Here is a 57,671-nt window from a genome sequence, read left to right as displayed (position 1 = left end):
CTCTGATGAAGCCATTGTGCGTGCGGATTAGGCAACTCGCAAATTCCTTCGGACATCCGGGCGCAAGCGCAGCACCGCAGCAATTCGGCGAAAAAAGAAGCAACGCCTCCCGCAATTTTTTGACGATGAGACAGTTGTAGCCCGTCCAAGAGGGCAGAGTATTGATATTGTCGCCGAGTGTGCCCAAGTGGTGATTGCGACCCAGCTTGATCTCCATCTTCACATGGCCGATCCCGGCATGGCGCTTTTTGTTGTCTTCGCAGTTCCTTCTGAACCTGTGACTTCGGCTCCGCTACGGCCGGCGATCAAGACCTGAAACTCCCGGAGGCCTGGGCTTGGCCACAGGAGGGGCCACAAAAAAGCCCGCCGAGAGGCGGGCTGTGGATTTCATATCGAACTGTCGGCTATGAGCGGATTCTTCTTCTTGAAGCAGCACAAATCCCCATCAACCCGGCGCCAAAGAGAAGGATGGTGGAAGGTTCCGGTACAGGGGTAACGATCCAAGCCGTCATTCCTTCTCTTGAATCATCATCTGGATTAATTCCAGTGTCGGATATTTCGGTCCATACATTATATGTCAATTTGTTCTCGCCATTAACAAGACTCCATTGTGAACCTATGTAAAGGGTTGCAAAAGGGACTTCTGTTTGGCCTTCTTCCATTTGGAGCCTACCGGCTATAATAGAATATGACATATCTGTAAATAATGCTCCGTCTCCGTATGAAACCGGAAAATAGCTTTCAAATTTTTTTAAATCATCTTCTTCGATTGAACTCAAGGCGCCTATTGATAAGTTGAAATGTTCAAAGAGGTTGGATATTTCTTCTATTGTGGCCAGCCGACTTCCGGTTCCTTCTAAACTGGCAACGATATCATTGTAACTTTGGAACTCATACAACGATCCTCCCCCTTGATAATCGAGGCCGTTGAGGACGTAGCATTTTGCATGAGTCGGATTTAAAAAAAATGCCAAAAAGCTCAATAAAAGAATGTTTCTCACGGGCAATCCTCGCGTTAAAATGAAAAAAACATGGGGGGTATCCCTGTGCCACCAATACGACAGCGCGCCAAAGTTACAAGTTCTCTCCTCCATGGGAAATAAAAATCAGTTGACCATGTTGGATAGACTTCAATTTGCAGACGCATGTTTTACATGCAAAATCAACGCCAACTAATTGGTATTGTTAGGTTAAATTTTTGCAAAAATTGAGGGTAAATCGATTTTCTGCTCGAATATATTCCGCATATGAGATTTTTTTCTCGTTTTCCGAAAAAACGCCAAGAGCAAGAACATCCTGTAATTTTTATGAAAAATAACAGTCGCGGCAAGTGATTCCGAAAAATTGGAAAAATTGGCAATGCCGATATCGTTTGCATCGTCCGCAGCGGGAAGTAATTCGGCCGATGAGCAACACCCTACCCGCAAGCTCAGAGGCTGGCGAGCAACTCCGCCGATGGCAGCACCTGGGCGAAGGGGCCGTTGAGCGCGGCGCAGTACGCCGCCTGCACATCCTCGGCAACGACCTCTCTACCGCCAAAGGCAAGGGAACGGGCCGCGCAGGCGTCGTGCGCCACCAGGCAGGGGAAGCCGAGATCGGCCGCAGCCCGCACCGTGGTGTCGATGCACATCTGAGTCATCATGCCCGCGACCAGCAGCCGGGTGATGTTTTCCCGCTGCAAATGCTCCAGCAGCGGCGTCTGTCGGAAGCAGCTCGGAAAGTGCTTCTGGAAGACCGTCTCACCGGCCAGTGGCTGAACCGACGGGTGGATGTCCGTCCCGGTGGTGCCGGGCAGGAAAAAGGTCGCTCCCGGACGGGCGGCGAGGTGCTGAACGTGGATGACGGGCAGCGATTTGTTTCGGAAAGCCGCCAGCAGGGCCGCAGCCTTGGCCGCGGCCTCGGTGGCGCCCGGCACTTCCATGGCGCCGCCGGGAAAGTAGTCGTTTTGAATGTCGATGAGTAAGAGAGCAAGCGACATGGCGTGACCTCGCAGGGGGGGTAAGTTGAAGAAGCGGCCGTCCGGACAGGCGTCGCCGCGCGCTGTCAGGCCTTTTCCGCCACGATGGCGTAGCGGCCCTTGTTTCTGCCGCCATCGGGCAGCTCCATGAACTCGGCAAGGATCGGGCGACAGCCGAGGCGGCCGAGAATCCCTTCCGTTTCCTCGGGTGTATTGGAATCGTAGAAGAACTCTTGATCGAACATGGCGTCCGTGAATGCCGGCTGCGCCGAGCCGCCCACGGTCAGCATCAACCTACCGCCCGGTACAAGCCCTAGCGCGACCTTGGCCAGGATGGGCTCGTGCTCGGCACGCGGGAGGTGGAAGAGCGAATCCCACAGCAGCGCGCCATGATATCCCCGCCCTGGATCGCAGCGCTCCATGGACGCCAGCAGCCATTGCTCATCCGGCAGCAACTGCCGAGCAAAAGCCAGCATGGCCTCCGACTGGTCGATTCCCCGCACGCGGCGGCCCTGGCCGACGATATATTCGGCCATCGGCCGGCCGGTGCCGCAGCCCAGATCCAGGACCGTCGCCCCGACCGGTACCGCCGCCAGCAAGGCCTCGAGATAGAGGCGCTCGCGCTTGCCGAATGTGCTGCGGGCAAGGTGCCATTGCGGCGCGATCCGGTTGTAGGCCTCGCGATTCATGGCCGAGGCCGCCTCTTTGGAGTGCGGCATCCGGACCTGGGCCATCAGTCGCGCCGCTCTTTGCCGTAGGCCCGTTCGACCCGCGCCACCCGCACCGAAAAATCCTCGTACCACCCGCTGTTGCCCAATTGCCGTGCCGTCGCATGCTCGGCCTGTTCCAACCAATGGCGCATACTGGCCTCGCTCTGCCAGTACGAGACCGTGATTCCGGCGCCGTGCTCGTCACGGACGGATTCCGCGCCAAGAAAACCCGGCATGGCCTGGGCCAGTTCGGCCAGGCGGGCGGCCGTGCCCGCGTAGCCACGGTCGCCCGGCGTCCGCAGCGAGGTGAAGATGACCGCATTGTACGGCGGCTGGGGCGTGTTGCTGATCGCGTTGCTCATGGGATTGTCGGCCATTGGTTGAGGTGGCTCCGGGACGTGTCGGGGTATCGGCGCTGCTACTTGTCGCAGGCGGCCATGTCGACTTTGCCCGGCGGTGGCGCCTGGTAATCCTCGGCACGCAGCAAGACCGCGCGGATTGTTTCGTTGTAACGCCGATACTGCTCGTTGTCCGGCCAGGTTTGCAGCAGGTATTCGGACTGGCGCAAGGCCTCCCGCATCTTGCCCTGGTAGTAAAAGGCGAAGAACAGGCCCCGTTGCGCCTCTTCCACCGGTTCGCGGCCCTGGCGGCATTGGGCGTTGCGGAACAGCTTTTCCGCTTCGGGCGCGAGCGCGGGGTTGCTGTTCACCCACAAAGTGGCCAGGGCCGTCATGGCGGCAATATGGCCGGGATTGGCGCGAAGCACCGCCTGTAGGTCGTCGGTGGCGCCCTGCCAGGCCCCCGGATAGTCGAAGTTGTGGCCCATGCCCTGCAGATAGCCGCGCATGTACAACGACTCCAGGTCCTGCGGGTGGGCGGCGATGCGGGTATCCAGCTCCGATTTCAGGCCCTCGTAGCGCTTTTTGGTCGCCTTGGCTTCCGCTGGCCGGATATTGGGGGGAAAGGTGCCGATGAGCGGTTCAAGCGCCCGGATTCGCGCCATCATCGGGTCTGCTGCCCAGGTGGTGGCCGCCAGCAGGAGGACCATGAGCAGGGAGACAAACAGCTTGGTCATATCCCTTGTTCCGTTGTCGAAAAAAGAAGATGGAATGGCCGGAAATGCGGCAAGCGGCGCATCCGGCCCGGCATGGCGCCCGGCCGCATCTTGCCTCAGCTTCGCTTGTCCGCGGCTTGCCGCAGGGCGGGCACCGGATCCGCATCCGCGGCAAGATCTTCGGCCTGGGCGCGAAAGAGCAGGTGGTCCTTGGCAAAGGCAAAGGCGTGCGCCGACAGATAGCCGCCGGTTCCCGCCGAGCGCACCACCACGATGAGCTCGGGTTGACGGTCGCCATCGATGTCGGCCAGCAGGGTTTTTTCGATGACCCCGTCGCGGGGGCGAATGAGCCCGGCAATGAAGAAGGTGGTTTCGTCCGGGGCGGGCGCCGCCTCATACAGCCGCACGCTGAAACTGCCCAGGGACCGCGCCTCGAAATCGCCTTCCGCCACGACCGCGGTCTGGCCGGTGGGGAGTTTGACCTTGGCGACGAAGCGGTCCTGCGCTGCGGCCAGCAGGGGGGCTGGCAGGAGCAGGGCGACGGCGATGGTAAGGGTTTTGATGTTGATCATGGTTTTTTGACTCCGCATGAATGGGGCTATTATTGGCAACTCGCCGGGCAACCGACGGGTTTCCTGGCCTGCGCAGGTTTCGTTGACGCACCGCTCCCGCCACAATATGCCAGCATGTGCCACCATAGCGCGTTCCGGCGGGCGACGGGGAGCAAAATCATCGTCGCGGGCGGAACGGCGAAAGTTTTTTTGCATGCCCCGGCCGAAATAGCGGCCGATATCGGTGCCCCAGGGCAAGCCGGCCGTCAGGCAAACCGAGCCGTGGCCCCTCGCCAAGGATGACAAACGGCCGTCGTTGCGCTACCTTGGCCGGGTTGCCGCATAGAGGAGGAGAGCCGTGGCCCAGACCTTGTCCCGCCGGATTGCCAATCTTGATGAGCTTGCCGTCCAACTGCGCCGTTTTGCCGACGAGCGCGGCTGGGAAGCCTTCCACACCCCGAAAAACCTGGCCTCGGCCCTGATCGTCGAGGCGGCCGAGCTGCTGGAGCACTTCCAATGGCTGACCCCGGAGCAAAGCCAAAACCTGCCGCCGGCCGTCAGGAACGAGGTGGCGCTCGAGATCGCCGATGTCCTCATCTACCTGACCCGTCTGGCCGATCGCCTGGGTATCGACCCGCTGGCAGCGACGGCGGACAAAATGGCGCTCAACGCGCAAAAATATCCCGCTCCCGGACAACGATGAGCCGATCCCCAACCACGGACATCGCCGCCGCCTTGGCGTTTTTCCTGCCGAACCAGGCCGTTGCTGCCTTGGAACCGCTGGGCCGGGGCAATATCAACGACACCTGGAAGGTGACGTTGGCCACCGGCCGGCAGGTGGTCCTGCAGCGGCTTTATCCCCACGTGTTTCCCGACATGGGGGCGGTGATGGCCAACATGCGGCTGGTGACCACCCATCTCGGCCGTGCTGCCGAGCGTGCGCCCGGCCTGTTTTTTTTCCAATTGATTGCCGCCCCCGACGGCCAGGACCATCGCATCGACGCCGCCGGCTGCTGCTGGCGGCTGTTGACCCTGCTCGACCGCACCCGTACCCTGGCCAGCCTGACGACCCCGGCCCAGGCCGAGACGGTCGGCGGCCTGCTGGGCGCCTTTCACCTGCTGACCGCCGATCTTAATCCCGATCTCCTGGCCGACCCGCTGCCCGATTTCCATGTCACGCCCCGGTATCTGGCCCACTATGACGCGGTGTGCCGGCATGCGGCCTGGAGCGGCAATCGGCGGGAAGATCTGTGCCGCGAGATGATCGAGCGCCTGCGGCCGATTGCCACCCTGCTCGAAGAGGCCGGGGACCGACTCGGCCGCAGGGTGATCCACGGCGATCCCAAGGCGGCCAATTTCCTGTTTGCCGCCGACGGGGACCGGGCGGTGAGCCTGATCGATTTCGATACGGTCAAGCCGGGGCTGGTGCTCCACGATCTGGGCGACTGCCTTCGCTCCTGCTGCAATCCACAGGGCGAGCACCGGACCGACCCCGAGGCCACGGTCTTCGATCCGGACCTGTTCCAGTTTTTGATGGCCGGTTATCTGCGCCGGGCCGCCGATCTGCTGACCCCGGCGGATCGCGGCTTGCTGGTGGCCGCCGCCGGCCTGATCGGCTTCGAACTCGGCCTGCGCTTTTTCACCGACCACCTGGAAGGCAACCGCTATTTCAAGGTCAGCCGACCGGGGGAAAACCTGCACCGGGCCCTGGTCCAGCTGCACCTCGCGCTCTCGATCCACAATCAGCAGGGTCAACTCGAACGCCGGCTGGCCGCTTTGTAGCCTGATCGGAGAAACCGACGGAAAAGCCGGCCAGAGCGGCCTTGCAATTGTCCTCCGGGCAGGCTATAGCTGTGCGCACGCAGCTGCCGCGCGCGAGCGACAGCGGACAGACTCCAGACGGACACCCCCGGCTTTATCCATGTTCCTGTGCATGTCCCGGCCGGCCCTTTTTCTTTCGAGGACACCATGATCATCAGCCCAGGCAGCACCGTGGCCATCACCTACACTCTGAGCCTGGACAACGGCGAGACCGTGGAATCCAGCGCCGACGGGGAACCGCTCACCTACACCCATGGCGAGGAACAGCTCATTTTCGGCCTGGAGCGGGTTCTGGAAGGGAAAAAAGCAGGCGATTCCTTCAAGGTGAGCGTCCAGCCGGAGGACGGCTACGGGGCCGTGATCGAGGAGGCCCTGATCGAGGTGCCCCTGGAGCACGTGCCCGAGGAGGCCCGGCAGCCGGGCCTGATCCTCACCGCGGTCGGGCCCGAAGGCCAGGAGCTGCAGGGCATGGTGGCCGCCATCGGCGACACGACCGCGACCATCGACTTCAACCACCCGCTCGCCGGCCAGGTGCTCCACTTCGAGGGCACCATTCTCCGGGTCGAATAATTCCAGCCCCGCAAGCCGCCATGACCGTCGCTTCCCCCTTTACCCTGCTGGGCCGCTCCAGCGAATGCAAGGCCCGATACGGCGAGTTGTCGACCCTCCACGGGACCGTGTCCACGCCGGTATTCATGCCGGTGGGCACCCAGGCCTCGGTCAAGGCGATGACCCCGGCGAACCTGGAAGAGATCGGGGCCCAGATCATTCTGGGCAACACCTACCACCTCTACATCCGACCCGGCCACGAATTGATCCGCTCCTTTGGCGGGCTGCACCGGTTCATGCACTGGCAGCGCCCGATTCTCACCGATTCCGGCGGGTTCCAGATCTTCAGCCTGCAGGAGCTGGCCAAAATCACCGAGGAAGGGGTGGCATTTCGCTCCCATCTCGACGGTTCCCGACTGTTTCTCAGCCCCGAGAATGCGGTCCAGGTCCAGGAGGCGCTCGGCTCGGACATCATGATGGCGTTGGACACCTGCATTCCCTATCCGGCCAGCCGCGACGAGGCGATCGCGGCCACCGCCCTGACCACCCGCTGGGCCAGGCGCTGCCGAGCCGCCCAGAGCGGGACCGGCCAACATCTGTTCGGCATCGTCCAGGGAGGCATGTTTCCGGATCTGCGGCTGGAAGCGATCGAACAGCTGGTGGAGATCGGCTTCGACGGCTATGCCCTGGGCGGACTGTCGGTGGGGGAACCCAAGGAGCTGATGCACGAGGTGCTGGCCGCCACCGCCGACCGGCTGCCGGCCGGCCACGCCCGCTACCTCATGGGGGTGGGCACGCCCGAGGATCTGGTCGAAGGGGTGTACCACGGCATCGACATGTTCGATTGCGTCATGCCGACGCGCAATGCCCGCAATGGAATGCTCTTTACTTCGCAGGGCAGACTTGTTATAAAAAACGCCTGTTTTCAGCAGGACCAGCGACCGGTGGACGAAACCTGCGGTTGCTACACCTGCCGCCACTTTTCGCGCGCCTACCTGCGCCACCTGTTTCAAAGCCGCGAGATCCTGGCTTACCAGCTGAACAGCATCCACAACCTGCACTACTACTGCACGTTGATGGCCGGGATGCGGGAGGCGATCCGGCAGGACCGTTTTCTCGCCTTTCGCCACGCCTTTTATCAGCAACGGGCCGAACCATTGGCCGAACATCAAGTTGAACCGGAGGAAAATCCATGAGTGGAGTTGCCTGGGCCGCTGACGCTGCGGCCCCTGCGGGAATGGCGAACATTGTCCAATTCGTGCCGCTGATTCTCATCTTTGTCGTTTTCTATTTTTTGCTCATCCGCCCGCAGCAGAAAAAGGCCAAGGAACACCAAAATTACCTGGCCAACCTCAAAAAAGGCGACCGGGTGATCACCGGCGGCGGCATCCACGGCGTGATCGCCGGATTGAGTGACACGATCGTTACCTTGGAAGTGGCCGATAACGTGAGAATCAAGATCAGTCGCGGCGCCATCGCCGGTTCGGCCTCCGAGGCCGAGAAGCAAGCTCCGGCCAAAAGCGGTGGCTGAAGCCTCAAGGGATGTAACTGATTTTCATCGTGTATGAAAACAACGTGAGATTGTGCGCCGCCTCCGGATGGTGATCGCTCTTATGGGGCGGATCGCTCCGGCCAGGCAGCTTGTCGACGGCTCATCGCAGGCCGCGGCCCCGAGTTTTCGGAGCCGCGGCCTTTTTTTTCGGGGCAAGGTCGATGCGCCAGCTGGTGTATAACGGACGGACCGAGGACCACCCGGTGCTGGTCACCGACGAGGACGGGGTGCGGAGCCTGCGCTTCGGCACCGAGGAGCGCCAGACCAGCATCGACCTCAGCCGGCCCTGGGAGCTGCAGCTTGCCTATACCCGGTGGATGACCACCGCGCTGCTGCTCCATCCCCGGCCGGAATCCTTTCTGGTCGTCGGTCTGGGCGGCGGTGCCCTGCCGCATTTCCTGCTCCATCATCACCCCGGAGCCCGGATCGACATCGTGGAGAAGGAGCGACTGGTGATCGAGCTGGCCCATGGCGTCTTCCTGCTGCCGCACCAACAGGAAGGACTGCGGGTCATCCACCGGGATGCGCAGGCGTTTCTCCGTTCCGCCTCGCCCGCCAGCTACCATGTCGCTTTCCTCGACATCTTCGGACCGGGATGCATGGCACCGGCCCTGGCCGATCCCGCCCTGTACCGGGAACTTGTCGCCTGCCTCCATCCGGAGGGGGTGATGGCCGTGAACGTATGGAGCGGCGAGCGCCAGCTGTACGAGCAAGTCATGGCTGCGGCCTGGGAGGGCTGCGAGGGCCGGCTGCTGCGGATGCAGGTCAAAAAGCGGAGCAACGTGATCCTGTTGGGCTTTGCCAACGAGATTTCCCGGGCAACGCTCCGGCGCGCCCGGAAGCTCAGTGCCGATTTCCGCCAACGCTACGGCATCGATTTCGCTCCCTTTCTCACGCGGTTGCGCCGCACCAACCATTCATCCCTGCTGGAACGGCTGCTCTTCCTCGGGTGATCCGTTCCGGTGGTCCACCGCCTGCCCCTGCCAGATTCCCCGCGCCTCCATGTGCCGCAGAAGCTGCCGGCTCAACTCGCCGGCCAGGCAATGCCAGTGCGGCGCCACCAGTAGGTCGGGGTGGGCCGTGGACCAGAGGCGGTGCAGGGTGATGTGGGAGGGAATATGAGGGAGCAGGCGCAGGAGCAATTCGAGATACTGTTCCCGCGTGAACACCGGCACCCGGCCCTGCCGGTACATATCGTGCAGCGGGGTGCCGGCGATGATCTGGAGATGGTGCAGCTTCAGAGCCTGGATCGGAAGGGCGCCGACGGTGCGCACCGTGGCCAGCATGTCGGCTTCCGTTTCTCCCGGAATCCCCAGGATGAGGTGGACGCCGACCTCCAGGCCGTCCACGGCCCGCAGCTTGGCCAGGGCCGCAAGGAAATCGGCCAAGCCGTGGTTGCGGTGCAACAGGCACAGGCTGCGTTCGTGGATCGACTGCAAGCCCAGTTCGACCAGGCAGGTTTTGCCGCAGTCCCGCACCAGGCTGGCCAGGGCGGCGGGCAGATCGTCGGCAATGGCATCGGGCCGGGTGGAAAGGATCGTTCCCAGGCAATCCGGGTCGGCAAGAATCCGGGCCAGCGCGGGGATGAGCCGGGCCGTGGCCACGACTGTGGGGGTCTCCTGCTGGAAATAGGCGAGATAATGACGGAACCGGCCCTTGAGGAGCAACCGCTTGCCGCGCCGGATTTGTTCGTCCAGGCTGTCGTTGGGGCGCAGGGAAAGGGGGGTGAAGCTGGCCGGCCGGCAGAAGAGGCAGCCGCCCCGCTCCCGGTTGGGACAAGGATGGCCCAGGTCGAGCGGAATTTTGCCGATGGCCCGACCGTAGCGTTCGCGGCAGTGATGGCTGAAGCTGCGTAGACGCGGGCGGTTCGCGCTCATGGGGAGGGGCAAGGTCGGCGGCCGCCATGGCCGGCGGGCGGGATGATGTCAGCCGGGGGTGCCGGGTTGCGGTTCGGTCCGGTCGAGCACCCGGTAGTAGCGTTCGCCGTCGCAGGCGCGGCAGAGCGTGCGGCCGTCTTTTTCCCGTTCGCGGCAATCCTGGACCCAGTCGCCGCATTGGTCGCATTGGACCCGGCGCAACGGCCGTCCCGGCAGGGCGCATTCCGGAATCTTGACCTCGACCTCCTGGAAGAGGAACAGCTCGTCCAGGGGCATGACGGTGTAGGCCTGCAACTGGCGTTGGTACTTGTCCTCCACTTCCGGACAATAGCTCTCGGCCAGGGTTCTGGCCTCTTCGCGGGCCACGATCCGGACCGCGCGGCCGCTGTCGAGGTTGACGAAGGTGGCCGCCATGACGCCGAAGTCGAGCCAGCGCAACGAGCGTTTTCCCAGGCTGCATCCGGTGACCGACTGGATGGCGTCGGTGGCGCACCGGTCGATTTCGACCAGGACGTAGAGCTTTTTCCGCTCCGTTTTCTTGGGATCGGTGATGCCGATCCGGTCGAGTCCGGCCATGGCCATGCGCACGCCGATCACCTGTCCGGCGCAGATATGGCCGTGAATACGCGTCGATTCGGTCAACAGCTGTTCAAATGATTCCATCTCGGGCCGCCGAAAGAGGTCTGGGGTGTCCGGTGCAGTGAACCGGCCGCCGAGCCGCATCGAGGCAGATTTTTGTCGACGCGGACCGGGCGAACGACCGCACCTTACCCGTGCAGGTTGCCCCTGTCAATCGGCAGTCACGCGCAGGTCTTTGATCATCAGGGGCAGGGGATGAGTGATGGAGTCGAACAATTCCCGGCAGAAGCCGCAGCGGTCGCAGCGGTTGTCGCATTGGGAGAGCAGGTTGGCGAAATCGAACGACAGCAGGCTGTTGTCGACATAGAGCCGATCGGCCAGCCAGGCGACGGCGTCCAGCAGGTCGAGCAGATTGCCGTCGTATCGTCGGGCCCGGTAGGCGGTGATGGCGTTGATCAGGAAATCGGTGCCCAGGGTGCGGCCGCACAGCTTGATCGTGTCCACATGGTAGAGGTACAGATCGATGTCTTCCGGGCGGATGAAGGGCGATTGCAAAAGCCGGTGCGGCTGTTCGTCCAGCAGCCGCATGCAGCCGATATCGAAGTTGAAGTTGCGGGTCAGATCCCGGCACTCCATGTTGGCCAGGGCAATGTAGGAATCGTGGGAGAGCTTGAAGGGGCAATAGGGCAGGCAACCTTCGTTGGCCAGGACCTCGAGCTTGATTCCGGGCAGGTCCTGGTGCAGGGTCAGGCTGATCCCGGCCAGTTGATCCAGGTCGCGGTTGAGCGCGCGGTCGAGGATGATCTTGCCGGGCGGCTTGAACCCGGTTTCGCCGATGTAGGTCAGCTGGGCCTCGATTTTGTGCACCGAGTCCGGCATGGTGTTGATGCTGGGCACCGCTTCCAGTTCGGCCGCGATCTCGGGGGAGCCGTCGGCCAGTGCCTGGAGCAGGTAATGGTCGCAATAGACGATGCCGTCGAGCACACCGTGGTCCAGGCATTGGTCGAGGCTGTCCAGGATTGATTTGGCGAAACCGGGGTCGGTCAAAAGATCGGGGGGATAGAACCGGCTGTTGAGCAGGGCGTATTTTTTCGGTCCGCGCAGACGTTTCAAACCCGCAATGTTGGCCGCCTGACTGGTCGCCAGCACCGGTTCAATCTGGGTGCGGCAGTCGAGAATCTGGCTGTGCAGCAGGCTGAAGTAGGTGCTGTCCAGATCGGCGGCACATTGACAGAGAAAATCGACATATTTGTCCTCCGGAAGAAAGGGGACATTGAGAAAAGGTTTCATGCGAGTTTCATCTCTTTGCGCAACAAGGCATGGGGTTCGATGGTTGCCAGGGAAGGTTCGGTTTGCAGGATCACTTTGTTGCCCGGGTTCGCACGGTGCAGCGGCGTGCCGTCTTCCAATCGGATGTCTCTGACCGTCACCGCTTCCGTTTCGATGGTCCGGCCAAGATATTCCACGCGGTCGCCAACGGCAATCGCATGCCGTGTTTCGATCAGAAAAGGGTCGACGGCGCGAATAATGCCGACCGGCACAAATCTTTGTTCAAAACGCATTCTATCATACAACATGTCGGCGGATGAAGGGGTGGCGGTAAAAAAGTTTTCCGTTTGGCCCCGAGTACCGATCTTGTTCAATTCCTTGTGAAAAACTTCGGGCAATGCGAGGCTAACTAGCGATTGGCCTGAAAAAAGTTGCTGGTGGATCCAATTGAGGGCCAATCGGTACAGCCGAACCACCGCCCCAACGTAACCTGCCGATTTTATTCGGCCTTCAATCTTGATCGCATCGACGCCGGCAGCGATCAACAGCGGCAGCCGGTCCAGCAGGCAGAGGTCGCGGGAATTGAAAATATAGGTTCCGCGCTGGTCTTCTTCTACAGGAAAATACTGCCCCGGCCGTTTTTCTTCAACCACAGCGTAGGCGTAACGGCAGGGGTGGGCGCAGTCGCCCTGATTGGCGTTGCGACCGGTGAAATACTGGCTGAGCAGACAGCGTCCCGAGTAGGAAATGCACAGTGCCCCATGGACGAACACTTCCAGTTCGGCGGACGTGGCGGCCCGCATGTCCCGGATCTCGGCCAAACCGAGCTCCCGGGCGAGATTCAGCCGCCGTACCCCGCCCTGTTCGACCCAAAAGCGGGCACTGGCGGCGTTGGTCACGTTGGCCTGGGTGGACAAATGGAGCGGCAACTCGGGAGCCAGCCGCCGCGCGATGGCCAGCACGCCGGGATCGCTGACGATGCAGCCGTCGACGCCGATCTCCCGCAGCAAGAGCACATAGGACTCCAGCGGTTCCAGGTCGCGGCCATGGGCGAAGATGTTGACCGTGACGTAGACCTTAACGCCGCGCCCGTGGGCGTAGGCCACGGCCCGCCGCAATTCGTCTTCCTCGAAATTGGCGGCCCGGGCGCGGAGGCTGAAGGCCTTGCCTCCCAGATACACGGCGTCGGCGCCATAGTGGATGGCCGTGACCAGTTTTTCGAAATTGCCGGCCGGGGCCAGCAGTTCGGGCAAGCGTGGGACGGATTGCGCAACAGGGGAGGATATGGGCATCATGATTGGTTCACACGGAAGAATAAAGACAAGTCAAAGACGGGTACAAGTGGATTGACAGGTGAACAACAGGGGTCGGGTGCAGGGAACAATGGATTTGCAGGCCACTTCGTGGTATCGCGTCGGGCCTGCGTGCTATCGGGTGCGGGCGGTCCGGCGGGCGGCCCATTGAGATAGTGCTTGCCCCTGGCAAGCGGTTGTTATACTATTTTTCGGAATACCGCCGCGTTGCTTCACAACTTGAGTCAAGCCGCCCTCCAGGGGCAAGGAGATCTCACCCATGTTGAAGAAAAGCTATTCCAAAACCGGAACGGTGTGCCGTGTCACCTTCAAGTACGAAAACGAGGAAAAGGCAGAAACCGCGGTGCTGGCTGGCGAATTCAACGACTGGTCGCTGCGGGAGACGCCCATGAAGAAACTCAAGGATGGCAGTTTTTCCGCCACGCTCTCCTTGCCGGCCGGCCGTTCCTATTGCTTTCGCTATGTGCTCGACGGCGGAGTCTGGGTCAACGATGTCGAGGCCGATGGCTATTCTCCCAACGCGTTTGGCGAGGCCAACTCGGTTTTGGTCCTCTGATCCAGCCCGGCGTCGGGCCAGCGGCGGCCGCCGTTAAAAACAGTCGCCCAGCCCGGCGCCGTGATATTCGTTTTTCAACGCCACGTAGCGCCGCCACGAGGCCTGCATCTCCTGCAGCTGGGCGTCGCTGACCTCCTTGACCACCTTGGCCGGTGTCCCCATGATCAGGGAACGGGGAGGAAAATGCTTGCCCGGCGTTACCACCGACCCGGCCCCCACGATCGACTCCCTGCCGATCACCGCGCCATCGAGGATAATCGCCCCCATGCCGATCAGGCAGAGGTCGCCCACCGTGCAGCCATGGAGAATGGCCCGATGGCCGACCGTGACCTCGCTGCCGATGATCGTCGGGTGGCCGTCCTGGTCGTCCCGCTCCGTCCCCGCGTGCTGGGTGATGTGGAGCAGGGTGAGATCCTGGATGTTGGTGCGGGCGCCGATGCGGATGCGGTGGACATCGCCCCGGCAAACAACCCCGAACCAGAGCGACACATCCTCGCCCAGGACCGCGTCGCCGATCAAGGTGGCGTTGGGGGCGACCCAGCCGCCCTTGCCGACCTGGGGCCGGTATTCTCGATATGGCAGTATCATGATTTCTCCTGCGTTCTATGAGGGGTTTGCCGCGGCCGCCGCCGGGCCGGGCCGCGAGCCCGCCAAGCCGTCGGGCGCCGTCCACATCTCCCGGCTGAACCGGACGCAGCGGTTGCGGCCTTCGGTCTTGGCCCGGTAAAGGGCGATATCGGCGTATTTAATACAACTCCAGAGCGTGTCGGTGTCAAGGGGGAATTCGCTCACCCCGAGGCTGATGGTGGTCTGGATGACCGCTTCCGGCAGCTTGACCGTCAATTGCTCAATGTGCACCCGGATCTTTTCGGCGATGCGCAAGGTTTCGTTCCGGCTGACATCCAGGAGCACGATCAAAAATTCCTCCCCCCCGAACCGGATGACGATATCCGCTTCCCGCACGGACTGCTTGATGACCTGGGCCGTTGCCCTGAGAACGACATCGCCGGCCTGGTGGCCGTAAGTGTCGTTGACCTGCTTGAAGAAGTCGAGGTCGCACATGATCAGGCCGATCGACTTGCCCCGACGCAGAACGCCGGCCACGATTTTCTCCGTATATTCCTGAAGGTAGCGTCGGTTGTGCATGCCGGTCTGGTCGTCGATCAGGGCGGTGTCGCGCAGGGAGCGCATCAAGCGCTTGGTTTCGATGACGGCCAGCGATTCATTGATGTACTCTTCCGCCTTGGAGACCCGGTCGGCAGCGGCGGGTCCGGTTTCGAACACGAACATCACCACCGCCACGGTGGCGCCGCCGGCAACAATGGGATGGCAATGGTGGCCCGTGCCGTCCGGGCCGGTGAATTGCCGGCAGACGGCCGGAAAGTGGACCGAGGACACGACGTGGCCGATGCGGTTGGCTTTGCACAATTCGCACCGCTCGAGAATTTCCGGGTTGCAGAAGAGCGCGGCCGAGCCCTCCTCCTGCTCGGGGTAGGTCAGGAGCATGGTCTTCTTTTCGGCGGCGACCTGGAAGATGAAGCAGTGCGCAAGCCCCAGTTTCCGGGTGAAGACCTCGCCCATGCACAGATAGACATCCTCCAGGTTGCCTTCCTCCTCGATCGCCTTCTTGAAGTTGGCGATGTTGTGGAGCGACTCCATCAGACTGTTGAATTTTTCCGAGAGAATGCCGATTTCGTCGTTGGAGGTGACCTCGATGCGTTTGGACAGGGCCGTGCGGCCCTTGCCCTGGGCGATGTCCTCGAGGCCCCGGATGACGGTATTCAAGGGGCGGGTCAGGGAGGTGGCGGCCACGAAGATGATCGCGCAGGTCACCATGATCGAAAACAGGATGATCAGGCCGATGCTGTTGCGCAGCGACAGGACGCCGGCAAGGAATTCGTCGGCGTTCTGGGTGGCGGCCACGCTCCAGCCCTTGCCCTTGACCGGGGCGAATCCGGCCACCTTGCGGATGCCCTTGAAGACATAGGATTCCGCCCCGGCCCGTCCGTCGATCATTGCCTGGGCCATGTTCGCCATGGCTGGTATCTTTAAAAGGTCGAGCTTGAGGATGTTCTTCTCGTCCGGATGGGCGATGATGATGCCGTTCTGGTTGACCATGAAGCAATAGCCGGTCTCCCCGATCTTCCTCTTGACGATCATGTCGGTGATGACCGGGGCCTTGAGCAAGGTGCCGACAACCCCGAGAAAAAGCCCGTTTTCCGTGAAGATCGGCGCGCAGATCATCATCACCGGTTCATGGGTGGACAGGGAGAACGCGATTTCGCCGGAAGCCGGTTTCCTGGTTGTCCGGGCCTCGATGAAACAGGGATGCTCGGGAATGTGCCAGGCTGTCAGGCTTTCGCCGGCCTCCATGGCTTCGGCAAAAGGCATGCCGGCGGCATCGGTAAGGAAAATGCCGGCATAGTTGGTGTTGAGCAGCTCGAACCGTTTCTTGATATCCTGGCGGATCAGCCTGAGCGCCTCGGCGGTCCCGCCGTTACCCTTGGCGCTGATCGCCTCAGCGGCGTTCCGGACCTGGGTGCGGGCGGCAAAGGCGGCGGTGAATTTCATCTCGCCCTCGAGGGTGGCCTCGACCTGCATGGCGGTCCCCTCGGCGATGAACTGCTCGTTGGTCCGGCTCAGCAGGGACACCGCCTTGGTGGAATCGGTGATGGCGACATAGCCGCAGATCGCCATGGGAATGAGCGCCGCCAGGATGCCGCCGACGATGAGTTTGAAACGGATCGATGCGAAAAACATGGGGCTCCTTGAGGCGCGTTCGGTAGATCCGGCACTCAGCGGCCGGCCGGGTGCAAGCGCGTCGGCGCGGGAAGCGGGGACCTCGCCTCCGGCTGCCGGGTGTTCGGGCGCCGCCAGCCCGTGTTCATCCGAACCGGACATGTTGCCGGAAAAAGTCCCGGTACTCGTCCGGGCGGTGGCTGACGTAGACGATGGTGGCCAGTTGCTCGCCGGCGATCCCAGCCAGAAAATCGAGCAGTGCCATGCGATTGGGCTCGTCGAGCCCCAGGGTCGGCTCGTCGAGGAGCAGCAGCTGCGGCGACTTGATCAGCGCCCGGGCCAGCAGCAGCAGCCGTTGCTCGCCGTAATTCATCTGGCGGAAGGGCTGCTGTGCCTTGTGGGCCAGGCCGAGGCGTTCCAGCCAGCGGCGGCCGAGCCGCAACTGCGCCTCGCTGGGGTGGGTGTAGAGCCCGATCGAATCGAACAGCCCGGAAACGACGATGGCAAGCCCGCTGCCGGCCACGCGGTGGTTGCGGTGGAGGTCCGGGCTGAGAATCCCCATGCGTCGTTTCAGCTCCCAGATGGATTCGCCGCTGCCGCGCCGTTGGCCGAACAGGGCCAGATCGTTGGCGTAGCACAGCGGGTGGTCGCCGCAGATGAGCTGCAGCAGGGTCGATTTGCCGCAGCCGTTGGGGCCGGTGATCAGGGTGTGGTCGCCCCGGCCGATGTCCAGGTCAAGGCCGGTGAAGACCTCGACCTCGCCGTAGCGGGCAAAACCCGAACGCAGGGAGACCAGGTTGGAGTCGTCGGCTGCTTCCGCTTGTCCGCGGTCTTGGCGGAAGTCCTCCACCGTCACTCGGAAGAGCGGCGGTTGGCTGGCCAGACAGGCGGTCACCTCGGCCAGGACCTCGGTCCTAGGTCCCTGGGCGGCGATGGTGCCGACGCGGAAGGCCGCGAGGTGAGTGCACCAGTCCGGGATGTCGGCACTGTTGCTGACCAGGATGAGCAGCCCCAGCCCCCGGTCCCGCAGGCCGGCCAGCACCCGGTCCAGTTCCACCCGACTGGTCTTGTCGAGCCCCTCGTAGGGATTTTCCAGGATCAGCCGGCCGACGCCCCCGGTGATCTGCTGGAGCAGGCAGAGTTTCCGCTCCTGGCCGGAACTCAACTGGCGATAGCCCCGGTCGAGCAGGTCGGAGAAGGCGAACAGCTCGATCAGCCGGCGATGTCGGTCGATGTCGGTGAGGAAGGCGCGGGCCGGGGTGCCGGGGTCGAGCCGGTCGAGATAGTCGGTGTCGTCTTTGCGGAGCTCGGCCTCGAAAATCGACTGTTGCCGCTTGAACGACAGCACGCCGATGTCCGGCGGCAGGCTCAGCTTCCTGGCGCGAAAGTCGATTTTTTCCCCGGCAATGATCTCGCAGAACTGTTCGATGCCCGAACCGTTGCCGCCGACCAGGCACCAGGCCTCTCCGGGGGCCATGGTGAAGCGGTCGATCCGCAGGCCGTCGGCAGCAAGCTGCCTGATCGTCAAGCTGCCTTTTCGGCCCTGCTCATTCATCCCAGATCGCTGCCACGGTGTAGGGGGATTGCGGTCCGGTGAAGAACGAGCCGTCGACAAAGCGATACCCCCGGTCGAGCGCGGCGATCGCCGCCATGTCCCGGTCGTCGAGCCGCACCTCGGCGGCGGCAAGGTTTTGCCGCAACCGTTCCGGATTGACCGATTTGGGGATGACCACGGTCTGGCGCGCCAGGGCCCAGGCCAGCAAAACTTGCGCCGGCGTGATCCCGTGCCGGGCCGCCACCTGGAGAATCACCGGGTTGTCGAGCAGGGTCGGTTCGTCAGCCTTTTTCATGGCGGCCGGCCGGTCGCCGGAGCCGAGCGGTGAGAAGGCCGTGACCAATATGTTGTTTTGTTTGCAGAAATCGAGGGTGGCCCGTTGTTGCAGGTAGGGATGGAGTTCGACCTGATTCATCTCTGGGCGGATGGTGGCCCGACGGCACAGGGCCTCCAGCTTGGCGACGCTGAAATTGCAGACGCCGATATGGCGGACCAGCCCCGCGGCGACGCAGGCTTCCATGGCTTTCCAGGTTTCGGCGATCGGCAGGTCGGCCAGCGGGATGAATTCTTCCTTTTTGCGGGCAAAAAGCACGCCCGGGGCAAAGGCCACCGGCCAATGGATGAGAAAGAGGTCGAGATAGTCGGTGCGCAGGTCGGCCAGCGTTTGCTCAAGGGCCGGCCGGACCCGTTCCGGGGCGTGGGCGTTGTTCCACAGTTTCGAGGTCAGCCAAAGATCGCCGCGGGCGACCGTGCCGGTGCCGATGGCCTCGGCGACGGCCCGGCCGACTTCCGGTTCGTTCTGATAGATGGGGGCGCAGTCGATATGGCGGTAGCCCGCGGCCAACGCCTCCGCGACCGCCGCCTGGACCGTGCCGGGCGATGATTTCCAGGTGCCGAGTCCGAGTGCGGGGAGGGTGTCCCCATTACTGAAGGAAAACGAGAGCATAGTGATTCTCCTGGTGGTCCGCCGGAGCTGTGAAGTCCGGTCGGAGGCGCTGGTCGCGCCGGGTTGGCGGCAAGGCATGCGGGCCCGAGAAACCGGTACGCAAAGGTGACGTCAAAATAAAAAGCCGAAGCTAAACCGTCAAATGGAGATTACACTTCAGCCATGGTATATTCATTATTAATTATCTGTGGCAATTTCGTCCCCGGAGAGAGGAGGGGGCTTGAAAACATCTGTAAAACGGCGTGAACGAACTGATCGCCACAATGGGGCAGACAGGGCGCGACCATGACGGAGAACATGTTGGCGGACAAAGCAAAAGAACGAGGCAACGAGACAGGGAGGCAAACAGTGGTGGTGGTGGACGACAGTTCCACCGTCCGAACCGTGATCCAGAGAGAATTGCGCGCCGCCGGATACGAGGTCGTCACCTTCAGCGACGGCCTGGAGGCCCTGTCGTCGCTTCGTTGGATGAGCAGGCTGCCCGAAATGCTCATTTTGGATATCGACATGCCGAGGATGGACGGCTTTGCCTGCTGCGAGCAGCTGCGGGCCATGGAGGCCCAGGGCGTGTTCGAGGAAAAGGACGCCCGGATTCCGGTGCTTTTCGTCTCCGCCAACGACAGCTTCGACAACCGCAGCCGCTGCTTTCATCTCGGCAGCCTGGAATTCATCTCCAAGCCCTTTGCCCGGGGCGAAATCGCCGTCGCGGTCAGCAAGGTACTCAGGCCGAAAAACACCTTTGCCGACATGACCGCCCTCATCGTCGACGACAAAACGTCCCTGCGGAAGATGGTCCGGTTCTGCCTGGAACAGATCGGGTTGAAGATCCTCGAGGCGGAAGATGGCCGTCAGGCCTTCGAACTCATCAAGGACAGCCGGGTCGAGGTGGATCTGGTCATCGTCGATTTCGAGATGCCGGTCATGCGCGGCGACGAGTTCATCCACCTGACCCGCCAGCGTCCCGAAACCGAGCACCTGCCCATGATCTCCCTCAGCGCCACCAGCGAATCCCAGGCGATTTTGCGGATGTTCCGGGCCGGGGCCACCGATTACCTGGTCAAGCCGTTCATCGCCGAGGAACTGCTGGCCCGGGTCCAGGTGCATCTCAACCTGCGCCGCCACATGCGCCACTTGGAGGAGATGAACCGGAACCTGTACGACAAGGCGGTCAACGACGCCTTGACCGGGCTGCGCAACCGGCGGTATTTTCAGGAAGCCTTCGAGGAAATGTTCGTCCGGGCGCAGCGCTCCCAATGCGATTTCTGCTGCCTGTTTTTCGATCTCGACCATTTCAAGGCGGTCAACGACACCTGCGGCCACGATTTCGGCGACTATGTCCTGAAAACCATCGGCACCTTGATGAAAAAGAACGTCCGTCGGGGTGACTTGGCCGCCCGGTTCGGCGGCGAGGAGTTTGTGGTGGCGCTCCCGAACACCCACCTGGAGCAGGCCCGTTTTTTTGCCGAGCGCATGCGGAGCATCGTCGAAAAGCACCGGTTCAGCGACCAGGGACGGGAATGGGCGGTCACGGTCAGCATCGGGGTTGCCTCGCTCAACGATCACTGCCCGACCTCGTCGAAGAGCATGCTGCAACTGGCCGACAAGTCGCTTTACCTGGCCAAGGGCTCCGGCCGCAATCGGGTGATTTGCAGCCCGTATTGAGGCCAACCCCGGTTGTGCTGCGGGCCGTCCCCGTTTTCCGCCGCGAAGCAATCCCGCGCTGTTGCGCGCAAAAACAAGCGCATTCCCCGGCGATGGGCGCAATTCCGCCCGGTTGCCATGGAGGTGGCAGATGACAGAACCAAAGAAATCGTGGGGGTTTGCCACCCGGCAACTCCATTCCGGCCAACCCGTCGATCCGGCGACCGGCAGCAGGGCGCTGCCGCTGTACCAGACGACCTCCTACCGCTTCCGCGACTCGGCCCACGCCGCCGACCTGTTCGCGCTCAAGGAGGCGGGCAATATCTACACCCGGATCATGAATCCGACCACCGAGGTGCTTGAGCGGCGGGTGGCGGACCTGGAAGGCGGAATCGGCGGGCTGGCAGCGGCCAGCGGTCATGGCGCCCAGACCCTGGCCTTTCTGACCCTCTGCCGGGCCGGCGACCATATCGTTTCCAGCAGCAGCCTCTACGGCGGCACCTACAACCAGCTGCGCTACACTCTGCCACGGCTGGGGATCGAGGTCAGCTTCGCCGATCCGGCCGAGCCGGATTCCTTCCAGCAGGCCATCCGGCCTAACACCCGGCTGGTCTACGGCGAAACCCTGGGCAACCCCGGCTTGATCGTCTTTCCTTTCGAGGAGGTCGGCGCCATTGCCCGGGCGCACCGGCTGCCCCTGATGATCGACAACACCCTGGCCACCCCCTACCTGTGCCGGCCGATCGAATGGGGCGCCGCCATCGTCAGCCACAGCACCACCAAATTCCTCAACGGCCACGGGACCTGCATCGGCGGCCTCTTGGTGGACGCGGGCACCTTTGCCTGGGATTCCGGCCGATTTGCCGACTTCACCGAACCGGACCCCTCCTACCACGGCCTGGTCTACAGCAGCCTCGGCCCACCCGCCTTCATCGTCAAGGCCAGGGTGCAGATGCTGCGGGATTTGGGGATCTCCGCCTCGCCCTTCAACAGCTGGCTGACCGTGCAGGGGATCGAAACCCTGGACCTGCGCATGCAGCGGCATGTGGCCAATACCCTGGCCGTGGCCCGCTTTCTGCGGGAACACCGCCAGGCGGCCTGGGTATCCTATCCCGGCTTGGCCGATCATCCCAGTCACCAGCGGGCGCTCAAGTATCTGCCCGAAGGGGCGGGGGCTGTGCTCACCTTCGGCATCGAGGGCGGACGGGAAGCGGGGCAGCGATTCATCGACCGGCTTCAGCTGTTCAGCCACGTGGCCAATGTCGGCGATGCCAAGAGTTTGGCCATCCATCCGGCCAGCACCACCCACGGCCAACTGAGCGAGGACGAACTGCGGCAGGCCGGGGTGACGCCGGATATGGTGCGGTTGAGCGTGGGGCTTGAGGATGCCGAGGACCTGTTGTGGGATCTGGATCAGGCCCTCGACCGGGCGGGGTGAACCGTCAGCGGAAGGTCGACTGGGTGCAGTTCGGGGAGGAGACCTGGCAGCCGTCGCTGCTGTCGAGGCCGGGAATCAGGGATTGGCCGGCAGGCGGCGCCAGGGAGCCCGGCCGTGGCGCGCCGGCCGCGGTCGGGTCGGGCAGGCTGAGAGCGGCCAGCACTGCGGTTTCGCCCCGGCGGATGTTCCAGCCGTCCGGCGTTTTGGTCATCAATACCGGAATTTCCTTGATCCCCAGGGAGGTCAGCAGGGCCTTGTTGAGTTCCGGCGCGTAGGCGGGGTTGATCGTGGCATTGTCCAGGCCGATGGAGTTGACCCGGTCGATGGGGTTGAAATGCACGGTGACCCGGCCGTTGGTTTGCAGCGAGGCGATCACCTTCTCGCAGTGGGCGCAGGTCGAGGCATAGAAAAGGTAGTGCTCGGGATACTTGGTCACGCCCGGCCGGCTGGCGAAGACGCCGGCGGTAAAGGCCTGGCGGCCGACGGCAGGCTGGTACAGGTCCAGACTGGCAAAGGCCAGGGCCACGGTGGCCGCGACCAGGGCACCCGCCAGGATCTGTCGGAGGCCGAGCAGGCAGCTGAGCAGGACGATAAATCCGAGGATGGTCAGGCAATAGGCGCAGAAGGTGTGGGCCGCCAGGTATTGAAAACTGGTCAGGACCGCCTCCACCCCGAGGGCGGCCAGCAACAGGTACGGCACAAAGGCCGGGAGCCGCCGCCGCTCGCCCTTTGCGGCCCGCAGGCTCCAGTAGATGGTCTGAAAAAAGAACAATCCCACCGCATTGAAGACCAGGGGCGGCACCTTGGTCATCTTTTCCACAATCTTGCAGCCCTCGTTCAGACAAAACGGCGTGCCCTGATACAGGGTGAAGCCGATCTGCCCAGCGACCAGCAGGCTGGCGGCCAGGGCGAGAAACTGGCCGAACTGGAGCGCTCTGTCTTTTCTTTTCAGCATGGTGTTCCGGAAGTTGAGGCCATCGAACATTGCGCCAAAGCGTACAAAGACGCCGCGATGGGCCAAGGCACAGGAGGCCTATAATGCTTCATTCTCCCTGAAGTGTCAACCTTCCTCATGGACGCCTCGGGGGGTGCGGCCGGGCGTGGCTGTCCTCTGAAAAAGAAGCTCGGATGGTTTGTCGAAGGGCTCGAGGCGCTCAGGCGGAGTGCGTCACCCGCCGGTAGAGGGTCTCCGCCTGGTAGGAGCTGCGGACAAAGGGGGCCGCGGCCACCGCCCCGAAACCCGCGGCCAGGGCCAGAGTCTCGAGGGTTTCGAATTCGTCCGGCGGCAGGAAGCGAACCACCGGCAGATGGTGGCGCGAGGGCTGGAGGTACTGGCCGATAGTGAGGATGTCGCAGCCGGTTTGGCGCAGATCGGCAAACAGCCCGGCCAGTTCTGCAGTCGTTTCGCCCAGCCCCACCATGATGCCGCATTTGCGGACAATCGATGGCGCCAGGCTGCCGGCGCGCCGCAGCATCTCCAGGCTACGGCGGTAATCGGCCTCGGGACGAACGGTCGGATAGAGCCGGGCCACGGTCTCGAGATTGTGGTTGAGCACGTCCGGCCGGGCATTGAGCACTATTTTCAAGGCATCGGCATCGCCCTGCAAGTCGGGGATCAGCACCTCGACCAGGGTGTGGGGATTGGCTTGGCGTATCGCCCGGATGGTGGCGGCGAAATGGGCGGCACCGCCGTCGGCCAAGTCGTCGCGGGTCACCGAGGTGAGGACGCAGAAACTCAGGCCCATGGCGCGTACCGCCGCCACCACCCGGTCCGGCTCTTGGGGATCGGGCGGCCCCTGCGGGCCATGGCCGATGGCGCAGAACCGGCAGGCGCGGCTGCAGCGGTCGCCCAGGATCATGAAGGTGGCGGTGCCCTTGGCAAAGCATTCGAACTGGTTGGGGCACATGGCCTCCTGGCAGACCGTGTGCAGGCATTGGTCTTTAATCAGGGAGCGAATTCGTTCGTACTGGGGGCCGGTGGGCAGGGCGCGGCGCAGCCAGTGGGGTTTGGCCTGTTTGGCTTGGATGGGCTTGACGGTCATGGCAGGGTTGGCGGCAAAGGGAAGTCGGCGTAGAACAAATCGCGGTCGAGCGGACGCGGATCGACCGCGAACAGCTCGGCCAGGTGGCGCGGCATCCGGGCCTTGACCCCGGCCATGGCGCACCGGCAGCCTTCGCGCGCCAGCGAGGTCACTCCGATGCCGGCCAGGCCGCAGGGATTGATCCAGGCAAAGGGTTCCAGGTCGGGATCGACATTGAGCGCCAGTCCGTGGAAGGCAATGCCGTGGCGAATGGCGATGCCGATGCTGCCCAGTTTGTTGTCGCCCACCCATACCCCGTGGTTGCGCGGGTCACGGCCGGCAACGACGCCGCAATCCGCGGCCAGTCGCAGCATCAGTTCCTCCAGCAGATGGACGTAGTCGTGCAGGCCCAGCCGACGGCGGCGCAGATCGAGGATCGGGTAGACCACCAGTTGGCCCGGTCCGTGGTAGGTGATTTCGCCGCCGCGCTCCACCGTCACCACCTCGATGCCCCTGGCCCGAAGGAAATGCTCGTCCACCCCCAGGTGCGCCCGGCTGCCGTGCCGGCCCAGGGTATAGACCGGCGGATGCTCGACCAGGAGAAACAGGTCATGGGGCAACCCGCCCTGCCGCCGCCGCTCCGCCAGGGCGAGCTGGAGCGCGTGCGCGGCAGGGTAGGCTACCAGGCCGAGGTCGCAGACGGCTGCCGTACTGCTCATGGTCCGCACGTGCCAGGGGGCGATTCAGGCCGCCGACGGTCCGGTCAGACAGGGACAGCGGGCGGCCTGCACCTCGTCGAGCCGCCGCACCTTGGTCCGCTGCGGGGCCTGGCGCAGCAGGTCCGGCTGTTCCTCCGCTTCCCGGACAATGGTCCTGAGCGCGGCGATGAACTGGTCGAGGTCGTCTTTGCATTCGGTCTCGGTGGGTTCGATCATCAGGGCCCCGTGTACCACCAGCGGGAAATAGATGGTCGGCGGATGATAGCCGTAGTCGATCAGCCGCTTGGCCATGTCGAGGGTGGTGATCTTCTGCGCCTGCTGCTTGAGGTCGGAGAAGACGCATTCGTGCATGCAGGGCCGGTCGTAGGGCAGGTGGAGGACATCCTTCAGCCGCTCCTTGACGTAGTTGGCGTTGAGCACCGCCAGTTGGCTGGCACGCTTCAGGCCGGCCTCGCCCATGCTGAGGATGTAGCTGTAGGCCCGGACCAGGACCCCGAAATTGCCGTGGAAGGCGTGGATGCGACCTACCGACAGCGGCCGGTCGCTGTCCAGGCGATAGCGGTCGCCTTCCTTGACGACGCGGGGCACGGGCAGGAAGGGTTCGAGCTCGCCGGTCACGCAGACCGGGCCCGCGCCGGGGCCGCCGCCGCCGTGCGGGGTGGAGAAGGTCTTGTGCAGGTTGAGGTGCAGCACGTCGATGCCGCAGCGCTTGGCATCCATCACCCCGAGCACCGCGTTCATGTTGGCGCCGTCGCCGTACACCAGGCCGCCCTTGGCGTGGACGATGGCGGCGATCTCGCGGATGCGCTCCTCGAACAGGCCCAGGGTGTTGGGATTGGTGAGCATGATGCCCGCGGTTTCCTCGTCCATCAGTTCGGCCACCAGGGCCGGATCGAGCATGCCCTGTTCGTCGGACTTGACCGCCACCGCCTGGTAGCCGCACAGGGCGGCGGAGGCCGGGTTGGTGCCGTGGGCCGTGTCCGGGATGAGGATCTTGTGGCGCTGGGCCCCGCGGTGGCGGTGCCAGGCATGGAAAACGAGCATGCCGGTCAGCTCGCCGTGGGCCCCGGCCGCCGGCTGGAGGGAGACGGCGTCCAGGCCGGTAATGGCGGCCAGGTAGGTCTGCAACTCGTGCAAAAGCCGCAGGGTGCCCTGGCACAGCTCGTCGGCCAGCATCGGATGGGCGGCGGCGATGGCCGGGGTGGCGGCCTGGCGTTCGTTGGTCTTGGGATTGTACTTCATGGTGCAGGAACCGAGCGGGTACATGCCGCTATCCACCCCGAAGTTCCACTGCGACAGCCGGGTGTAATGGCGGACCACGTCGACTTCGCTCAGGTCGGGGAAGTCGGCGGGCTCACCCACAAGCCCCGCATCGATGGCGGCGGCCGGCACCTCGCCGGCGGGGATCGACATGCCCGTCCGGCCCTTCTTGCCCTTGTGCCAAAGCAGGGGCTCGTTGAGAATCAGGCCGCCGGTGCCCGGAAATTCGTTGGTCGTGCTCATGCGGCCACCTCCGCTGCGATGATGTCCATGGTTTTCTTGTCGATGGTCTCGGTAACGCAGAACAGGTAGCGTCCGGCCAGTTCCGGATAGAGAGCGCCCAACTCCAGGCCGGCGACGATGTTTTTGGCCAAAAGCCGCTCGCGTGCCGGCCGGAAATCGGCGGCGAATTCGACCACGAACTCGTTGAAGGTCGGACCGGCGAACACGATCCTGGCCCCGGCCCGAACCAGCAGCCCCTTGAGATATTCGGCGCGATCATAATTGAGCCGGGCCAGTTGCCTCAGGCCGGTGCCGCCCAGGGAGGCCATGTAGATGGCCGCGGTGAGGGCGCAGAGGCCCTGGTTCGAGCAGATGTTGGAGGTGGCCTTTTCCCTGCGGATGTGCTGCTCGCGGGTGGCCAGGGTCAGCACGTAGCCGCGCCGGCCCTCGGCATCCTTGGTCTCGCCGACCAGCCGCCCCGGCAGGTTGCGGGTGAAGGGGGCCTTGCAGCCGAACATTCCCAGGTAGGGGCCGCCGAAGGAGCGGGACAGGCCGAAACTCTGGCCCTCGCCGCAGACGATGTCCGCGCCGCAGGCGCCCGGATTCTTGAACAGACCGTAGGCCAGCGGCTCGGTGAAAGCGGCGACCAACAGCGCATCCGCCTGATGAATGGTAGTTGCGGCGCTGTCCAGATCCTCGATCACCCCGAAGAAGTTGGGCGATTGCAGGGCCACGGCGGCCAGGTCGCCGTGGGCGGCAAGCCCGTCCAGGTCGGTGCGGCCGCTGGCAAGGGTGTCCAGTTCGACGATCTCGAAGCCGGCGGGCTGGAGATAGGCCCGCACTACGGCGCGGTAATGGGGATGGATGGCCTTGGCCACCGCCACCCGCCTTTTTTTCTTGGCGATCCGCAGGGCCATCAGCAGGGCTTCGGCCAGGGCCGAGGCGCCGTCATACATGGAGGCGTTGACCACGTCCACCCCGAGCAGGCGGGCGGTCAGGGTCTGGTATTCGAAAATGGCCTGCAGGGTGCCCTGGGCCATTTCCGGCTGATAGGGGGTGTAGGAGGTGAGGAATTCGGAACGGCCGGCCAGGGCACGGACGGTCTCCGGGACATGGTGATGATAGCTGCCGGCCCCCACCAAAACCGCTGTCTGCTCGTCCACCCCCATGGAGGCGGCCAGGGCGCGGAGGTGGTCGTTCAACTCCCATTCGCTGCGGGGCGCGGGCAGGTCCCAGGGGCGGGCCATGCGGCAGTCGGTCGGTACCGAGGCGAACAGCTCGTCAAGCCCGGCCGCGCCGACCGTGGCCAGCATGGCGTCGATTTCCTCGGGGGTGTGCGGTAGATAGCGCATGGCCTAGCCCCTGAGCAGCTGCAGATAGCCGGCGGCGTCGTGCAATTGCTCGTATTCGCCGGGATCGGAGGGCTTGATCTCGACCAACCAGCTGGCATAGGGCTGCTGGTTGATCAATTCCGGGGCGTCGGTCAGGGCGATGTTGACCGCGATCACCTGGCCCGAGATGGGCATGTACAACTCGGACACCGCCTTGACCGATTCCAGGGTGCCGAACTCGTCGCCCTTGGCAAAGCTGTCACCGACGGCCGGCAGCTCGACAAAGACAATGTCGCCCATCTGGTCCTGGGCATAGTCGCTGACCCCGACCAAAACGGTGTCGCCGGCGGGTTTGGCCCATTCGTGGTCGTCGGTGTAGCGGATGTCGTCCGGCAGGTTCAACTCGTCGATTTCTTTCATGAACGTTCTCCTTTATGTCAGCATTACGCCAGCATGGCGGTCAGGGGGGTACGGGCGGTGCGGTCCGGCCGGATTTGGTCGCGGATCTCCACTTTGAGGGTGCGCTTGCCGTCGGTGAGCAGGATTTCGGTGCCGGGCGGCAGGGGGGCATCGAGCCGGACAAAACCGCAGCAGAGGCCGCGCGGCGCAAACGATTCGGGGCGGCCGCCCGCCACCGGGGTGGCGATGCCGACCAGGGCGCCATTGACCCGGTCGATGGCCATGTCGGTGGTGCAGGTGAGCACGGTACCCAGCGGAGTGCCGTCGAGCGCGGTCGCCCGGCTGCCCTCGCCAAGGGCAATCTTGCGCGGGTCGAAACCGGCAAAGGCCAGGGTGCAGGGGGCCGACCGGGCCGCCCGTATCGCCCGGCCGCCGATGAATTCCTTGGTGAAGCCGCCGCCGTCCTCGTTCCAGGGCAGGACGAACAGCCAGGGGTTGCAGGCAAAGAGCCAGGGGCCGATGTCCTGGTGGGACAGCGGCAGGCCGGCGCCCGCCCGCAGGGAGTCGCGGGCCGCGAGGCCGCAGGGCAAAAGCCCTTCGGGAGCCCCGGCCTCCAGCAGCATCTGCCAGAGGCGCACGGCGTGCTCGGGGGCAACGAACAGCTCAAAACCGAATTCGCCGGTATAGCCGGTGCGCGACACCAGAATCGGCGTGCCGTCGAGAAGGGTTACCGGTTCGCCGGCCAGGAGTTGCGGAGCAAAGGTGCCCTTGAAGGAAAAATAGACCATCCGGTCGAAGACCCGATCCGGGTCGCGCAGGATCCGGGCCAGAATCCTGGGCGCGGCCGGGCCCTGCAGATCCATCTTGCCGATGGCGTCGGTGTGGTCCTCGATCCTGGCGTCGGGATTGTCCTGGTTGTGTTGCCGCAGGTGGGCGGCGATCGGGTCGCCCATGGCGGCGTTGACCACCAGCAGGTAGTCGTGTTCGCCGCATTGGGAGACGATGGCGTCGTCCAGCACCCCGCCGGCGTCGTCAAGGAAAACCCCGTAGACGCAGCGGCCGGGCACCAGCGGGGTCTTGCGCGCGCCGATGCAGCAATCCAGATCCTTGGAAAAGCAGCGTTGCAGCAGCGGCCGCACCGCCGGGCCGCGCAGGGTCAGCACTGCCATGTGGCTGGTGTCGAACAGGCCGGCGGCCGCGATCGGGGCCAGATGCTCGGCCTTGGCCCCGGCCGGATACCAAAGCGGCATCTCGTAGCCGCCGAAGGCGGCCATCTTGGCGCCGTGGCCGACATGCCAGGCATGCAGCGGCGTGGTTTTCAAGGGCATTGCCATGGGAGTCTCCTTGGATTTTATTCGTTTGCCGCCGCCGTTGCCGGCACGGGTTCGCCGGCCAGGGGAACCTTGAGGTTGAAACTCTTGTAGACCACGAAGGTCTCGACCGAGCGCAGGTTGTCGATGGTGGCCACTTCCTGGGTGAAGAATTCGAGCAGGCCGAAGTCCTTGCTGAGCATGGCGGTGACGATCAGATCGAATTGGCCGGTAACCACGCAAACCGAGATCACGCCGCGTAGCCTGCTGAATTCCTCGCCTTTTTTGACCAGATCCATTTCCTTGACCCGCACCCCGACCATGATGATCTGTCGATCGGGCATGACCTCGGGATTCACCAGGCCGCCGATGGACAGCACCCCTTCGTCGATCAGCTTCTTGACCCGGGAGCGGACCGTGCCTTCGGCCAGCGACAGCTCCTCGGCGATCTTGCTGAACGGGGTCCTGCCGTCCTTGAGCAGGGCGATGATGGCGAGGTTGGTGGCGTCGATCTGCATGGCGGAACAGGAAATCGGAGAATTATTGGGATCGCCATTCGAGGCTAAAGAAAAACGACGGTTCTGTCAATGGCGATATGATGTTTTGCCGAATCCGGCAAATGCGTGGCGGGGACGGTTTTGCGGACGGAGCGGTGGGGAAGGCGGAGGATTGCCGGACTCCGGGCAAAAAAAAGCTCCGGCCATGGCGAGCCGGAGCTTGGGGTCTCGCGGGGCCGGGAATTATTTCAACGCGGCCATGGCGGCGTCGTAATTCGGTTCCTGGGTGATCTCGGGAACCTGCTCGGTATAGGCCACCTGGCCGTTGGTGTCGATGATCACGATCGCCCGGGACAGCAGTCCGGCGATGGGGCCGGTGGCGATGGTCACGCCGTAGTCCTTGCCAAAGGCCGGCGAGCGGAAGACGGACAGGGATTCGACATTCTTGAGTCCGTCGGTCTCGCAGAAGCGGGTATGGGCGAACGGCAGGTCGGCCGAGACGCAGAGCACCACCGTATTGGCCAATTCGCCGGCGGCCTTGTTGAAGCAGCGGACCGAGGCGGCGCACACCGGGGTGTCGATGCTGGGGAAGATGTTGAGCACGATCTTCTTGCCCTTGTAATCGGCCAGGGTCACTTCGGAAAGATCGGTCTTGACCAGCTTGAAATCGGGGGCCTGGGAGGATTTGGCCGGCAGGGTGCCGCAGGTTTCGATGGAATTGCCTTTCAGGGTGATGGTGGCCATGGTGGGTCTCCTTTGGGGATGATATTAAAATATCTTCTGTGAAATCAGGAGAATGGACTCGAGGCCCCGCATGCGTGCGGATACCCGCCCCTTCTCCAACGGCAACGATTCTGCAGACGATAATCATTCTCCTTTCGCTGTAAAGCCTGAAAGGAAAGAAGCGCTTGCTATGGACGGGCGGGCAAACCGGAAAACAAAGGTGAGCGGGGCGGGGAGCGATTAACTGGGCAAGAAGGGCTCGGCGGCGATTGCCAGGTCTTTGGCGTTGCGCTGGGCCTTGCGGGCACAAGCGGCACAGGTGCCATGAACCACCACGGCGGTGCGGTCGATGGCACCCACCTCGGCCAGATCGGGGGGCAGTTGCACCTCGTCGAAGGCTTGCCAGAAAAAATCGACCAACTGGCCGCAGGCATCGCAGAGAAAATGGTGGTGCCGGCTGGTCTGGGCTTCGAATCGGGCTTGGCTCTCAACCGTTTCCACCCGGTGGACCAGCTTGAGCTTCTCGAAGGTGGCCAGGGTTCGGTAGACCGTGTCGAGCGAAAGGGAAGGCAGGCGCTTTTCCAGCCGCTTGTGGAGGACTTCGGCCGACGGATGGTCGTGCGTCCCCAGCAGCTCACGGTAGATTTCAAGGCGCTGGTGGGTCACCTTGAGGCCGGCGTCTTTGCAGATTTGTTCGAAATAATGCAACTGTGATTGGAAATTTTTTGCAGGCATGGGCGGTCGGACAGGAAGAAGGAAGGAAATTTTTTTTACTTAATATATGGTATCTATTGCCGCGTCAATGAGAAAAATTCTCGGATGGAAAGTAGCACTACGTGGTTCTTTTCCGAAATGTCGGAAATTTTTCGGAAAAACCGGAATTTCTACTGCTGGGACAATCGGTCAATGTCGACGAGCAGGTGCGCAATATCCTCTACCCGGCCCATGTCCCGCGTCCATGCCTCGAGAATGGCCGCTTCTCCCAAGGCGGCCCCCAGAATCATGCCGGCCGCTAGACCGCGGGCAGCCGAGTCGCCGCCGGCCATCACATTTTCGATCAGGGCGGTCCGCAGGTCGTCCGGATAGGTCAGGACCAGGTGGATGACACCGGGAAGGGCGGCGGCAATGCCGCACATCTGGCCGAAGTGCTTGATCGTGGTCCGGGTGTCCTTGCCGCCGGAATCGAGTCCGGCCCGGATGCGGATATCCAGATCGAAATCCGCCACGCCTTCGTCCAGGGCGCTTGCCATGGCCTCGGCCGGTTCGGTGCCGTGGAGCACCGCCCAGGCCGTTTTGGCGAGGAAATCGGCCCCGGCCAGGGTGGCCGGATTGTTGTGGGTAACGGCGGTTTGCTGGCGAACCGCCTCCAGCAGCCCTTCCCGGTCCTCGCGGTATCGGTAGATGAGCGGGGCGATCCGGGCGGCGCCGCCCAGGTCCGAGGACTGCGAACCGCACTGCGCAAGGGGCAGGGAGCGGTCCATGTTTTCCAGGGTGGCGGCGGTGGCCTTGTCGACGTAGCCCCGGTAGCCGTCGGTGAACAGCCGTTGCCAGGCGGCGGCGAAATCGGGCAGGGAGAAGTCCCCGGTTCGGGCCAGGGATGCAAGCAGCACCAGGGTCTGGTCGCCATAGTGGGTGAAATCCCCGCGCTTCTTGCCGTCGTGGTAGGAGCCGGACAGCGGAGCCAGCAGCCGATCCACCCGGCCGATTTTCCGGTCGATTTCGGCGGTGTCGTAGATCCAGTGGGCGCCGAGGGCGAGACTGTCGGCAACGAAAGATGCCAGCACCATGGCTTTTGCCTGTGAGGTCATGAGCGTTCTCTCCAGAAGGGTGGAGTTGGTCGGAGGGGTTGATAAGTACACCAATAGGCGCGACGGAGCGCATTGTCAAATGGCTGGTGGATGGTCATTTTCGTCGAACGAACGGATGGGCTTAATTCTGGGCGGCCAGCGGCCGATAGGAAAAAAAGAGTTTGACCGGATCATACCAACCCCAACCAGGAGACAACATGAACATAGCTGCGGCCACGGTCAGCATGGATGCAGCACGTACCTACAGGGAAGTAGAACAACAATTCACCGGATTGAGCATGGGCGTGGCGGCGGCCGCATCCCCGGAGCAGGCCGATTCGTTCGGCTTCCGGCTGGCAACCGTGCTCGCCAGTGCAACCCAGACAAGCCTCACCTGCCGCTCCGAGGTCTGGCGGACCGATTGCGGCGGCGGCACCTCGCTGGTGGCGGCCAGCCAAAGCGCCGGCACCGAAACCGCCCTGGCCCAATTGACCGAACAGATCATCGGGCGATCGGTCAAGGTCGGCACCAGCCAGACCGATGCCGCCGGTCCCCCCGTGGCGGGCCGGAGCGCCACTTTGGTCAGCGGCGTAATGTACAGCCAGGAGGAATCCCTGCTTTTTTCCGCCCAGGGCTCGGTGCGGACCACGGACGGACGCGAGATCGCCTTTGATCTCGGGCTGGCCATGGAGCGCAGTTCCGCGGCCGCCACCGCCGCCGCCCTGGAGGTATCGTCGCTGTTCATCGACCCGTTGGTCCTGCAATTCGACGTCAACGCCCCCCTGCTGGGCGACAGCACCTTTCTCTTCGATCTCGACAGCGACGGCGTCCAGGAGCAGTTGGCCGGTTTGGGCCGCGGCTGCGGTTTCCTCGCCCTTGACCGCAACAACGACGGCTGCATCAACAACGGCCTGGAATTGTTCGGCCCGGCCAGCGGTTCGGGCTTCGGCGAACTGGCGGAGCTGGACAGCGACGGCAACATGTGGATCGACGAAAGCGACCCCTGTTTCGACCAATTGCTGGTCTGGAGCCCGGACGGTACCGGGGGCGGATCGCTCCTGTCCCTGCGGGAGGCGGGTGTGGGCGCCATCGCTGTGGTCCACGCCGGCACCGGCTTCCGCCTGGATCGGGCGGACGGGTCGGTGATGGGCACCATCAAGGCCAGCGGCATCTTTCTCACCGAGTCCGGCGAGGTGCGCTCGCTTCAGGAGGTGGACCTGGCCCTGCCGGGCACGCAGTCCGCACCCGGTCCGGCGGCCAAGGTGGAGCAGGCCGCCGGCGAACTCAAGGGCGCCTTGCGCGGCCTGCGGGCGATCATCGCCATGCAGCAGTTGCGGCTGCGGACGATGTTGGCCGGCGAGCGGTTGCAAGGCCTGGCGGCCCGGCGGGAGGAGCAGCGGCAGACCCTGGTCGACTGGTTCCAGAACCGCAACGAGTGGTATGCCGAGCTTGAAGACCGGTTGCTGGACAGCGCTGCCAACGCCAAGGCGCCACTGGTGAGCCGCATCGGCAAGCGCGACGGCCCCACCGCCGGGTAAGCGATTTGAGCCGCGCCGCCCGCGGCCATGCCAATCCTGGGGCGACCGCCTTCGGCCCCGCCTTGCGGCTCGGGCTCGGCGGTCGCTCCGCTTTTTTGTCCGGATACGGTGTTGGCCGCATCCTCAACGCTTATGCTCATGTCGGTTGCGGCCGCTTTCTCGATGCCGCCGTCAAGCCGCCGCCATTCTCCGCTCATTCCCCGGTTGTGCCGGGCGCATCCCCCATTCCCGCCGTTTCCTTTTGCCGCAGTTTGATATCCAGGCCCGAATACCGGCGCACCCGACGCCGCACGATTTGGTGCAGCAGAGGCCGGCGGCCCAAAAGGGTGAGGTGTTGCCTGGCCCTGGTGATGCCGGTGTACAGCAGCTCCCGGCTGAGGATCGGCGCGTCTTCCTGGGGCAGGACACACAATACCCGATCGAATTCCGACCCCTGGGCCTTGTGGACGGTGAGGGCGAAGGCGGTCTGCCAAGCGGGCAGGCGAACGAGCGCCACCGGCCTGGGGGTGCCGTCCGGTTGGGCAAACCAGGCATGGAGAACGCCTTGGCCATCGGGCCAGAGGATGCCGGTGTCGCCGTTGAACAGGCCCAGATCGTAGTCGTTGCGCAGGATGAGGAGCGGCATGCCGCGATAGAGCCGTTCGCCGGCGGCAACGAGGCCCTGGCGTCGGAACAGGGACTCGGCCAACCGGTTGATTCCTTCGACCCCGGCCGGTCCCTCGCGCAAAGCGCAGAGCAGGCGGCAGCGGCCGAGCTCCTCCAGGGCCTGCTGCGGACCGTCGGCAGCGAACAGCGGCTGGAAATGGCGCTCGATCCACCGCTGCAGCCAGGCCACGGCCTCGGCGCCGGCGGCTTCCGCAAGGTGCAGGTCCGGGGCTGTGGCCTGCAAGACCGTTTCCAATTGGGCGGGGTCGCCGGTATTGACCGCCCGGGCCAGGGCGCCGATGCCCGAGTCCTCGCCGAAGCGGCGGCTGGTGCGGAGCACGACCAGGGAGTCGGCCAAGGGGCCGGCCTCGCTGCCGGCACGATCCGAAAGCCGGGCCGGGGCGAGGAGCGGCCGCATCCGCTCGGCCAGCTCGTTTGACCAACACAGCGTGCCGTCGCCGCAGAGGTCGCCGAACAGGTTGCCGGCCTCCACCGAGGCGAGCTGGTCCCGGTCGCCGAGGAGGATGACCCGGCAGGCCGGGGGCAGGGCAGCCAGGACCGCGGCCATCAGCGGCACGTCGATCATCGAGGCCTCGTCCAGGATGAGGAGATCAAGACGGAGCGGATGGCCGTCATGGTGGCGGAAACCGGGAGGATCGCTGCGATAGCCGAGCAGCCGGTGCAGGGTTTGGGCCTGCTCGGGAATGGTTTCGGCCAGCGCGGGCGGGAGCGCCGCCTTGGCGGAGCGGATCGACTCCTGCAAGCGGAGCGCCGCCTTGCCGGTGGGTGCGGCCAGGGCTACGCGCGGAGTGGTCGGGGCCAGGGCCGCGAGCAGGGCGAGGATGCGGGCGGCGGTGTGGGTCTTGCCGGTCCCCGGCCCGCCGGAGATGACCACAAAACGCCGGCACAGGGCCAGGGCCGCGGCGGCCCGCTGCCAGTCGATTGTTGTCCCGCTGGCCGTGGCGGGAAAAAGGTTCTCCAGCAGGGGGAGGGCCTCGGCCGGCACGGTCGGCAGCGGCGCTTCGGCCCGCTGGCGCAGGGCCCGGGCGATCGTCTCTTCGTCGCGGTCGAGACGGAAGAGAAACAGATTGTCGGCCCGGTCGAGCACCAGGGGACGGATCTCGCCGGGTCGGCCGACGGCCGGCGAGGCCAGCAAGGAGCGGCGGAGCGCGGCCGGGTCGGCAAACGGAGCGCTGTCCAGCCCGGCCTCGGCCACCAGCCGGGCCGCCTCGGACAGGGGCAGACAGGTGTGGCCCTGTCCGCTGGCCCAACTGGCCAAGGCCGCAAGTATGGGGAGTTCCGGGCATCGGCCGTCGTCGATCCGGGCCAGGAGACGGGCCGCCTGGACATCGAGGGGGCGGAACATACGGCCGGCCGCGGCGGAATCGAGCCAGGCGATCATCGCTCCCTTCCTCCCCGGCAACAGTCGTCGAGGGATGCGATCAGCGCCCGGTCCGGCCTGAAGGCATGGATGCCGGTTCCGGGCGGATGGCTGGGATGCATGGCCCGCAGGAAGAGATAATAGACGCCGCCGAAGTGGTCGTCGTACCGGTAGTCCGGCATGCGCATACCCAGGAACCGGTGCAGGGCCAGGGTGTAGATCAGGGCCTGGAGCGGGTATTGATGGCTGTCCATGCAGGCGTCCAGGGCTGCGGGAACGTAGTGCGCAAGCTCCGGCCCAAGAAAATTCGACTTGTAATCGGCCAGATAATAACGGCCCCCATGGCGGAAGACCAGGTCGATGAATCCCTTCATCAGGCCGTGCAGCACCGGGGAACCACCGGCCAGAGGGCGCAGGCCGGCTTGGGCGAGCAGGCGGTTGAGCCGCGCCGGATCGACCTCTTCCAGGGGAAAAAGAAAGCTGAGTTCGCTGATCCGGTCGCGGGCGGCCAATTGGTCGAGGGCGCAGGTGCCGGGCAGGGGAGTCGCCAGCACATCGTCCAGCCAGTCGGCCAGGGCCGGCAGCCAGCGCGGATCGATTGCGGCCTGCTCTAGTTCGCGGGCGATCAGGGGGGCTTGCTCCCCGGCCGGCCGGCCACTGTCGATGTGTTCGAGCAGGGCGTGGAGACAGGTGCCCGCCTTCGGGCCACGAGGAAAGGTGAAGATGGAGCCGAAGTCCTCGGGCCTGGCCACGGCCGGGTGATCCCATTCGTCCCGATCCGTCGCCTCGGGCTGGTCGGCACCGGCGCTCAGGCGGGAATAGCTGGTCAGCGACCAGCTCGAGGCGATTCGGCCGGGAAAGACGGCGGGGCGCAATCGCGGCACTTCCTCCGTGGCGGCCAGGCGATGGCTGCCAAAGGTCTCGGGATAGGGCCGCAGTTCGAGCAGCGATTGTTCCCTGTTCAGCGATTCCAACTCGCGGCGCAACTCGATGTCGTCTTCCGGGCAACGGCCTTGGTGCAGGAGATGGGCCAGGGCGGTGCGCTCCATACCGTTCACCCGCCCCCAGCAGAACAGGCAGCACGATTTGGCGCGGGTCATGGCCACGTAGAGCAGGCGCATCTCCTCGGCCAGGGCCTCTTCCTCGGCCCAGCGCCGATGCTCTTGCCGGCCGGTGCCCAGGTCGAGAACCAGGCGCAGGCTGTCGCGGCGATGAAAGACCAGGGGGCCGTCGGTGGCGGGCGTGCGGCCGGACCACAAGAACGGCAGGATCACCACCGGAAATTCCAGGCCCTTGGCCCGGTGGATGGTGAGAATCCGGATGAGGTGCTCGTCGTCTTCCAGGCGCAGCAGTTGATTGTCCGCATCGGGGTCGGGCTGGCCGATCTGGCGGTGCAGCCAGCGCAGCAGGGCGCCGGCGCCGTGGCGGCCTGCCGGGCTGGCCTGGAGCAGTTCGGCCAGGTGAAAATAGTTGGTCAGGCTGCGGCGGCCGCCGCTTTGGGCGGTCAGGCGCCAGGTCACCCGCTCGGTGGCGAGAAGATGCTGGAACATGGGCAGAAAGCCCTGTTCGGTCCAGATCTGGCGGTAGTGGAGCAGGCCGGTCAGTCGCTCCTCCCAACTCCGCTCGTCTTCGGCGAGTCGGTGCAGGGCCTCGGCGTCGCAGCCGAACAAGTCGGTGGCCAGCGCGGTGCGGATGCCCGCGAGGTCGGCGGGTGCAAGCAGCGCCCCCAGCACCAGGGCCAGGGTCTGGGCCTCCGGGGCGGCGAACACCGAGTCCTGGCTCAGGAAGGCGCAGTTCAGGCCCCGGCGCTGCAAGCCCTTGCGCATGGCCTCGGCCTCGCGGTTGGTGCGGGCCAAGATGGCGATGTCGCTCGGCGCCAGCGGCTGGCCGGCGATGGTGGCCTGTCCTTGGCGGGCCGCTTCCAAAAGCTGGACCAGGGCCTCGGCGCAGAAATCGGTCGAAGCCCGGAGCGCCTGTTCCTTGGCGATGGTTTTCGATTTACCGCGCTGTAAGCGTTCGGTGTCCAGCAGCAGGCCAGCCAGTGGCGGCATGTCCCGGCCCATGGACGCGAGCGGCTGAGCCCTGGGCGGATCGGCCGCCCGCACGGGTTGGAACGCGATGTCTTCCTTGAAGACAAAGGCATCCTCGCGTTGGCCGAATAGGGTGTTGACGGCCCGCACCATGGCCGGGGTCGCCCGGTGATTGACTCCGAGGGTGAGCCGGTTGTCCGGTTCGGTGGCGCGGCGGGCCAGGATATAGGTGAAGATGTCGGCGCCTCGGAACGAATAGATGGCCTGCTTGGGGTCGCCGATCAGCAGCAGGGTGCCGTGGCGGCGATAGATGCGGGAGAAAATCCGGTATTGGACCGGATCGGTATCCTGGAATTCGTCGATCAGGGCAACGGGATAACGCGCAACCAGGCCGGCGGCCAGGCCGGGACCGCTGTCGGGTCGATCCAGGGCCTCGGCCAGGCGGCTCAGCAGGTCGTCGTAGGACAACCAGCCCTGGGCGCGTTTGCGGCGGTCGAGTTCAAGGTCGAGGAACTGCCGAGCCCGGTGCAGCACCTCCAGAACGCGCAGGCGCCCCAGGCGGGTGTGGAGCTGGAACCATCGGTCGAACACGAAGAAAAAGGGATGCTCGGGCGGCGCGCATTTCGCCTTGATATGACCGGCCATGACCGAGGCGGCCAGCCGGTCGATCCGCTCGGGCAGCAGCAAAGGCGGCTCGTGGCATTCGGCCAGCCGGTCCATGGCGGCGATCAGCTGCGGCACCCGGTCGGCCTGGCGATAGGCCTGCTCGTTTCGCTTGAGGCCGGGATCGGCGGTCAATATGGAGCCCACCTGCTGCCGTTGCCGGAGCCAGTGGCCGCGCACCTCGGCAAAGAGGCGGTCGTTTTCCTCCCGCAGGGCCGCCAGTTCTTGCGGATCGATTGCCGGAACCAGGTCGCAATCCAGCCCGGCGGCGGCCTTACCCAAAGCCCCGAGCAGCCCAGCCGGATCGGTCCAGGTGGCGGCGGCCCAGGCCGCTTCCCGGTCGCTGGCCGGGTAGAAGCGGTTGCGCCAGAAATCCTCGATCACCTGGAGCCGCAGGTCGGCCTCGCCAGTCAGCAGCTCGGCCTCAAAGGGCATGGCCGATTCGAAGGCGTGCTCCTGGAGAATGCGTTGGCAGAAGGAGTGGATGGTGTGGACGGCGGCCTCATCCAGCCGCACCAGGGCGTCGGCGAGCCGTTGCCGGGCCGGCTCGGGCGACACGGCGGCCAGCAGGGCGACAAGTTGCGGATCGACGGCGCCGGCGGCCCGGTTGTCCAGATGGTCGAGGGCCTGGCGCAGCCGTTGGCGGATGCGGTCGCGCAACTCGCCGGTGGCTGCCCGGGTGAAGGTGACCACCAGGATCTGGTCGATGGCCAGCTCCCGTTCGAGCAGTAGCCGGAGCAGCAGCAGGGTCAGGGTGTAGGTCTTGCCGGTGCCGGCGCTGGCCTCGAGCAGGCGCCAGCCGCTGAGCGGCAGGGCGAGCGGGTCAAGCGGCCGCATCGTCGTCCTCCAGATAGAGCAGGATCGGGTCGTAGAGTTCGGCCAGGGCAACGAATTCCGGGGTGGCAACAAAGCGTTCCCAGGGAAAGCACAGGCGATGGGCCGGATCGCTGCCCTCGCCGTCGCGGGAAAAGCCATCCTCCCAAACCTGGCGGGCGGCCGCCTGTGCGTCCTTGCCACGGTACCGTGTTCTGGCCCAGGCCAGGCTGGTCTCCGGGAAAAAGGGCAGGGGGACGGACAGGCCCTGCCAGTAGCCGTCGAGCAGCCATCGCAGACGGATATCGGCATCGGCCATCGCCGGCAGGGTGAGGCGTCGGACCGGATCGTCGGATCGGGCCGGGTCGCGGGCCAGGTGCACGGACACCGGTAACACCCCCTCCGGCGCCTGAAGATTGAGGACCAGGTGGCGGACCAGGAGGGCGATCAGGTCGGTGCCCTTGGGGGCGGCGGTCCGCCAGGTGACCCGGCCGGACGCATGGCAGTCGCCCAGCCAGCCGACGAGCCGGAAGGGACCGAGGGTAAGGTCGACCGCCACCGGCTCCAGGGGCCGGGCAAGCAGGGGCCGGAGCCGGTCGGCAAAGCCGATGCTGTCGGCGGCGATCTCGGCGAACTCGATCCGGCCGAAACCGTTGCGGGGCAACAGGCCGCCGGTTTCCAGCCCGAGGTAGATTTGGTCGGCGCCCATTCCTTCCAGCAGCCCGGCCACCGTGGTCCGCCGCAGGTGGTACTGGTCCAGCCGGTCGAGGGCAAAGGGCTCGCTTTCGTCCATGTCCAGGACTTTGTTCCGCAGCCGCAGGCCGAGCACCCGCTCCAGGAAGAAGCGGGCCGGATGGCTCCAGAACCGGGCCAGTTCGTCGACATCGACGGTCCGCCAGTCGTCAGCGGGCGGCGGCAGGGCCTGGGCGAGAAAGGGCGGGGCCGGGGTATCCCGCTTGGCCGGCAGCCAGGCCGGATTGTAGCCGGCCGTGGCCGGGGTGCCGTCGAAACAGCGGCGGCTGAAGGGCTGGATCGGGTGCACGGTGGTCAGCTGGTCGGCAACCGTGGTGGCGGCCGCAGGCGGCAGGCAGCTCTGGTCGAGATAGTCCCGCAGTTCCACGACCACCGCCGAGGGCGGGGCAATGGCGTCGTCGCGCTGGTTACGGCCCATCCAGGACAGATAAAAGACGTCGCGGGCCGAGAGCAGGGCCTCCAGGAAGAGGTAGCGATCGTCCTGGCTCCGGTTACGGTCGCCCAGGCGCGGATGTGCCGCCATGAGATCGAAAGCCAGGGGATGCTGGCGGCGGGGAAAGGCCTGGTCGTTCATCCCCAACAGGCAGACGACCCGGAAGGGCACGGACCGCATCGGCACCATGTTGCAGAAGGTGACTCGGCCGCTGAGAAAGGGCTGGCCCCCGGCCGGCTGATCGAGGACCGCGTGCAGATGCCGCCTGAGCACCGCAAAGCTGATTGGAACGTCGTGGCCGGCCAAGCGGCAGTCCGCCCGCAGACCGTTGACCGTCTCCCGCAACAGCCGCAGTCCCTGGTCTTCCTCCTCGGCCGCGAACAGCTCGTCGATCAACGCCAGCAGGGCGGAGCACCAATCGTGCACCGGCCGGTCGTGCCGCAGGCGGAGGCGCCAAGCGGCCAGGGTGTCGATCAGGGCAAGAAAACCGCCCAGGACCTCGGCCTCGCCGCCGGCCAGATGGCCGTAGGGGAGGCAGCCGGCCTGGGGGTGTTGGCAGTCGCCCATCATATAGCCGAGCAGCAGCCGATCCAGGCCGAAACGCCAGCTGTGGAGATCGCCGGCGCGGATCTCCAGCTCTTCGCGGTGCTGCGCGTCCAGGCCCCAGCGGATGCCGGTTTCGCGGATCCAGTCGTGCAGCCGCGGCAGGATGGCGGGATCGAGGCCGAAACGCCGGAGCAGGGCGGGCGTCTCGCACAGGGACAAGACCTCGGGCGCCGTGAATCGGCCGGGGAGCAGGTCGAGCAGGTCGAGCAGGCAGCGGATCAGGGCATGGCCGTCGGTCAGCGGCTGGTCGGTCAGCGACCAGGGAATGCGCCGCTCGCCGCCGGCCTCCCCGAAAACGCCGGCGATTGCCTCGACATACCCCTGGATGTCCGGGGCGCTGACCAGGATGTCGCCGGGGGTCAGGTCCGGAGTGCGCCGGAACAGGTCGAGCAACCGGTCGTGCAAAACCTGGACCTCGCGCAGGGGCGAGCTGCAGCAGTGGAACTGGAGCGAGCGGTCGTCGACGGCGAGCACATGGCGCTCCGCCCCGGCCGCGGAGCGGTCGTTGAGATCGAGGATATCGTTTTGCAGGATCGCCAGGGTATGGTTCGCCTCGCTTTCCTGGTACAGGTCTATTTCTTGCAAATCGCCTTCAAGCAGCTGGCGGAAGAAGTCCTGGCCGATTGTACCCAGCGAGGCCAGCAGCGGATGGCCCTGATCGACATAGGCGTCGACGGCGCCGGCCCGGCGGTTCCGGTCCCGCTCTCCGGCCAGGCGCCGGGCCGAAACCAAATCGCCCCAGTAGTGGCGGCAGGGGCTGAGATGGAACAGGTGCACCTCGGTCATGGAGCCGATCCGGGCGATGATATCCAGATGGACGGGTGCCAGAGAATTGAGGCCGAACAGGTGGCAGCGTGGCGGCAGGAGGCCGGCATCCGGCCGGGCGGCGGCCGACAGCGTCCGGAACTGCTCGGCCAGCCGGGCCCGATGGGCAACGGCGGAGGCGGTCAGGCCCCGCCAGAGCAACGCCTGCCAATGGTCGTCGCGGCCCTGCTGCCAGCTGTCGAGCAGGTCGGGGCGGTAGACTATATATTGATCGAAGAGATCGGCGACCCGGGCCGAGAGCTGGTCGAGCTTGCCGCCGTCGACATCGTCCCGGAGGTAGGCGGCGGGTTCGCGAAAGGCGGGGCGGTCGAGCAAGGACGGCAGCAGGGCGGCGATCCGCCAGCGCAGCACCGGTTTGCGGAATTCGTCCTCTTCGGGCAGGACATCCCCGAACCGCCGGACCACCTCCCAGACAAAGCGGGCCGGCAGCGGGAAGTGGCAATGGGCGGCAATGCCGTCGGCAAAGGCCAGTTGCTGTGCCAGCCATTGGGCCATGCCCGGATTGTGGACCACAATTATTTCAGGCGCCAGGGGATCGGGCAGGGGATGGCTGAGAACGGCCCGGAGCTGGTGCAGCAGGATCTCCAACCGGTTGGATTGGTGCAGAAACACGAGCTACCCTCGGCACGGGGGGGCAGGACGGTACGGGCGGCGCCGGGGGCCTGGGGCAAGCGGTTGCATGGCGGAATCCGAGGAGTGGCGGGTTTTTCTTTTATGAAAATGGAAATGCTTTGCTATACTTATTTCACTCTACTTAATTAATTTATGAAGTTTTATCGAATATTTTCCGAAGACAGGGCTATGAGGTATCGGTTCGATTATCGGCATGTCGCGCTCGCTCTTCTGGCCACTTTGGTCCTTGCCGGCCTGTTCTATCTCCCTTATCTTGCGGTCCGCAACAAGACTGTCGAGGCCTTCCGGGTCCAGCAGACCCTGCTGGCGCAGCAGGCCGGCTCCGGCCTGCAGGAGTATGCGACCACCTATGAAAAGGCCTTGGTCTACCTGGTGCAGCAGCCGGCCATCCAGTCCCTCGACGAGGGCGGCAAGGCCCTGCTTCGGGATTTTTGGGCCATCCACCCCCAGGACATTGCCGCCATTCAGCGCCTCGACGCCTCCGGTGCCTCGTTGTTTGCCGTGCCGGAAAAATGGGCGGACGATCCCGGCGCCAAGATGCATTGCAGCCAGATCAGGGACAGCATCAACCCGGAGGTCAGCGACCTGCTCGTCCTGCCGGACGGCAGCCAGCAGGTCTATTTTTCCGCGTCGGTGTATCGGAACGAGCATTTCGACGGCTGCATCTCCTTTTTCCTGCCGTTTTCCCGGGTAGCCAACCGCTATCTGGAGCAGATCCCCCTGCACCATCAGACCACCATCCTGTTGTTCAGCCAGGGTGGCGACATGCTTGCGGCCCCCGAAGAGGCGCTTGTCGGGAAAAGCAGCCACCATTTGCAGGGCACGTCCAATGAACTCGCCCTGCTGCGGGCGGCCGTCATTGCCGGCGAACAAAGAATTCTGACACTTTCCCGAACGGTTGGCGAAGGAGGAAAATCCAGGACGGAAAAGGTCTACGCGGTTATCCACCCGGTGGTTCTGCCCGGCGACACCCGCTGGTCGATGGTCCTGCTGACCCCGGCTAAGGAGGTGCTGGGGGCCATGTCCGAATTCCGTTCCCAATGGCTGATGGTGACCGCCATTGCCGCCGCCGCCGTCGGCCTGCTCAGCCTGGTGCTGAGCGGCATCGTGTCCCGGCGCCGGGAGGAGCAGCGACTGCGGGCCGAGGAGGAGCAGCTGGCCGGTCTGCTGGATCTGGCGCCGATGGGTTTTTTCCTGGTGGACGGCCGCCGTCACACGGTCCTGTATGCCAATCGCAAGGCACAGGAAATGATCGGCCCCGACGACAGCCAGGAGGTGCTGGGCCGCTCGTTTGTCGATTTTCTCCATTGGGACAGCCAGGAAAAGGTGGTCGACGGCATAACCCAGCCCTGGGACGGACAGGCGATCCGGATCGAGGCCGTGCAGTTTGTCGGCTTCAGCGGCATCGTGCGCGACGTGGTCATCACCGCCACCCCCTATCGGACGGGTACGCAGCCCCAGTTTCTGCTGTTGGTGCGCGATGTCACCGAGGAACGGCGAACGGCCGCCCGCCAACGGCGCCTGATCGAAGCCGTCGACCAGGTCAAGGAAGCGGTGCTGATCGCCGACAGCAAGGGGACGATCGATTACGTCAACGCCACCCTGGGCGAGATGACCGGATACGGTCGGGAAGAATGTGCCGGCAAGCCGGTGCGGATGCTGTGGGCCAAGGAGCAGGAGGCCCATTTCGAGCAGAAGATGGGGAGCGTGGTCGAACAGGGGGAGACCTGGCAGGGCCGCATCGTCAACCAGCGCAAGGACGGCAGCCTGTTCGTGGCCGCGGCCACGGTTTCGCCCATGCTCGACCCCAACGGGGAAGTGGCGTACTTCGTCCTGGTGCAGCGCGACATCACCAACGACGTCGAAATCGAGTCGCGCATGCGCCAGGCGCAGAAAATGGAGGCCATCGGCACCCTGGCCGGCGGCATTGCCCACGACTTCAACAATATCCTCGGCGGGATCATCGGCTTCACCGACATGGCCCTGCTGCTCTGCACGCCCGGCACCGACGTCCACAGCAACCTGCTCCATATCCGCCAGGGCGGCAAGCGGGCGGCCGATCTGGTGCAGCAGATCCTCACCTTCAGCCGGCAGTCGGCGATGGAGAAGGTGGCGGTTCCGATGTCGTCCTTGATCAAGGAAAGCCTCAATCTGATGCGCGCCACCCTGCCGACCACCATCGAGATCCACCAGGATCTGCAAACCACGGATGCGACGGTCATGGCGGCGCCGGTGCAGATTCAGCAGATTGTCATGAATTTGTGCGCCAACGCCTTCTACGCCATGCGCGAGACGGGCGGCAACCTGACCATCCGGCTGGAGCGCGCGTCAGGGGCCGAGGCGGGGCACGGGGAAGTCGGCGGTACGGGCTGGGTGAAGCTGACGGTCGCGGACACGGGGCAGGGCATTGAAAGCGATATTCTGCCCAATATTTTCACGCCCTTCTTCAGCACCAAACAACCGGGCGAAGGCACCGGCATGGGGCTGAGCGTGGTCCACGGCATCGTCCGCGAGCTCGGTGGCGAGATTTCGGTGCAATCGCAGCCGGACACGGGGAGCACCTTCACCGTGCTGCTGCCCGAGGCCGATAGGATGAACGGCAACCTCACCAGCAGCGAGGAGCCGCTGCCGATGGGATCGGAACATATCCTGGTGGTGGACGATGAAAAGGAGATCCGGGAAACCTGCCGGATGATGCTCTCCCATCTGGGATATGTCGTGACCACCACCGGCAATCCCCAGGAGGTCCTGACCCTGATCGAGCAGGCGCAACCGCCTGTCGACCTGGTATTGACCGACCAGACCATGCCGAAAATGACCGGCATCGACCTCACCGGGGAAATTCGGCGCCTGCGGCCCGAGATCCCTGTCATCCTCTGCACCGGCTATTCGGACCGGCTCAACTACGTCATCGCCCGGGAAGCCGGGGCATGCGACCTGCTGATGAAGCCCATGGATCTGCGCGGGCTCGGCACGGCGGTGCGCGGCGCGCTCGACCGCCATCAACCCGGCGCTTCCCTGTAGCCTCTCCCGTTGTCATCGCCAATGGGACTTTTCCGGTCCGCCGGCCAGCGGATTGCCAGCAGCAGCGCATGGACCGCCTGATAGATGCGCGGTTCGCTGCTGGCCCGGGGCCCGGCGACATTCACCACGCCAAGCTCATGCCGTCTCACCCATTCCTCCACCAATGTTCGCGCCCGGTCCTTGTCGACCAGCTCAAAATCGATGTGCAGCAGGGGCCGGTCGTGCCGAATGGCCAAGGCCTCGGTCAGGGCCGATCCACCGGTCAACGGACCAAAGGAGCAGATGAGGGTGCCGTCGGCGGTCAGGACGTTTTTCTCCGTGCGGTCGCGATAGCGGTGCGAGTCCAGTTCCTTGAGGCGGTAGCGTGCCGGCAGGGGGCCTGCTTCGGTTTTCCTGCCCCTGGGGAGCCAGCCGCCGTGGGGCAGGGCAAGGGCGATGGCCGCGTCGAGTGCGGCCCGATCGGCACCGGTCTGGCCGCCGGAAATGATCATCATGGCAATCCGATATTTAATTTAGAAAAATCAAATTATTAGCAAGGTGACAGTCTGGGATGGAACTGCTGGACACGTAGAACAGGACATCTTAGCCGGCGCTAACAAAATGAAAGGCTAACCTGCCAAAAATACACTGTTTATTTGAAAGGTGCCGCAACCCTGGCCTGCAAAAGGTTGACAACGAGGCGCCAATTAAGTTTAATTGCCCCTGATTTTGACTGCAACCGTACAGGGGCAACGTTCATTTTGTTGAATGATTTGAACGATTGACCGTACGTAATCTTGCGTAAAGAGGATAATGGTTACAGAAAAAAATTCCCAACCAGCTTTGTCCCGCCGCTCCTTTCTCCTTGCTTCAACCCAGATTGTTCTCGGTTTGGGCGTTGTTTCCGCTCCCACCCTGGCATGTGCCAAGGCACTGGACCGGCGGTCGTTGTCTTTTTTCCACACCCGCACCCAGAAGGAGTTGCGTATTACCTACGCCTCGGGGAAGGCGTACGATCGCAAGGCCTTGACAGAGATCAACCGCTTCCTCCGCGATTACCAGACCGGACAGGTGCATGTCATCGATCCGAAGCTTTTGGATATTCTCTGGGCGGTCCAGGGGGAAATGGGGAACAAGGGGGTCTACGAGGTTATTTCTGGTTACCGCTCGCCCAAGACCAACCGGGGCTTGAGGAGAGGGCATCCCGGAGTGGCCAGCCACAGCCTGCACATGAAGGGCAAGGCGGTGGATATCCGATTTTCCGGCGGCAACCTGTCCCAGGTTTACAAGTGCGCGCTCGCCATGCAGAGCGGCGGTATCGGGTACTATCCCGCTGACGGTTTCGTCCATCTAGATTCCGGGCAGTTCCGCACCTGGTAGCAATTGCGTCCGGCATGGGGAAGCGATCGTGTTTTCCCATGCCGGACGGTTTTTATCACGACGGCACCTCGGTCCTCTGCCGATGGTGCGCCTCCTTTTTTACCTCTCCGTCCCTATTCACGCGAAAACACCCGGGGCAAGGCTTCTTGCCACAGTCAAGACTTCAATCCGCTCGGCCCCCGCCTTGCGCAGGACACGGCTGCATTCGTTGACCGTGGTGCCGGTGGTATAGACATCGTCTACCAGCAGGATCTTCGCTCCGGCGACCCGGTCCGGGTGCGCAAGGGAGAAGGCGTTGCGCAGGTTGACGCGCCGTTCCTTGCCGCTCAGCAGCGCTTGCGGAGTGGCGGGGCGGTGTCGCCGGAGCAGATCGGGCGCCAACCTGTCCCGCCATTGGGGCAGGCATTCCCTGGCAATGACCAATGCCTGGTTGAATCCCCGGCTGCGCAATCTGCCGTTGTGCAGGGGGACGGGCAGGAGCAGATCCGGTTTGCCGAAAGAGGCGAGAAATCCTTCGCGGGCGAACAAGGCGCGCAGGGTGGCGAGGCCGGTGAGAGAGCCGGTGAATTTGAGCGCCAGCACCAGGTCCGAGGCCGGTGGACGGTATTGCAGCAGGGAGCGGGCCAGGTCAAAGGCGTGGCGGCCGGTGAGGCAGTCGCCGCAGAGATGGTCGGCGCCGGTGACAAAGGGCAGGCCGCAGCAGGAGCAGAGCGGTGACCGGAGAAAGTGCAGCCCAGTGATGCACTGGGGGCAGAGCAGCGGTGGTCGGGAAGTTGCCAGCCGTAGGCCGCATCCCAGGCAATGGGGCGGAAACAGCAGGTCCTTGAGCGCTTCGGCAAAGGTCGGCATCCGCATCCCGACCTGTGGCGGGTCAGCCCATGTTCGCGATGATGGCGCTGCCGAACGCGGAGCAGGGCAGTTCCGTGGCCCCATCCATCAGCCGGGCCAAATCGTAGGTGACCTTCTTCTGGGAGATGGTGGTGGCCAGGGCGGTCTTGATCTGGTCCGCAGCCTCGTGCCAGCCGATGTATTCCAGCAGCATCACGCCGGAAAGCAGGAGCGAGCCGGGATTGACCTTGTCGAGATTGGCATATTTGGGGGCCGTGCCGTGGGTGGCCTCGAACAGGGCGATACCGTCACCGATATTGGCACCGGGCGCCATGCCCAGCCCCCCCACCTGGGCGGCCAGGGCATCGGACATGTAATCGCCGTTGAGATTGGGCATGGCCAGCACCGAGTACTCGTCGGGCCGCAGCAGAATCTGCTGGAACATGGCATCGGCGATCCGGTCCTTGATCACGATCTTGCCCTCCGGCACCTGGCCGTCGTGCTGGCCCCACAGGGCCGCCTCGGTGACGACGGCATCCCCGAACTCCTCCGCCGCCAGTTCATATCCCCAGTTGCGGAAGGCCCCTTCGGTGAATTTCATGATGTTACCCTTGTGGACCAGGGTGACCGAGTCGCGGCCCTGATCCAGGGCATACTGGATGGCCTTGCGCACCAGCCGCTTGGTGCCGAATTCCGAAATCGGCTTGATGCCGATCCCCGAATTGTCGTGGATGCCCGCCCCCATTTCGTTGCGGAGAAATTCGATCACCCGGTTGGCCTGCTCGGTACCGGCCTGCCATTCGATGCCGGCGTAAACATCCTCGGTGTTTTCCCGGAAAATGATCATGTCGACATCCTCGGGCCGTTTGACTGGGGCCACCACGCCCTGATAGTACCGGACCGGGCGGACGCAGGCGTACAGGTCGAGCACCTGGCGCAAGGTGACGTTCAGGCTGCGCATGCCTTCGCCGACCGGAGTGGTGAGCGGTCCCTTGATGCTGACCACGTATTTTTTCATGGCCTCGATGGTTTCCCGCGGCAGCCATTCACCGGTCTGATGAAAAGCCTTTTCCCCGGCAAGGATTTCCAGCCAGGCGATGGCCCGCTCCCCCCGGTAGCTTTTAGCGACCGCCGCATCCAGCACCCTGCGGGCGGCCGCCCAGATGTCGGGGCCGGTACCATCCCCTTCGATAAAAGGAATGATCGGGTTGGCGGGAACATGCAGCGAACCATTGGCGTTGATGGTGATTGTATCGGCGGTCACGGTAAACTCCTCGTTGAGTGGCATCTCTTGGGAGATACGGCTCGAATTCGGCCGGAGGGATAGCAAAAAAGGGTTTGGCAGTATATTCGATCCCATGCTTTCCGTCAATCCTGACCCGGCTGGCAACCATTTTCCCCGCGCGGGAATTGCTTGAACTTCTGAAAAAGGATTGCTAAGTACCGGGTGGTTTTCATGCGCCGAAGGGCATCCTCAGTTGCTTTTGAGAAAATATATGTCCCGACCCACCCGCGAGCCGGACTGTTGCCGCGATGCGACCAGCGGGGCAAACAGGTCGGCGCGTCCTTAACGATAGGTTCATCCGATGACAACAGGCATGTCACCCCTTCAATTCATCCGTTCCCTGTGCACCCTTCTCCTCGCCCCGTTCCTGACCCTGGTGGTTTCGGCCTTGTCTTTGATCGATTTGCTGTGGGGGCGCAAATCGGAGGTTAAGGCCCAGGTTTTTCCGCGTTATTGGGGTCGGATCCTGTGCCGGCTCGCCGGGGTCCGGGTTCGGGTGGAAGGGATGGAAAACATCGATTCCGGCCAGACTTACATCTTTGCCGGCAACCACTGCAGCCAGTACGATATTTTTTCGTTCCAGGGGTATTTTCCGCATGATTTCCGCTGGATCGCCAAGAAGGAATTGTTTGAGGTCCCGATATTCGGCCAGGCCATGCACCGGGTCGGCTATATTCCCATCGATCGTTCCCACGGCCGCCAGGCCCTGAAAAGTCTCGATGAGGCGGCCCGGAGAATCGCCGCGGGCAGTTCGGTGCTCATCTTCCCCGAAGGAACCCGCAGCCCGGATGGAACCCTCCACGAGTTCAAGACCGGGGCCGTGATGCTGGCCATCAAGGCCAAGGTACCGATCGTTCCCCTGGGATTCAACGGCTCCTACCAAGTGCTGCCCAAGGGGCGTCTGCTACCCCGCGCCGGCGAGATCGTCATTCGCATCGGCACGCCGATCTCCTCCGCCCATTACCAGGCCGCCGACAAGCAAACCCTGGCCACGGAGCTGCATGCCGCCGTGGCGCGGCTGCTGGCACCGGAAGCCGAGCGGCGGTGACCGCACACGGTGCCGACAAATGAAGCATTGAAAACAGCAGCATATCCGGTCGGGCCACGGACTATGCATCGCAAAAGATGCAACAGAATTTCTTGCAAAATCAACGAAACATGTCATAATGTGCCGCAATTTGACAGAAGATTAATTTGTTCTTTTAACGTGCCGTATTTTCAACCTTTGTTGCTCGCGGGCAGGTCGCGTCCAGCCCCTGATGAAAATTGAGACAAATAGGAAACGTCCCATGATGTCGACATCCCGAGTCCCACGTCCCCATTCGGCTCTTGCGTTGCTTTTATGCGGAGTGCTGTTCGGTGTCCTCGCCTTGCCAGCCGGTTCCCTGGCCAGAGAGTCGAACACCGTCTTTTTGCCGTTCAAGATCAACGCCCCGGATGCGGCGGCGGTCACGGGAGTGGCGGACAAGGCGCTGGAGCGGGAAGCCGGGGCCAAGGGAATGAAAATGATGCCCCGCGGGCAGGCGGAAAAACTTGTCGACTACAAGGGGGCTTGGCCGCCACCGACGCCGGTACTCGCCAAGGTCGCCGAATCGGCCGGCGCCGGTTACGTGGTTATCGGCAGCCTCAACAAACTGGGAAACCGGATCAGCGTCGATTGCGCCATTGTGGACGTGCTCGCGCCCAAAACGCCGTATTCGGCTTTCAAGGAAGCCGACTCGCTCGAGGGGTTGAACAAGGTCACCGGTGAAATTGTCGGCACCATGCTCGCCTACGCCAACCGGGGGGCAACGGTGTCCTCGGTCACCACCGAAGGCAACGAACGGATCGATGCCGGCGCCATCCTCCAGAAAATATCGACCAAGCCCGGCGACGTGTATGACCCGGCAACCCTGCGCCAAGATCTCAAGGCGGTCTTTTCCATGGGCTATTTCGACAACGTCGAGATCGAAGCCAAGGACTCCGAGGCCGGCAAGGCGATCGTGTTCAAGGTGCAGGAAAAACCGCTGATCGGCAAGGTGGTCGTCAACGGCGCCAGCGAGATCAAGGAAGAGGACGTCCGCGATGCCGCCAACATCACCGCCAATTCCATCCTGAACCCCACCAAGGTCAACGAAGCGGTACAGAAGATCAAGGACCTGTATAAATCCAAGGGCTACTACAACACCGAAGTCGGCGCCAAGGTCACCGGGGCCGGACAAGACAATGCCGAAGTGGTGTTCGACATCAAGGAAGGGAAAAAGATCACCATCGAAAAAATCGCTTTCACCGGCAACAAGACTTTTTCCGATGGCGAGTTGACCGATGTGATCCAGACCAGCACCCATAAGTGGTGGCTGTCCTGGCTGACCGACGCGGGTGTCCTGAAAATGGACGTGCTCCGCCAGGATGCCGAGCGGATTGGCGCCTTTTATCAGAACCACGGCTTCTTGGAAGCCAAGGTGGGCGAGCCGAACGTCGAGCAGAAGGAAGATGCCCTGTTCATTACCTTTCCGGTGGACGAAGGCACCCGCTACAAGGTCGGAACCGTCGATATCGACGGGGATTTGGTCAAGAAAAAGGATGATCTGCTGGCCGAGTTGAAGATTCGCAAGGAAGAATACCTCAACCGTCAGGTGCTCCGGGACGACATCACCAGGCTGACCGATCTCTATTCCGAGCAGGGATACGCCTTTGCCGATGTTGTGCCCAAGATGAACAAAAGCGGCGACGGCGACACGATCGATATTGTCCTGCATATCGAAAAAGGCGCGGTTGCCTATATCAACCGGGTCGAGATCCAGGGCAACACCAGGACCCGCGACAACGTCATCCGCCGCGAACTCAAGGTGGAAGAAGGAGGACGCTTCGACTCCAAGGCGATCCGGACCTCGACCCAGAAGCTCAAACGGCTTGATTACTTCGAGGACGTGTCGATCACGCCCAAGCCGACCATGATGGAAAACCAGATGGATGTCGAGGTCGACGTCAAAGAGAAATCGACCGGTTCGTTCCAGATCGGCGCCGGGTACTCCTCCTCGGAAAATATGCTGTTCATGGGCGAGATTTCCGAAAACAACCTGTTCGGCACCGGCAACCGGCTGTCGCTGGCCGCCTCGACCAGCAGCGAAAGCACGCGCTACAACCTGAAATTCATCAACCCGCGTCTGTACGATTCCCAGGTATCCGGCAGTATCGATCTGTTCAACTGGGAACGGGAATACGATGACTTCACCAAGGACTCCACCGGCGCCACCTTCCGGCTGGGACATCCGTTGTGGGAGGAATGGCGTATCTTCTATGCCTACACCATCTCCAACACCGACCTGACGGACATCGATTATAACAATGTGTCCAGCGCCATTCTGCAATCGAAGGATATCAACCTCCTCAGCATGCCCGAGGTCAGCCTGGTGCGCGATACCCGCGACAAGCTGTTCTCGCCGACCAAGGGGTCGCGCAACAGCGTCACCGTCAGCTATGCCGGCGGTCCCTTCGGCGGTGACGCCGAGTTCACCAAGGTGGAAGGTTCGTCCACCTGGTATTTCCCGCTGTTCTGGAGCACGGTCCTGAACGTCAAGGGCGCGGCCGGCCAGGCCTTCGAAAACGAGGACGGCAAGCTGCCGGTATACGAGAAATTCTTCCTGGGCGGCATGAACTCGATCCGCGGATTTGAATCGGCCTCCATCAGCCCGATTGATCCGAGAACCGGCGACAAGATCGGTGGCGACAAGATGTGGTACGGCACCGTTGCCGTCATTTTCCCGCTGGTCAAGGACATGGGCATCGATGGCGAGATTTTCCACGATTTCGGTAATGTCTATGACATTGACGAGGATTGGGATTTAGGTGATTACAAAAAGACCGCCGGTGTCGGCATCCTGTGGGCATCGCCGCTCGGACCCATCCGGCTGGCCTGGGGCTTCAACCTCGACAAACAGGAAGGCGAAGACAGTTCCAACTGGGACTTCAGCATGGGTGGAACCTTCTGAGCCACGTATCTAACCTTTGATCTGGCCGCGTCTGCATGCAGTCGATCCTCGAGCGGCTGCGCCACAGCAGTTCGCCCCCCGATATCTTTGGCCTTCACGGCGCTTCCGCCGCTCTGCTCCTCAGCAGGGCGGCGGTTTTTCTTCAGCGCACCCTTTGCTGCCTGCTGCCTTCCGACGATTTACTTGAGCCTTTTGCCCAGGATATCGCCTTTTTCTCCGATCTACGGGTAGTTATCCACCCGAGCTACGAAATCCCTCCCTATGCGCCGCTGTCGCCCGATCCGGCCACGGTGTGCACGCGCCTGGCAACACTCTATCAACTGCAGGAAAAAAACGGCGAGCCCGGCATCGTTCTGACCTCGGCCGAGGCCATGCTCAGACGGGTGCTCCCGGCCAGGGCCTTGAGCGATCATTGCGAACTGGTGATCGCCGGGGAGGAAACCGATCGGGACGGCTTGGTCGCCTCGTTGGTTGCCTCGGGCTACCAGATGTGCGAGATGGTGCGGCAGGAGGGCGATTTGTCGACCCGCGGCGGCATTGTCGATGTCTATCCGCCCGGCCTGGATACGGCGGCGGTTGGGCCGATTCGGCTCGATTTCTTCGGCGATACCCTCGAATCGATCCGCACCTTCGATCCGTTGACCCAGCGATCCCGGCAGGAAATCGGCGAAGCGGTGCTGGTGCCGGCCTCGGACCTGCTTTTCCCGAAGTCGGGCGGGCGGGCTGCGGTGCTGCAGGCGCTCGACGAGGCGGCGGACCAACATGGCTGGCAGAGCCGCGAATTGCTGGCTGTCCGCGAGCGGTTTGCCACCGGGCAACGGTATCCCGGCATGGAGTTCATGCTGCCCTTGCTCTACGGCGGGCGCTCAGGCCTGCAAACCCTGCTCGACTATCTTCCCCCTACCGCGTCGTTGATGATCTATGATCCCGTGGCGGTACGGCAACGGATGCGGTTGGTGCGCGACCGCATTCAGGCCAACTACCAGGAAGCGGTCGAGCGCCGGCTGGCGGCGTTGCCGCCCACGGAACTGTTCGTGACCGAGCCGGAATGGGAACAGCTCGGTCAGGCCCGGTTGGCGGCCCGGTTTTCCTTCTTGCCCGACCCCGATTCGGCGGCTCCGGAGTTGCGGCTTGCCACCGGTGACCATAGCTTGCTGGCCCAGGAAATCGAGCTGCAGCGCAAGAAGCGAGGCATTCTCGCCCCCTTGGTCGATCGCCTCGACCTGTGGCAACAGGAACGTGAGCGGATCGTGCTGGCGTGCCGATCGCCTCGGCAAGCAAGGCACCTGCAGGACATTCTCGCCAACTACCAGATGCGGGTGCAGACTTTCGCCTCTCCCTACAATGCCGACGAACCACCCGAGCCGGGCTTGATTGCCTGTTACGAGCATCCCTTGAGCAAGGGATTCGACCTGCCGGCTGAGCAGGTGCATTTTCTTTCGGCCTCCGAACTGTTCGGCGACAAGCGGCTGCAATCGGGCCGGAGCAGGCGGAAAAGGGGAGAGGAGCGCGAGCCCGTTCAGGTCGACCAGCTCAATCAGGGAGACATCGTCGTGCACCGCGATCACGGCATCGGCGTCTTCCAGGGGTTGGTCAACATGGAGTTTTCCGGCCAACGCGGCGATTTCATGCAGATTGCCTTTCGCGACGACGACAAGCTCTATGTTCCCGTGGACCGGCTGCATTGGGTGAGCCGCTATCAGGGCCTCACCGATCAGGAGCCCAAACTCGACAGCCTCGGCTCGCAACGCTGGCAGAGCGCCAAAAAGAAAGTCACCGAGGCGGTGTGGAAGATTGCCCAGGAGCTTTTGGAGATCTACGGGCGTCGAGCCCTGCAGCAAGGGCACCGCTTTTCCCCGCCCGGCAACCTATTCCAGCAGCTCGAGGAATCCTTTCCCTATGACGAGACCAGCGGCCAGCTCAAGGCCATCGACGATGTCGTCGGCGACTTGACCCGCGAGCAGCCCATGGACCGGCTGATCTGCGGCGATGTCGGCTACGGCAAGACGGAGGTCGCCGCCCGGGCGGCCTTCAAGGCCATCGAGGATGGCTATCAGGTCGCGATTCTGGTGCCGACCACAGTGCTGGCCGAGCAGCATGCCGCCACTTTCCGGGAGCGCTTCTCCTCCTTTCCGGTGGAAATTGCCTGCCTCAACCGGTTCCGCACCGGCAAGCAGCAGAAAGAGATCTCCGCCAAGCTGAAGGCGGGCGGCATCGACCTGGTGGTGGGCACCCACCGACTCCTTTCCAAGGACATTCAATTCAAAAAGCTGGGCCTGCTGGTGATCGACGAGGAGCACCGGTTCGGGGTGGCGCACAAGGAAAAAATCAAGAAGATCAAGGCCACGGTGGACGTGCTCACCCTGACGGCGACGCCGATTCCGCGAACCCTGCAGATGTCGCTGTTGGGCATCCGCGATCTTTCCGTCATCTCGACCCCACCGCAGCAGCGGCGTTCGGTCAAGACCTTCCTGGCCAAACACGACCCGCTGGTGATCCGCGAGGCGGTGACCAGGGAAATGGAGCGGGGAGGGCAGCTTTTTTTCGTCCACAACCGGGTGCAATCCATCCATCGCATGGCCGACACCATCGCCTCTCTGGTACCCCAGGCGCGGATCGGCGTCGCCCACGGGCAGATGCCGGGCCAGCAGCTGGAAGACATCATGGTGCGGTTCATCAACCACGAACTGGATGTGCTGGTCTGCACCACCATCATCGAATCAGGGCTGGACATTCCCAATGCCAACACCATCATCATCAATCGCGCCGATCATCTCGGTCTGGCGGATATCTACCAACTGCGCGGCCGGGTTGGCCGTTCCTCGCGCCAGGCCTACGCCTATTTGCTGGTGGCATCCCTCGATCACCTGACGGCCGATGCCCAACAGCGTCTGCGGGCTCTGATGGACTGCTCGGAGCTGGGCGGCGGATTCAAGCTGGCCATGAACGACCTGCAGATCCGGGGCGGCGGCAATCTGCTCGGAGTGTCCCAATCCGGCCATATCGCCGCCGTGGGATACGACCTGTATCTGGAGCTGCTGCAGGCCACGGTGGCCGATCTGAAAAGCAGGGCACTGGCATCCGGAGGGGTACCGCCGCCGACGGACGAATTCGATCCTGAAATCAAACTCAAAGTGGCGGCATTCCTGCCGGACAGCTACATCCCGGACGCGAGCCAGCGATACCACGCCTACCGCCGGCTGGCCGTGGTCGGCTGCGGCACAGAGGATGAATTGGACGATCTGCGCAGTGAGTTGATCGACCGCTACGGTCCGCTGCCACCCGAGGCCGCGAACCTGACCGCCATCATCGGCCTCAAGCAACGGCTGCGGTCGCTGGGCATCGTCAAGCTCGAACAGGGCCCCAATGCCCTGGTGTACTCCTTCGTGCCCGACCCGCCCTTTGATCCGGCGCGGCTCCTCGGGCTCTTGCCACAGAAACCGGAAAAAAAGCGTGGGCCAGCGGCCACATCCGCCCGCCTGACCCCCGACCAGCGACTGGTGGTGCCGCTCGGCCTCCGGGACAACGTCTTCACCAGCATTCAGTCGACGCTGGCATTCCTGCAAGGATGAATGGGATGGCTGCTATGAATACCGCGCCAGACGAAAAGATCGCCCCGCAAATCCCTTGGGATCGGATCGAAACCGTGCTGCTGGACATGGACGGCACTTTGCTGGACAGGCATTTCGACGATTATTTCTGGGAACAGTATGTGCCCGAACACTACAGCCTACTGCACGACATTCCGATTGAGACGGCCAAGGAGCAATTGGTGGCCCGGTATCATCGGGTGCGGCACACCCTTGATTGGTCTGACCTGAGCTATTGGTCACGCGAACTGGGGCTCGACTTGCTGGAATTGAAACTCCGGATCAACCATCTGATCGGGGTGCATCCGTATGTCATCGAATTTTTGGAGTACTGTCTGCAAAGCCGCAAGAAACTCTACCTGATCACCAACGCCCATCCGGGCACGCTGTCCGTCAAGCTGGAGAAAACGGCCCTAGGTGTCTGGTTTGACCGTGTGGTCTGCGCCGAGCAAATCGGACTGGCCAAGGAGGAAGCCGGATTCTGGCATCGGTTGGAGCAGTTGCTGCAATTCGACAAAACTCGCACCCTGCTGGTGGACGACACCGAGAAGGTGCTCGTTGCCGCCGTGGAATACGGACTGGCCTATCCGCTTTTTGTCGCCCGGCCAAGCAGCCGCCAGCGGGTCAGCTATTCCAGCACGTTCCCATCGATCGAGTATTTTAAGGAACTGCTGCCCCGGAAGGAGGCCAGCAACGCGCAATAAAAAAGCCATCCCGTCTCGTGGACGGGATGGCTTGGATGAAACGGGAGAAGCGGCTTGCAACCGCCCGGATCACGCTTTTTTCTTGCTTTTGGCAGGGCCGCCGGGACTTTTCCGTTTTTTCAACTCCTCGACTTCCATCTGCAGGTTCTCGATGGTTGCGGTCAACGGTGCCGGGTCGAAGGCTGCCTGCTCCTCCTTGGGTTGTTCGAGTTTT

General features: G+C 63.6%; 48 protein-coding genes (1 of these 48 only partly in view). 16 read left to right on the top strand and 32 right to left on the bottom strand.

Going from position 1 to position 57,671, the window contains the following annotated elements:
- Positions 1-404 precede the first annotated feature (404 nt).
- From RMR13_RS07995 to RMR13_RS07970, 6 genes are all read right to left on the bottom strand, one after another.
- Complete coding sequence (locus RMR13_RS07995) at positions 405-1,001, bottom strand: PEP-CTERM sorting domain-containing protein (RefSeq protein ID WP_310600116.1); 597 nt, start codon at positions 999-1,001, stop codon at positions 405-407.
- A 428-nt stretch (positions 1,002-1,429) separates the two neighbouring features.
- Positions 1,430-1,978 (bottom strand): cysteine hydrolase family protein, encoded by a 549-nt coding sequence (locus RMR13_RS07990; RefSeq protein ID WP_310600115.1) that lies wholly within the window; start codon positions 1,976-1,978, stop codon positions 1,430-1,432.
- Positions 1,979-2,043: 65 nt separating this feature from the next.
- On the bottom strand, positions 2,044-2,691 hold the full coding sequence (locus RMR13_RS07985) for a methyltransferase domain-containing protein (RefSeq protein ID WP_310600114.1): 648 nt from the start codon (positions 2,689-2,691) through the stop codon (positions 2,044-2,046).
- Complete coding sequence (locus tag RMR13_RS07980; RefSeq protein ID WP_310600113.1) at positions 2,691-3,044, bottom strand: antibiotic biosynthesis monooxygenase; 354 nt, start codon at positions 3,042-3,044, stop codon at positions 2,691-2,693. The genes RMR13_RS07985 and RMR13_RS07980 overlap by 1 nt, the downstream gene beginning before the upstream one ends.
- A 41-nt stretch (positions 3,045-3,085) precedes the next feature.
- A complete protein-coding gene (locus tag RMR13_RS07975) occupies positions 3,086-3,742 on the bottom strand; it encodes a hypothetical protein (protein ID WP_310600112.1) in 657 nt (218 codons plus the stop codon).
- A 95-nt stretch (positions 3,743-3,837) separates the two neighbouring features.
- Positions 3,838-4,293, bottom strand: coding sequence for a PliI family lysozyme inhibitor of I-type lysozyme (locus RMR13_RS07970; protein ID WP_310600111.1), 456 nt, complete (start codon positions 4,291-4,293; stop codon positions 3,838-3,840).
- 337 nt (positions 4,294-4,630) lie between these two features.
- On the opposite strand from RMR13_RS07970, the gene RMR13_RS07965 reads away from it, so the two are divergent.
- The 6 genes from RMR13_RS07965 to RMR13_RS07940 all read left to right on the top strand — a co-directional run bounded on the left by RMR13_RS07965 (position 4,631) and on the right by RMR13_RS07940 (position 9,147).
- A complete protein-coding gene (locus RMR13_RS07965; RefSeq protein WP_310600110.1) occupies positions 4,631-4,975 on the top strand; it encodes a nucleotide pyrophosphohydrolase in 345 nt (114 codons plus the stop codon).
- Positions 4,972-6,054, top strand: a complete 1,083-nt coding sequence (locus RMR13_RS07960) for an aminoglycoside phosphotransferase family protein (protein WP_310600109.1) — start codon at positions 4,972-4,974, stop codon at positions 6,052-6,054. Before RMR13_RS07965 ends, RMR13_RS07960 begins: the two co-directional genes overlap by 4 nt.
- 186 nt (positions 6,055-6,240) lie before the next feature.
- Positions 6,241-6,663 carry an FKBP-type peptidyl-prolyl cis-trans isomerase gene (locus tag RMR13_RS07955; RefSeq protein WP_310600108.1) on the top strand — a complete coding sequence of 141 codons (423 nt, stop codon included), beginning with the start codon at positions 6,241-6,243 and terminating at the stop codon, positions 6,661-6,663.
- Between the two features lie 20 nt (positions 6,664-6,683).
- A complete protein-coding gene (gene tgt / locus RMR13_RS07950; RefSeq protein ID WP_310600107.1) occupies positions 6,684-7,838 on the top strand; it encodes a tRNA guanosine(34) transglycosylase Tgt in 1,155 nt (384 codons plus the stop codon).
- The gene (gene yajC / locus RMR13_RS07945; RefSeq protein ID WP_310600106.1) at positions 7,835-8,173 is read left to right on the top strand and encodes a preprotein translocase subunit YajC; all 339 of its coding nucleotides are present in this window, start codon (positions 7,835-7,837) and stop codon (positions 8,171-8,173) included. Before tgt ends, yajC begins: the two co-directional genes overlap by 4 nt.
- A gap of 182 nt (positions 8,174-8,355) precedes the next feature.
- On the top strand, positions 8,356-9,147 hold the full coding sequence (locus tag RMR13_RS07940) for a hypothetical protein (protein ID WP_310600105.1): 792 nt from the start codon (positions 8,356-8,358) through the stop codon (positions 9,145-9,147).
- Here the strand turns inward: RMR13_RS07940 and RMR13_RS07935 are convergent.
- The 4 genes from RMR13_RS07935 to RMR13_RS07920 form a co-directional block, all read right to left on the bottom strand.
- Positions 9,112-10,071, bottom strand: coding sequence for a TIGR01212 family radical SAM protein (locus tag RMR13_RS07935; protein ID WP_310600104.1), 960 nt, complete (start codon positions 10,069-10,071; stop codon positions 9,112-9,114). The genes RMR13_RS07940 and RMR13_RS07935 overlap by 36 nt on opposite strands.
- Positions 10,072-10,119: 48 nt before the next feature.
- A complete protein-coding gene (locus tag RMR13_RS07930; RefSeq protein ID WP_310600103.1) occupies positions 10,120-10,734 on the bottom strand; it encodes an FmdE family protein in 615 nt (204 codons plus the stop codon).
- 126 nt (positions 10,735-10,860) lie between these two features.
- On the bottom strand, positions 10,861-11,940 hold the full coding sequence (locus RMR13_RS07925; RefSeq protein ID WP_310600102.1) for a hypothetical protein: 1,080 nt from the start codon (positions 11,938-11,940) through the stop codon (positions 10,861-10,863).
- Positions 11,937-13,214: a U32 family peptidase gene (locus tag RMR13_RS07920; protein WP_310600101.1), complete on the bottom strand. Its 1,278-nt coding sequence runs from the start codon at positions 13,212-13,214 to the stop codon at positions 11,937-11,939. The genes RMR13_RS07925 and RMR13_RS07920 overlap by 4 nt, the downstream gene beginning before the upstream one ends.
- Positions 13,215-13,491: 277 nt before the next feature.
- Between RMR13_RS07920 and RMR13_RS07915 the strand changes: the two genes are divergently transcribed.
- A complete protein-coding gene (locus RMR13_RS07915; RefSeq protein WP_310600100.1) occupies positions 13,492-13,788 on the top strand; it encodes an isoamylase early set domain-containing protein in 297 nt (98 codons plus the stop codon).
- 33 nt (positions 13,789-13,821) lie between these two features.
- Here the strand turns inward: RMR13_RS07915 and RMR13_RS07910 are convergent, their stop codons facing one another.
- From RMR13_RS07910 to RMR13_RS07895, 4 genes are all read right to left on the bottom strand, one after another.
- On the bottom strand, positions 13,822-14,376 hold the full coding sequence (locus RMR13_RS07910; protein ID WP_310600099.1) for a gamma carbonic anhydrase family protein: 555 nt from the start codon (positions 14,374-14,376) through the stop codon (positions 13,822-13,824).
- Positions 14,377-14,391: 15 nt separating this feature from the next.
- Complete coding sequence (locus tag RMR13_RS07905) at positions 14,392-16,548, bottom strand: diguanylate cyclase (RefSeq protein WP_310600098.1); 2,157 nt, start codon at positions 16,546-16,548, stop codon at positions 14,392-14,394.
- Positions 16,549-16,672: 124 nt separating this feature from the next.
- The gene (locus RMR13_RS07900) at positions 16,673-18,082 is read right to left on the bottom strand and encodes an ATP-binding cassette domain-containing protein (protein ID WP_310600097.1); all 1,410 of its coding nucleotides are present in this window, start codon (positions 18,080-18,082) and stop codon (positions 16,673-16,675) included.
- Positions 18,075-19,028 (bottom strand): aldo/keto reductase, encoded by a 954-nt coding sequence (locus RMR13_RS07895; protein WP_310600096.1) that lies wholly within the window; start codon positions 19,026-19,028, stop codon positions 18,075-18,077. Before RMR13_RS07895 ends, RMR13_RS07900 begins: the two co-directional genes overlap by 8 nt.
- A 285-nt stretch (positions 19,029-19,313) precedes the next feature.
- On the opposite strand from RMR13_RS07895, the gene RMR13_RS07890 reads away from it, so the two are divergent.
- Entirely contained in the window at positions 19,314-20,690 is a 1,377-nt protein-coding gene (locus tag RMR13_RS07890) for a diguanylate cyclase (protein ID WP_310600095.1), read from the top strand.
- 130 nt (positions 20,691-20,820) lie between these two features.
- Complete coding sequence (locus tag RMR13_RS07885; protein ID WP_310600094.1) at positions 20,821-22,107, top strand: O-acetylhomoserine aminocarboxypropyltransferase/cysteine synthase family protein; 1,287 nt, start codon at positions 20,821-20,823, stop codon at positions 22,105-22,107.
- Positions 22,108-22,111: 4 nt separating this feature from the next.
- Here the strand turns inward: RMR13_RS07885 and RMR13_RS07880 are convergent, their stop codons facing one another.
- From RMR13_RS07880 to RMR13_RS07830, 11 genes are all read right to left on the bottom strand, one after another.
- Positions 22,112-23,062, bottom strand: coding sequence for a hypothetical protein (locus RMR13_RS07880; protein ID WP_310600093.1), 951 nt, complete (start codon positions 23,060-23,062; stop codon positions 22,112-22,114).
- Between the two features lie 199 nt (positions 23,063-23,261).
- On the bottom strand, positions 23,262-24,149 hold the full coding sequence (gene lipA / locus RMR13_RS07875; RefSeq protein ID WP_310600092.1) for a lipoyl synthase: 888 nt from the start codon (positions 24,147-24,149) through the stop codon (positions 23,262-23,264).
- On the bottom strand, positions 24,146-24,847 hold the full coding sequence (lipB, locus tag RMR13_RS07870; protein ID WP_310600091.1) for a lipoyl(octanoyl) transferase LipB: 702 nt from the start codon (positions 24,845-24,847) through the stop codon (positions 24,146-24,148). Before lipB ends, lipA begins: the two co-directional genes overlap by 4 nt.
- A 24-nt stretch (positions 24,848-24,871) precedes the next feature.
- Complete coding sequence (gene gcvPB / locus RMR13_RS07865) at positions 24,872-26,350, bottom strand: aminomethyl-transferring glycine dehydrogenase subunit GcvPB (protein ID WP_310600090.1); 1,479 nt, start codon at positions 26,348-26,350, stop codon at positions 24,872-24,874.
- On the bottom strand, positions 26,347-27,681 hold the full coding sequence (gcvPA, locus tag RMR13_RS07860) for an aminomethyl-transferring glycine dehydrogenase subunit GcvPA (RefSeq protein ID WP_310600089.1): 1,335 nt from the start codon (positions 27,679-27,681) through the stop codon (positions 26,347-26,349). Before gcvPA ends, gcvPB begins: the two co-directional genes overlap by 4 nt.
- A gap of 3 nt (positions 27,682-27,684) precedes the next feature.
- Positions 27,685-28,080, bottom strand: a complete 396-nt coding sequence (gene gcvH, locus RMR13_RS07855) for a glycine cleavage system protein GcvH (protein WP_310600088.1) — start codon at positions 28,078-28,080, stop codon at positions 27,685-27,687.
- A 23-nt stretch (positions 28,081-28,103) separates the two neighbouring features.
- Positions 28,104-29,393, bottom strand: a complete 1,290-nt coding sequence (locus RMR13_RS07850) for an aminomethyltransferase family protein (RefSeq protein ID WP_310600087.1) — start codon at positions 29,391-29,393, stop codon at positions 28,104-28,106.
- Between the two features lie 17 nt (positions 29,394-29,410).
- The gene (locus tag RMR13_RS07845) at positions 29,411-29,887 is read right to left on the bottom strand and encodes an Lrp/AsnC family transcriptional regulator (protein WP_310600086.1); all 477 of its coding nucleotides are present in this window, start codon (positions 29,885-29,887) and stop codon (positions 29,411-29,413) included.
- Between the two features lie 222 nt (positions 29,888-30,109).
- On the bottom strand, positions 30,110-30,610 hold the full coding sequence (tpx, locus tag RMR13_RS07840) for a thiol peroxidase (protein ID WP_310600085.1): 501 nt from the start codon (positions 30,608-30,610) through the stop codon (positions 30,110-30,112).
- A 219-nt stretch (positions 30,611-30,829) separates the two neighbouring features.
- The gene (locus tag RMR13_RS07835; protein ID WP_310600084.1) at positions 30,830-31,324 is read right to left on the bottom strand and encodes a Fur family transcriptional regulator; all 495 of its coding nucleotides are present in this window, start codon (positions 31,322-31,324) and stop codon (positions 30,830-30,832) included.
- Between the two features lie 149 nt (positions 31,325-31,473).
- A complete protein-coding gene (locus tag RMR13_RS07830; protein ID WP_310600083.1) occupies positions 31,474-32,397 on the bottom strand; it encodes an ADP-ribosylglycohydrolase family protein in 924 nt (307 codons plus the stop codon).
- A 197-nt stretch (positions 32,398-32,594) separates the two neighbouring features.
- Here RMR13_RS07830 and RMR13_RS07825 point away from each other — a divergent pair, with 197 nt between their 5' ends.
- Entirely contained in the window at positions 32,595-33,914 is a 1,320-nt protein-coding gene (locus RMR13_RS07825) for a hypothetical protein (RefSeq protein ID WP_310600082.1), read from the top strand.
- 193 nt (positions 33,915-34,107) lie between these two features.
- Here RMR13_RS07825 and recD read toward each other — a convergent pair whose 3' ends face one another.
- The 3 genes from recD to recC are packed head-to-tail and all read right to left on the bottom strand — an operon-like array spanning position 34,108 to position 42,675.
- Positions 34,108-35,961, bottom strand: coding sequence for an exodeoxyribonuclease V subunit alpha (recD, locus tag RMR13_RS07820; protein WP_310600081.1), 1,854 nt, complete (start codon positions 35,959-35,961; stop codon positions 34,108-34,110).
- Complete coding sequence (gene recB / locus RMR13_RS07815; protein WP_310600080.1) at positions 35,958-39,470, bottom strand: exodeoxyribonuclease V subunit beta; 3,513 nt, start codon at positions 39,468-39,470, stop codon at positions 35,958-35,960. The genes recD and recB overlap by 4 nt, the downstream gene beginning before the upstream one ends.
- Complete coding sequence (gene recC / locus RMR13_RS07810) at positions 39,457-42,675, bottom strand: exodeoxyribonuclease V subunit gamma (protein WP_310600079.1); 3,219 nt, start codon at positions 42,673-42,675, stop codon at positions 39,457-39,459. The genes recB and recC overlap by 14 nt, the downstream gene beginning before the upstream one ends.
- A gap of 189 nt (positions 42,676-42,864) precedes the next feature.
- On the opposite strand from recC, the gene RMR13_RS07805 reads away from it, so the two are divergent.
- The gene (locus tag RMR13_RS07805) at positions 42,865-45,720 is read left to right on the top strand and encodes a PAS domain S-box protein (protein WP_310600078.1); all 2,856 of its coding nucleotides are present in this window, start codon (positions 42,865-42,867) and stop codon (positions 45,718-45,720) included.
- Here RMR13_RS07805 and RMR13_RS07800 read toward each other — a convergent pair.
- Entirely contained in the window at positions 45,699-46,214 is a 516-nt protein-coding gene (locus tag RMR13_RS07800) for a putative molybdenum carrier protein (RefSeq protein WP_310600077.1), read from the bottom strand. The genes RMR13_RS07805 and RMR13_RS07800 overlap by 22 nt on opposite strands.
- Before the next feature lie 298 nt (positions 46,215-46,512).
- Between RMR13_RS07800 and RMR13_RS07795 the strand changes: the two genes are divergently transcribed.
- On the top strand, positions 46,513-47,079 hold the full coding sequence (locus RMR13_RS07795) for a DUF882 domain-containing protein (RefSeq protein WP_310600076.1): 567 nt from the start codon (positions 46,513-46,515) through the stop codon (positions 47,077-47,079).
- 117 nt (positions 47,080-47,196) lie between these two features.
- Here the strand turns inward: RMR13_RS07795 and RMR13_RS07790 are convergent, their stop codons facing one another.
- A complete protein-coding gene (locus RMR13_RS07790) occupies positions 47,197-47,928 on the bottom strand; it encodes a ComF family protein (RefSeq protein ID WP_310600075.1) in 732 nt (243 codons plus the stop codon).
- 22 nt (positions 47,929-47,950) lie between these two features.
- A complete protein-coding gene (gene icd / locus RMR13_RS07785; protein ID WP_409070274.1) occupies positions 47,951-49,195 on the bottom strand; it encodes an isocitrate dehydrogenase (NADP(+)) in 1,245 nt (414 codons plus the stop codon).
- A 310-nt stretch (positions 49,196-49,505) separates the two neighbouring features.
- On the opposite strand from icd, the gene RMR13_RS07780 reads away from it, so the two are divergent.
- The 4 genes from RMR13_RS07780 to yrfG all read left to right on the top strand — a co-directional run bounded on the left by RMR13_RS07780 (position 49,506) and on the right by yrfG (position 57,457).
- Entirely contained in the window at positions 49,506-50,240 is a 735-nt protein-coding gene (locus RMR13_RS07780) for a lysophospholipid acyltransferase family protein (RefSeq protein ID WP_310600073.1), read from the top strand.
- A gap of 322 nt (positions 50,241-50,562) precedes the next feature.
- A complete protein-coding gene (bamA, locus tag RMR13_RS07775; protein WP_310600072.1) occupies positions 50,563-53,163 on the top strand; it encodes an outer membrane protein assembly factor BamA in 2,601 nt (866 codons plus the stop codon).
- A 35-nt stretch (positions 53,164-53,198) separates the two neighbouring features.
- Entirely contained in the window at positions 53,199-56,735 is a 3,537-nt protein-coding gene (gene mfd, locus RMR13_RS07770) for a transcription-repair coupling factor (protein WP_310600071.1), read from the top strand.
- Positions 56,736-56,740: 5 nt separating this feature from the next.
- Positions 56,741-57,457 (top strand): GMP/IMP nucleotidase, encoded by a 717-nt coding sequence (yrfG, locus tag RMR13_RS07765; protein WP_310600070.1) that lies wholly within the window; start codon positions 56,741-56,743, stop codon positions 57,455-57,457.
- 69 nt (positions 57,458-57,526) lie between these two features.
- Here yrfG and RMR13_RS07760 read toward each other — a convergent pair whose 3' ends face one another.
- Positions 57,527-57,671, bottom strand: partial view of a hypothetical protein gene (locus RMR13_RS07760; RefSeq protein ID WP_310600069.1) — the final stretch only. The gene runs 710 nt beyond the window's last position; only the last 145 of its 855 coding nucleotides appear in the window; the start codon falls outside the window, past its right edge — the gene reads right to left on this strand; its stop codon occupies positions 57,527-57,529.

The sequence above is a fragment of the Desulfobulbus sp. genome, assembly GCF_031547805.1.
In the GTDB taxonomy this organism is placed as follows: Bacteria; Desulfobacterota; Desulfobulbia; order Desulfobulbales; family Desulfobulbaceae; genus Desulfobulbus.
The sequence above is the reverse complement of the archived record's forward strand: the minus strand, read 5'-3'. Positions and strand labels throughout refer to the sequence as shown.

Coding starts and splice junctions, on each gene's coding strand:
- gcvPB (WP_310600090.1), bottom strand. CDS start 26,350: ATGAGCACGACCAACGAATTTCCGGGCACCGGCGGCCTGATTCTCAAC.
- RMR13_RS07930 (WP_310600103.1), bottom strand. CDS start 10,734: ATGGAATCATTTGAACAGCTGTTGACCGAATCGACGCGTATTCACGGC.
- RMR13_RS07835 (WP_310600084.1), bottom strand. CDS start 31,324: ATGCCTGCAAAAAATTTCCAATCACAGTTGCATTATTTCGAACAAATC.
- tgt (WP_310600107.1), top strand. CDS start 6,684: ATGACCGTCGCTTCCCCCTTTACCCTGCTGGGCCGCTCCAGCGAATGC.
- RMR13_RS07795 (WP_310600076.1), top strand. CDS start 46,513: ATGGTTACAGAAAAAAATTCCCAACCAGCTTTGTCCCGCCGCTCCTTT.
- tpx (WP_310600085.1), bottom strand. CDS start 30,610: ATGGCCACCATCACCCTGAAAGGCAATTCCATCGAAACCTGCGGCACC.
- yrfG (WP_310600070.1), top strand. CDS start 56,741: ATGGCTGCTATGAATACCGCGCCAGACGAAAAGATCGCCCCGCAAATC.
- RMR13_RS07845 (WP_310600086.1), bottom strand. CDS start 29,887: ATGCAGATCGACGCCACCAACCTCGCCATCATCGCCCTGCTCAAGGAC.
- RMR13_RS07935 (WP_310600104.1), bottom strand. CDS start 10,071: ATGAGCGCGAACCGCCCGCGTCTACGCAGCTTCAGCCATCACTGCCGC.
- RMR13_RS07890 (WP_310600095.1), top strand. CDS start 19,314: ATGACGGAGAACATGTTGGCGGACAAAGCAAAAGAACGAGGCAACGAG.
- RMR13_RS07970 (WP_310600111.1), bottom strand. CDS start 4,293: ATGATCAACATCAAAACCCTTACCATCGCCGTCGCCCTGCTCCTGCCA.
- recD (WP_310600081.1), bottom strand. CDS start 35,961: ATGATCGCCTGGCTCGATTCCGCCGCGGCCGGCCGTATGTTCCGCCCC.
- RMR13_RS07790 (WP_310600075.1), bottom strand. CDS start 47,928: ATGCCGACCTTTGCCGAAGCGCTCAAGGACCTGCTGTTTCCGCCCCAT.
- gcvPA (WP_310600089.1), bottom strand. CDS start 27,681: ATGCGCTATCTACCGCACACCCCCGAGGAAATCGACGCCATGCTGGCC.
- RMR13_RS07830 (WP_310600083.1), bottom strand. CDS start 32,397: ATGACCTCACAGGCAAAAGCCATGGTGCTGGCATCTTTCGTTGCCGAC.
- RMR13_RS07825 (WP_310600082.1), top strand. CDS start 32,595: ATGAACATAGCTGCGGCCACGGTCAGCATGGATGCAGCACGTACCTAC.
- RMR13_RS07880 (WP_310600093.1), bottom strand. CDS start 23,062: ATGCTGAAAAGAAAAGACAGAGCGCTCCAGTTCGGCCAGTTTCTCGCC.
- lipB (WP_310600091.1), bottom strand. CDS start 24,847: ATGAGCAGTACGGCAGCCGTCTGCGACCTCGGCCTGGTAGCCTACCCT.
- RMR13_RS07925 (WP_310600102.1), bottom strand. CDS start 11,940: ATGAAACCTTTTCTCAATGTCCCCTTTCTTCCGGAGGACAAATATGTC.
- RMR13_RS07800 (WP_310600077.1), bottom strand. CDS start 46,214: ATGATGATCATTTCCGGCGGCCAGACCGGTGCCGATCGGGCCGCACTC.
- RMR13_RS07980 (WP_310600113.1), bottom strand. CDS start 3,044: ATGGCCGACAATCCCATGAGCAACGCGATCAGCAACACGCCCCAGCCG.
- RMR13_RS07955 (WP_310600108.1), top strand. CDS start 6,241: ATGATCATCAGCCCAGGCAGCACCGTGGCCATCACCTACACTCTGAGC.
- RMR13_RS07905 (WP_310600098.1), bottom strand. CDS start 16,548: ATGTTTTTCGCATCGATCCGTTTCAAACTCATCGTCGGCGGCATCCTG.
- yajC (WP_310600106.1), top strand. CDS start 7,835: ATGAGTGGAGTTGCCTGGGCCGCTGACGCTGCGGCCCCTGCGGGAATG.
- recB (WP_310600080.1), bottom strand. CDS start 39,470: ATGCGGCCGCTTGACCCGCTCGCCCTGCCGCTCAGCGGCTGGCGCCTG.
- gcvH (WP_310600088.1), bottom strand. CDS start 28,080: ATGAAAGAAATCGACGAGTTGAACCTGCCGGACGACATCCGCTACACC.
- RMR13_RS07960 (WP_310600109.1), top strand. CDS start 4,972: ATGAGCCGATCCCCAACCACGGACATCGCCGCCGCCTTGGCGTTTTTC.
- RMR13_RS07780 (WP_310600073.1), top strand. CDS start 49,506: ATGTCACCCCTTCAATTCATCCGTTCCCTGTGCACCCTTCTCCTCGCC.
- RMR13_RS07910 (WP_310600099.1), bottom strand. CDS start 14,376: ATGATACTGCCATATCGAGAATACCGGCCCCAGGTCGGCAAGGGCGGC.
- lipA (WP_310600092.1), bottom strand. CDS start 24,149: ATGACCGTCAAGCCCATCCAAGCCAAACAGGCCAAACCCCACTGGCTG.
- RMR13_RS07895 (WP_310600096.1), bottom strand. CDS start 19,028: ATGCTCTCGTTTTCCTTCAGTAATGGGGACACCCTCCCCGCACTCGGA.
- RMR13_RS07850 (WP_310600087.1), bottom strand. CDS start 29,393: ATGGCAATGCCCTTGAAAACCACGCCGCTGCATGCCTGGCATGTCGGC.
- RMR13_RS07920 (WP_310600101.1), bottom strand. CDS start 13,214: ATGATGCCCATATCCTCCCCTGTTGCGCAATCCGTCCCACGCTTGCCC.
- mfd (WP_310600071.1), top strand. CDS start 53,199: ATGCAGTCGATCCTCGAGCGGCTGCGCCACAGCAGTTCGCCCCCCGAT.
- icd (WP_409070274.1), bottom strand. CDS start 49,195: ATGCCACTCAACGAGGAGTTTACCGTGACCGCCGATACAATCACCATC.
- RMR13_RS07900 (WP_310600097.1), bottom strand. CDS start 18,082: ATGAATGAGCAGGGCCGAAAAGGCAGCTTGACGATCAGGCAGCTTGCT.
- RMR13_RS07985 (WP_310600114.1), bottom strand. CDS start 2,691: ATGGCCCAGGTCCGGATGCCGCACTCCAAAGAGGCGGCCTCGGCCATG.
- RMR13_RS07915 (WP_310600100.1), top strand. CDS start 13,492: ATGTTGAAGAAAAGCTATTCCAAAACCGGAACGGTGTGCCGTGTCACC.
- RMR13_RS07805 (WP_310600078.1), top strand. CDS start 42,865: ATGAGGTATCGGTTCGATTATCGGCATGTCGCGCTCGCTCTTCTGGCC.
- RMR13_RS07975 (WP_310600112.1), bottom strand. CDS start 3,742: ATGACCAAGCTGTTTGTCTCCCTGCTCATGGTCCTCCTGCTGGCGGCC.
- RMR13_RS07990 (WP_310600115.1), bottom strand. CDS start 1,978: ATGTCGCTTGCTCTCTTACTCATCGACATTCAAAACGACTACTTTCCC.
- RMR13_RS07885 (WP_310600094.1), top strand. CDS start 20,821: ATGACAGAACCAAAGAAATCGTGGGGGTTTGCCACCCGGCAACTCCAT.
- RMR13_RS07940 (WP_310600105.1), top strand. CDS start 8,356: ATGCGCCAGCTGGTGTATAACGGACGGACCGAGGACCACCCGGTGCTG.